Origin of the sequence: Buttiauxella sp. A111, assembly GCF_014189855.1 — a bacterium.
Classification (GTDB): Bacteria; Pseudomonadota; Gammaproteobacteria; order Enterobacterales; family Enterobacteriaceae; genus Buttiauxella; species Buttiauxella selenatireducens.
This window is the reverse complement of sequence record NZ_BJFN01000003.1, coordinates 285095-342765: the sequence shown is the minus strand read 5'-3', so window position 1 is coordinate 342765 and position 57671 is coordinate 285095. Positions and strand designations below refer to the sequence as shown.

General features: G+C 49.5%; 52 protein-coding genes, 1 tRNA gene and 1 pseudogene (2 of these 54 running past the window's edge). 23 read left to right on the top strand and 31 right to left on the bottom strand.

Annotation, left to right across the window (positions count from 1 at the left end; genetic code table 11):
* On the top strand, window positions 1-778 hold the 3' portion of the coding sequence (gene lysS / locus BSPA111_RS10935; RefSeq protein WP_183271184.1) for a lysine--tRNA ligase. The gene continues 740 nt to the left of window position 1, outside the view; 778 of the gene's 1518 nt are visible here — the last part of the coding sequence; its start codon lies beyond the left edge, outside the window; it ends in the stop codon at window positions 776-778.
* Between the two features lie 57 nt (window positions 779-835).
* Here lysS and BSPA111_RS10930 read toward each other — a convergent pair whose 3' ends face one another.
* On the bottom strand, window positions 836-1906 hold the full coding sequence (locus BSPA111_RS10930) for a DUF1176 domain-containing protein (RefSeq protein WP_183271183.1): 1071 nt from the start codon (window positions 1904-1906) through the stop codon (window positions 836-838).
* 203 nt (window positions 1907-2109) lie between these two features.
* Between BSPA111_RS10930 and BSPA111_RS10925 the strand changes: the two genes are divergently transcribed.
* On the top strand, window positions 2110-2466 hold the full coding sequence (locus BSPA111_RS10925) for a DUF1294 domain-containing protein (RefSeq protein WP_183271182.1): 357 nt from the start codon (window positions 2110-2112) through the stop codon (window positions 2464-2466).
* 35 nt (window positions 2467-2501) lie between these two features.
* On the opposite strand, the gene BSPA111_RS10920 is transcribed toward BSPA111_RS10925, so the two are convergent.
* From BSPA111_RS10920 to BSPA111_RS10905, 4 genes are all read right to left on the bottom strand, one after another.
* A complete protein-coding gene (locus BSPA111_RS10920) occupies window positions 2502-4055 on the bottom strand; it encodes a peptide MFS transporter (RefSeq protein WP_183271181.1) in 1554 nt (517 codons plus the stop codon).
* 272 nt (window positions 4056-4327) lie between these two features.
* Window positions 4328-4630 carry a PTS sugar transporter subunit IIB gene (locus BSPA111_RS10915; RefSeq protein ID WP_183271180.1) on the bottom strand — a complete coding sequence of 101 codons (303 nt, stop codon included), beginning with the start codon at window positions 4628-4630 and terminating at the stop codon, window positions 4328-4330.
* Between the two features lie 4 nt (window positions 4631-4634).
* Complete coding sequence (locus BSPA111_RS10910; protein WP_183271179.1) at window positions 4635-5951, bottom strand: PTS sugar transporter subunit IIC; 1317 nt, start codon at window positions 5949-5951, stop codon at window positions 4635-4637.
* 12 nt (window positions 5952-5963) lie between these two features.
* Window positions 5964-7397, bottom strand: coding sequence for a glycoside hydrolase family 1 protein (locus BSPA111_RS10905; RefSeq protein WP_183271178.1), 1434 nt, complete (start codon window positions 7395-7397; stop codon window positions 5964-5966).
* A 264-nt stretch (window positions 7398-7661) separates the two neighbouring features.
* On the opposite strand from BSPA111_RS10905, the gene BSPA111_RS10900 reads away from it, so the two are divergent.
* Both BSPA111_RS10900 and BSPA111_RS10895 read left to right on the top strand, forming a co-directional pair.
* Window positions 7662-8573, top strand: a complete 912-nt coding sequence (locus BSPA111_RS10900) for an ROK family protein (RefSeq protein WP_183271439.1) — start codon at window positions 7662-7664, stop codon at window positions 8571-8573.
* Window positions 8574-8622: 49 nt separating this feature from the next.
* Entirely contained in the window at window positions 8623-9597 is a 975-nt protein-coding gene (locus BSPA111_RS10895; protein ID WP_183271177.1) for a LacI family DNA-binding transcriptional regulator, read from the top strand.
* 571 nt (window positions 9598-10168) lie between these two features.
* Here BSPA111_RS10895 and BSPA111_RS10890 read toward each other — a convergent pair.
* The 5 genes from BSPA111_RS10890 to cfa all read right to left on the bottom strand — a co-directional run bounded on the left by BSPA111_RS10890 (window position 10169) and on the right by cfa (window position 15499).
* Window positions 10169-10672, bottom strand: a complete 504-nt coding sequence (locus tag BSPA111_RS10890) for a non-heme ferritin-like protein (protein WP_183271176.1) — start codon at window positions 10670-10672, stop codon at window positions 10169-10171.
* A 490-nt stretch (window positions 10673-11162) separates the two neighbouring features.
* Window positions 11163-12392, bottom strand: coding sequence for an amino acid permease (locus BSPA111_RS10885; RefSeq protein WP_183271175.1), 1230 nt, complete (start codon window positions 12390-12392; stop codon window positions 11163-11165).
* Window positions 12393-12511: 119 nt separating this feature from the next.
* The gene (locus tag BSPA111_RS10880) at window positions 12512-12973 is read right to left on the bottom strand and encodes a multidrug/biocide efflux PACE transporter (protein WP_183271174.1); all 462 of its coding nucleotides are present in this window, start codon (window positions 12971-12973) and stop codon (window positions 12512-12514) included.
* 178 nt (window positions 12974-13151) lie between these two features.
* Window positions 13152-14297: a methionine adenosyltransferase gene (gene metK / locus BSPA111_RS10875; protein WP_183271173.1), complete on the bottom strand. Its 1146-nt coding sequence runs from the start codon at window positions 14295-14297 to the stop codon at window positions 13152-13154.
* Window positions 14298-14350: 53 nt separating this feature from the next.
* On the bottom strand, window positions 14351-15499 hold the full coding sequence (cfa, locus tag BSPA111_RS10870) for a cyclopropane fatty acyl phospholipid synthase (RefSeq protein WP_183271172.1): 1149 nt from the start codon (window positions 15497-15499) through the stop codon (window positions 14351-14353).
* 421 nt (window positions 15500-15920) lie between these two features.
* Between cfa and BSPA111_RS10865 the strand changes: the two genes are divergently transcribed.
* Window positions 15921-16757, top strand: a complete 837-nt coding sequence (locus tag BSPA111_RS10865) for an AraC family transcriptional regulator (RefSeq protein WP_183271171.1) — start codon at window positions 15921-15923, stop codon at window positions 16755-16757.
* Window positions 16758-17121: 364 nt separating this feature from the next.
* Here the strand turns inward: BSPA111_RS10865 and BSPA111_RS10860 are convergent.
* Window positions 17122-17198, bottom strand: a tRNA-Arg gene (locus BSPA111_RS10860).
* 198 nt (window positions 17199-17396) lie between these two features.
* Here BSPA111_RS10860 and folD point away from each other — a divergent pair.
* Together folD and ybcJ are read left to right on the top strand one after the other, a co-directional pair.
* The gene (gene folD, locus BSPA111_RS10855; protein ID WP_183271170.1) at window positions 17397-18263 is read left to right on the top strand and encodes a bifunctional methylenetetrahydrofolate dehydrogenase/methenyltetrahydrofolate cyclohydrolase FolD; all 867 of its coding nucleotides are present in this window, start codon (window positions 17397-17399) and stop codon (window positions 18261-18263) included.
* Window position 18264: 1 nt separating this feature from the next.
* On the top strand, window positions 18265-18477 hold the full coding sequence (gene ybcJ, locus BSPA111_RS10850) for a ribosome-associated protein YbcJ (RefSeq protein WP_121265615.1): 213 nt from the start codon (window positions 18265-18267) through the stop codon (window positions 18475-18477).
* A 62-nt stretch (window positions 18478-18539) separates the two neighbouring features.
* On the opposite strand, the pseudogene BSPA111_RS10845 reads toward ybcJ, so the two are convergent.
* Window positions 18540-19529: pseudogene (locus BSPA111_RS10845) on the bottom strand (LacI family DNA-binding transcriptional regulator); the annotation flags it as partial.
* A 346-nt stretch (window positions 19530-19875) separates the two neighbouring features.
* On the opposite strand from BSPA111_RS10845, the gene BSPA111_RS10840 reads away from it, so the two are divergent.
* The 4 genes from BSPA111_RS10840 (at window position 19876) to malI (ending at window position 26211) form a co-directional block, all read left to right on the top strand.
* Entirely contained in the window at window positions 19876-21108 is a 1233-nt protein-coding gene (locus BSPA111_RS10840) for an oligosaccharide MFS transporter (RefSeq protein WP_183271168.1), read from the top strand.
* An 11-nt stretch (window positions 21109-21119) separates the two neighbouring features.
* Complete coding sequence (locus BSPA111_RS10835) at window positions 21120-23177, top strand: beta-galactosidase (protein WP_183271167.1); 2058 nt, start codon at window positions 21120-21122, stop codon at window positions 23175-23177.
* 327 nt (window positions 23178-23504) lie between these two features.
* Entirely contained in the window at window positions 23505-25004 is a 1500-nt protein-coding gene (locus tag BSPA111_RS10830; protein ID WP_183271166.1) for a PTS transporter subunit EIIC, read from the top strand.
* 190 nt (window positions 25005-25194) lie between these two features.
* A complete protein-coding gene (malI, locus tag BSPA111_RS10825; protein ID WP_183271165.1) occupies window positions 25195-26211 on the top strand; it encodes a Mal regulon transcriptional regulator MalI in 1017 nt (338 codons plus the stop codon).
* Between the two features lie 30 nt (window positions 26212-26241).
* Here the strand turns inward: malI and rnk are convergent, their stop codons facing one another.
* Window positions 26242-26652: a nucleoside diphosphate kinase regulator gene (gene rnk, locus BSPA111_RS10820; protein WP_183271164.1), complete on the bottom strand. Its 411-nt coding sequence runs from the start codon at window positions 26650-26652 to the stop codon at window positions 26242-26244.
* A gap of 160 nt (window positions 26653-26812) precedes the next feature.
* The gene (locus BSPA111_RS10815) at window positions 26813-28189 is read right to left on the bottom strand and encodes a GntP family permease (RefSeq protein WP_183271163.1); all 1377 of its coding nucleotides are present in this window, start codon (window positions 28187-28189) and stop codon (window positions 26813-26815) included.
* Between the two features lie 371 nt (window positions 28190-28560).
* Between BSPA111_RS10815 and BSPA111_RS10810 the strand changes: the two genes are divergently transcribed.
* A complete protein-coding gene (locus BSPA111_RS10810) occupies window positions 28561-29391 on the top strand; it encodes an alpha/beta fold hydrolase (protein WP_183271162.1) in 831 nt (276 codons plus the stop codon).
* A gap of 43 nt (window positions 29392-29434) precedes the next feature.
* Here BSPA111_RS10810 and BSPA111_RS10805 read toward each other — a convergent pair whose 3' ends face one another.
* From BSPA111_RS10805 to citC, 9 genes are all read right to left on the bottom strand, one after another.
* Window positions 29435-29584, bottom strand: a complete 150-nt coding sequence (locus BSPA111_RS10805; protein WP_183271161.1) for a hypothetical protein — start codon at window positions 29582-29584, stop codon at window positions 29435-29437.
* Window positions 29585-29678: 94 nt separating this feature from the next.
* Window positions 29679-30482 (bottom strand): ribonuclease I, encoded by an 804-nt coding sequence (rna, locus tag BSPA111_RS10800; protein WP_183271160.1) that lies wholly within the window; start codon window positions 30480-30482, stop codon window positions 29679-29681.
* 87 nt (window positions 30483-30569) lie between these two features.
* On the bottom strand, window positions 30570-32033 hold the full coding sequence (locus tag BSPA111_RS10795; RefSeq protein ID WP_183271159.1) for an anion permease: 1464 nt from the start codon (window positions 32031-32033) through the stop codon (window positions 30570-30572).
* 37 nt (window positions 32034-32070) lie between these two features.
* On the bottom strand, window positions 32071-32967 hold the full coding sequence (citG, locus tag BSPA111_RS10790; protein WP_373925634.1) for a triphosphoribosyl-dephospho-CoA synthase CitG: 897 nt from the start codon (window positions 32965-32967) through the stop codon (window positions 32071-32073).
* Window positions 32939-33490, bottom strand: coding sequence for a citrate lyase holo-[acyl-carrier protein] synthase (gene citX / locus BSPA111_RS10785; RefSeq protein WP_183271158.1), 552 nt, complete (start codon window positions 33488-33490; stop codon window positions 32939-32941). The genes citG and citX overlap by 29 nt, the downstream gene beginning before the upstream one ends.
* Window positions 33491-33493: 3 nt before the next feature.
* Window positions 33494-35008 carry a citrate lyase subunit alpha gene (gene citF / locus BSPA111_RS10780; RefSeq protein WP_183271157.1) on the bottom strand — a complete coding sequence of 505 codons (1515 nt, stop codon included), beginning with the start codon at window positions 35006-35008 and terminating at the stop codon, window positions 33494-33496.
* Between the two features lie 9 nt (window positions 35009-35017).
* Complete coding sequence (locus tag BSPA111_RS10775) at window positions 35018-35914, bottom strand: aldolase/citrate lyase family protein (protein ID WP_183271156.1); 897 nt, start codon at window positions 35912-35914, stop codon at window positions 35018-35020.
* Window positions 35911-36207 (bottom strand): citrate lyase acyl carrier protein, encoded by a 297-nt coding sequence (citD, locus tag BSPA111_RS10770; RefSeq protein ID WP_183271155.1) that lies wholly within the window; start codon window positions 36205-36207, stop codon window positions 35911-35913. Before citD ends, BSPA111_RS10775 begins: the two co-directional genes overlap by 4 nt.
* Window positions 36204-37277 carry a [citrate (pro-3S)-lyase] ligase gene (gene citC, locus BSPA111_RS10765; RefSeq protein ID WP_183271154.1) on the bottom strand — a complete coding sequence of 358 codons (1074 nt, stop codon included), beginning with the start codon at window positions 37275-37277 and terminating at the stop codon, window positions 36204-36206. Before citC ends, citD begins: the two co-directional genes overlap by 4 nt.
* A gap of 370 nt (window positions 37278-37647) precedes the next feature.
* Between citC and dpiB the strand changes: the two genes are divergently transcribed.
* Together dpiB and dpiA are read left to right on the top strand one after the other, a co-directional pair.
* Window positions 37648-39312, top strand: a complete 1665-nt coding sequence (gene dpiB, locus BSPA111_RS10760) for a sensor histidine kinase DpiB (protein WP_183271153.1) — start codon at window positions 37648-37650, stop codon at window positions 39310-39312.
* A complete protein-coding gene (dpiA, locus tag BSPA111_RS10755; RefSeq protein WP_183271152.1) occupies window positions 39281-39964 on the top strand; it encodes a two-component response regulator DpiA in 684 nt (227 codons plus the stop codon). The genes dpiB and dpiA overlap by 32 nt, the downstream gene beginning before the upstream one ends.
* A gap of 13 nt (window positions 39965-39977) precedes the next feature.
* Here the strand turns inward: dpiA and dcuC are convergent, their stop codons facing one another.
* Window positions 39978-41360, bottom strand: coding sequence for an anaerobic C4-dicarboxylate transporter DcuC (gene dcuC / locus BSPA111_RS10750; protein ID WP_183271151.1), 1383 nt, complete (start codon window positions 41358-41360; stop codon window positions 39978-39980).
* Between the two features lie 496 nt (window positions 41361-41856).
* Here dcuC and BSPA111_RS10745 point away from each other — a divergent pair, with 496 nt between their 5' ends.
* The 7 genes from BSPA111_RS10745 (at window position 41857) to cspE (ending at window position 49740) form a co-directional block, all read left to right on the top strand.
* Complete coding sequence (locus BSPA111_RS10745) at window positions 41857-42306, top strand: DUF2946 domain-containing protein (RefSeq protein WP_255459260.1); 450 nt, start codon at window positions 41857-41859, stop codon at window positions 42304-42306.
* Window positions 42307-42391: 85 nt separating this feature from the next.
* Window positions 42392-42751, top strand: a complete 360-nt coding sequence (locus BSPA111_RS10740) for a copper-binding protein (RefSeq protein WP_255459259.1) — start codon at window positions 42392-42394, stop codon at window positions 42749-42751.
* 11 nt (window positions 42752-42762) lie between these two features.
* Window positions 42763-44022, top strand: coding sequence for a TolC family protein (locus BSPA111_RS10735; RefSeq protein WP_183271435.1), 1260 nt, complete (start codon window positions 42763-42765; stop codon window positions 44020-44022).
* A complete protein-coding gene (locus BSPA111_RS10730; protein WP_183271150.1) occupies window positions 44019-45470 on the top strand; it encodes an efflux RND transporter periplasmic adaptor subunit in 1452 nt (483 codons plus the stop codon). Before BSPA111_RS10735 ends, BSPA111_RS10730 begins: the two co-directional genes overlap by 4 nt.
* Complete coding sequence (locus BSPA111_RS10725) at window positions 45467-48586, top strand: efflux RND transporter permease subunit (RefSeq protein WP_183271149.1); 3120 nt, start codon at window positions 45467-45469, stop codon at window positions 48584-48586. The genes BSPA111_RS10730 and BSPA111_RS10725 overlap by 4 nt, the downstream gene beginning before the upstream one ends.
* Before the next feature lie 168 nt (window positions 48587-48754).
* Window positions 48755-49330, top strand: coding sequence for a lipid IV(A) palmitoyltransferase PagP (gene pagP / locus BSPA111_RS10720; protein WP_373925633.1), 576 nt, complete (start codon window positions 48755-48757; stop codon window positions 49328-49330).
* Between the two features lie 200 nt (window positions 49331-49530).
* Entirely contained in the window at window positions 49531-49740 is a 210-nt protein-coding gene (cspE, locus tag BSPA111_RS10715; RefSeq protein WP_004100146.1) for a transcription antiterminator/RNA stability regulator CspE, read from the top strand.
* A 212-nt stretch (window positions 49741-49952) separates the two neighbouring features.
* Here the strand turns inward: cspE and crcB are convergent, their stop codons facing one another.
* Window positions 49953-50336, bottom strand: coding sequence for a fluoride efflux transporter CrcB (gene crcB / locus BSPA111_RS10710; protein WP_183271147.1), 384 nt, complete (start codon window positions 50334-50336; stop codon window positions 49953-49955).
* Between the two features lie 107 nt (window positions 50337-50443).
* Between crcB and BSPA111_RS10705 the strand changes: the two genes are divergently transcribed.
* The gene (locus BSPA111_RS10705) at window positions 50444-51232 is read left to right on the top strand and encodes a deaminated glutathione amidase (RefSeq protein WP_183271146.1); all 789 of its coding nucleotides are present in this window, start codon (window positions 50444-50446) and stop codon (window positions 51230-51232) included.
* A gap of 128 nt (window positions 51233-51360) precedes the next feature.
* On the top strand, window positions 51361-51564 hold the full coding sequence (gene tatE, locus BSPA111_RS10700; RefSeq protein WP_183271145.1) for a twin-arginine translocase subunit TatE: 204 nt from the start codon (window positions 51361-51363) through the stop codon (window positions 51562-51564).
* Between the two features lie 99 nt (window positions 51565-51663).
* Here tatE and lipA read toward each other — a convergent pair whose 3' ends face one another.
* The 6 genes from lipA to rlpA all read right to left on the bottom strand — a co-directional run.
* Entirely contained in the window at window positions 51664-52629 is a 966-nt protein-coding gene (gene lipA / locus BSPA111_RS10695) for a lipoyl synthase (RefSeq protein WP_183271144.1), read from the bottom strand.
* Window positions 52630-52930: 301 nt separating this feature from the next.
* Window positions 52931-53893 carry a YbeF family transcriptional regulator gene (locus tag BSPA111_RS10690; RefSeq protein ID WP_255459258.1) on the bottom strand — a complete coding sequence of 321 codons (963 nt, stop codon included), beginning with the start codon at window positions 53891-53893 and terminating at the stop codon, window positions 52931-52933.
* A 281-nt stretch (window positions 53894-54174) separates the two neighbouring features.
* Window positions 54175-54816, bottom strand: coding sequence for a lipoyl(octanoyl) transferase LipB (lipB, locus tag BSPA111_RS10685; RefSeq protein ID WP_183271142.1), 642 nt, complete (start codon window positions 54814-54816; stop codon window positions 54175-54177).
* Window positions 54817-54900: 84 nt separating this feature from the next.
* Window positions 54901-55164, bottom strand: coding sequence for a DUF493 family protein YbeD (gene ybeD / locus BSPA111_RS10680; RefSeq protein ID WP_183271141.1), 264 nt, complete (start codon window positions 55162-55164; stop codon window positions 54901-54903).
* 110 nt (window positions 55165-55274) lie between these two features.
* The gene (dacA, locus tag BSPA111_RS10675; protein ID WP_183271140.1) at window positions 55275-56486 is read right to left on the bottom strand and encodes a D-alanyl-D-alanine carboxypeptidase DacA; all 1212 of its coding nucleotides are present in this window, start codon (window positions 56484-56486) and stop codon (window positions 55275-55277) included.
* Between the two features lie 144 nt (window positions 56487-56630).
* Window positions 56631-57671, bottom strand: partial view of an endolytic peptidoglycan transglycosylase RlpA gene (gene rlpA, locus BSPA111_RS10670; RefSeq protein WP_183271139.1) — the 3' portion only. Its footprint extends 87 nt past the window's final position; only the last 1041 of its 1128 coding nucleotides appear in the window; its start codon lies beyond the right edge, outside the window — the gene reads right to left on this strand; it ends in the stop codon at window positions 56631-56633.

Sequence of the window (57671 nt, the reverse complement as noted above, 5' to 3'; positions counted from 1 at the left end):
GGTGGTGGGCGGCTTCGAGCGTGTATTCGAGATCAACCGTAACTTCCGTAATGAAGGGATCTCCGTACGTCACAACCCAGAGTTCACCATGATGGAACTCTATATGGCGTATGCGGACTACAAAGATCTGATCGAACTGACTGAATCGTTGTTCCGTACCCTGGCGCTGACTGTGTTGGGTAAAACAGAAGTGCCTTATGGCGATCGGACCTTCGATTTCGGTAAGCCGTTTGAAAAAATGACCATGCGCGAAGCTATCAAGAAATACCGCCCGGAAACTGACATGGCGGATCTGGATAACTTCGATGCGGCGAAAGCCATCGCCGAATCCATCGGTATTCACGTTGAGAAGAGCTGGGGCCTGGGCCGCATCGTCACTGAAATCTTTGACGAAGTCGCTGAAGCGCACCTGATTCAGCCGACCTTTATCACCGAGTATCCGGCTGAGGTGTCTCCACTGGCGCGCCGTAATGACGTGAACCCGGAAGTCACTGACCGCTTTGAGTTCTTCATCGGTGGACGTGAAATCGGTAATGGCTTTAGCGAGCTCAACGATGCCGAAGATCAGGCTGAGCGTTTCCTCGAGCAGGTGAACGCGAAAGCGATTGGTGACGATGAAGCGATGTTCTATGACGAAGACTACGTGACTGCGCTGGAATATGGCCTGCCGCCAACGGCGGGTCTGGGTATCGGTATCGACCGTATGGTGATGCTGTTTACCAACAGCCACACTATTCGCGACGTTATCCTGTTCCCGGCGATGCGTCCGCAGAAGTAAGTCTCAGTAAAGACAAAAGCCCCCTCGCTCTTGAAAGCCAGGGGGCTTTTTTATGACTCAGCGTGTGACGACTCTGGTGGTCAGTGTCGGTAACTCCCATGCGCCACCCGGTCGGATCAGCCGACAACGTCCGGTATCCTGTGCCGCACTGGGTACGAAACGTTCGCCATCCCATGCCCATTCTTGCAGGCTCAGGCAGTCACCCAATCCCCGGCCTTTCATGAAAAATCCAACAATGCCATCCTCATAGGAGGTTGCGCTGTCTGTCACCAGCACAGGAGGGCTCGACATATCATTGTTGATCACAAAATACTCATCGCCAAAGTTGTATGCCGCCATCCAGCAAGGCGCAATGACCAGTGATTGCTTTTCATTGAGGCTCGCGATTTGCCATGTTTCATTGAGTCGCTGGTCATCGCAGTCACTATTTTTACCGACAAGATCGAGCAACGCCGGTTTAATCAGTGCGGTTTCCTGAGGCGTCATGTCACGGCTTTTTTTGTCGCGCACCGGGGCTTTCACTATAACCGGCTGCGGAACAGCCATTTTGACATCAGATTCGCTGTTGCTCCCTTGCTTTATCAGCGCACCCGTCGTGCCCACGCGGCCCTGAACATCATCCATTTTCAGCAATACCGCGCTGGAGCCCGCGCCGGAGAAAGGGTATTCATGCAGATTGTTTTTAAAGCTGATTTTGCTGTCGCGGCGCAGTGCCTGCTTAAAGGCGGTGAATTGCGTTTCACTCATTTTCCAGGCATCGCCATCGACCGCTAAAAGCTTGCCAAGAGAGTGCTTATCTATCAGCAGTTGTGGCGCTCCGGCCGTTTTGGTCGCCGCTTCGCCGTCATAATCTCCAGGCATTACCAGGTTGGTCACCGGCGTCGATGGCCCCGCGGTTCGCGTAATCAGGACCGTTACCGCAGGATCAACATCATCTGCTGAGTAGCCAACTGCACGGCAGGTTAGGGTGTTATCACAAACCAGATCCCAGTCTTTATGCGTGAAACTTAATGATTCCGGCGAAGGTGCTGCAACTGCGCCTTGTGATACGGCTAATAACAGGCCTGCAATAAAAAGCCCAGGGCTGCGCTTATTGAAAACTTTCCGTCTGTCTTTCCATTTATTCATGATTCATCCCTTTAATAACGTCATGTTGTTCTGATTATTCAAACGCGAACCCGCCTGCTGAAACGCCGGGCAGGTTTTATTAACGACAACGGAATAGTGAAGCGTTTGACCAGGCGGATGTCAATGCAGGGAGATGACTCAGCGCTTTCTTAATCGGGTATAATCGCGCATCTTTTTTAGCTGAGAACCCTGTGGTTAACGGTATGAACCTCAATCGTTTCTGTTATTTGCTTCTGGCCTTCGCGGCGATAGGGAGCGCATTCTTGCCTCACCCTTATGTTATGTGGTTCTTGCTTGCCAACATCCTGACTTTGGTGATTTACGGTGCGGATAAAATGGCTGCACGAAAAGCTTGGCGCCGCGTGCCGGAGTCTACATTGTTGATGTTTGGTTTTGTCGGTGGGTGGCCTTGCGCCATTTTGGGTCAGCAAATCTTTCGCCATAAAACGCAAAAGCAGCCATTCAAAACTTACTTCATTATCAGTGTGGTGTTGAATATCGTGGTATTGGTGGTGCTATCTCGTTTTGTCACGCTCGATGTGACTCATTACTCTTTATAAAATGAGGCCGATCTCTCGATCGGCCTCATTACTGCTTAAGCCTCGGTTACCGGTTTGTTTTCCGTCTTCACCTGGGTATTTTCCAGCATTTTACGTACTGGAATAATCAGCACGAACAGTACCGCAGCACAGATCAGCAGCGCAATGGAACAACGCGCGAAGAGGTTAGGCAGCATATCCAGCTGATCGGCTTTCACGTGACCGCCAATCAGACCTGCCGCCAGGTTGCCCAGCGCACTGGCGCAGAACCATAGCCCCATCATCTGGCCACGCATTCTTTCCGGAGCCAGCAGCGTCATGGTCGCCAGACCAATTGGGCTCAGGCACAGCTCGCCGAGTGTCAGCATCAGAATGCTTCCCACCAGCCAGAATGGCGATACGCCAGCTCCGCCGCTGTTCAGAACATTTTGTGCCGCCATCATCATCAGACCAAAGCCCGCAGCCGCGCACAGAATGCCGATGATAAACTTGGTGATGCTGCTTGGGCGGATGTTTTTCCGCGCCAGCGAAGGCCATGCCCAGCTAAATACTGGCGCCAGTAAAATGATAAACAGCGCATTGATAGACTGGAACCACACTGCCGGGATCTCAAAATCGCCGATCATGCGGTCGGTATAGTCGTTAGCAAAGAGGTTGAATGAGGTCGGTTTCTGCTCAAATGCGGACCAGAAGAAGGCCGCAGAAACTAACAGAATGAAGCAAACCAGCAGTCTGGCGCGCTCTTTACGGTTAAGGCCTGCGAACATAAACAGGTAGATAAAATAGCAGGCAACGGAGGCCGCAATTACGTACACCAGTACGCTGGCAACCGCGACGGGGTTAATGACGATCACACCTTGCGATATCAGCGTAACGACAATCGCCACACCGGCCGCCAGTACCAGCAACCAGGCACCTACACCGTTTTTCTTCGAAACTGGATTGTTCCAGGTGGAATCCAGGCCAACTTCGCTGTCGTAACGTTTCATCGCCGGAACGGCATAGACGCGGAAGATGATCAGCGCCACCAGCATACCGATACCACCGATACCAAAGCCCCAATGCCAACCGTGGGTTTTTATCAGCCAGCCGGAAACCAGCGGCGCGATAAACGAACCAATATTGATGCCCATATAGAACAGTGAGAAACCGCCGTCACGGCGCGCATCACCTTTCTTATATAGCGTTCCCACCATGACCGAGATGCACGTCTTGAACAGGCCAGAGCCAAGAACAATAAACATCAGGCCGATAAAGAACAGGTTGTTGCCAAACACGGCGGACAACGCTATCGACAGGTGTCCGATGGCAATGAGAATCGAACCGTACCAGACGGCTTTCTGCTGCCCAAGCCAGTTATCCGCCAGCCAACCACCAGGCAGTGCGGCCAGATACATACAGCCCGCAAAGATACCGACGATTGCCGATGCGTTTTCCCGCGCAAGGCCCAGGCCGCCGTCGTAAACCGTCGCAGCCATGAACAGAATGAGTAAGGGACGGATCCCATAAAATGAGAACCGCTCCCACATCTCAGTGAAGAATAGTGAGCCTAGAGGATAAGGATGGCCGAAGAAGGTTCGGCTCTCGTTTTTGTTAACCGAGGATTGCATAAATTCTCCAAAGAAGGTGTGTCGTTGTTTTTATGAGTCGCGAAATGCCCGGCGGTTATCTGACTTGCCGCTCTTTAACATTCAGCAATTATTATGAGATAGCTGGTTTTGTCTAGTGCCAACCGCAGAACTTTTAGACGAAAAAACGTCGAATGTCTACTTTTACAGATTTTATATCGGAGAATTGGAAGCAATGTTGGATATCTGAAAGACGAGATAAGGGGGGAAGGAGAGGGTGGGGAAGGGAGCCGAAACTCCCTGAAAATCAGTCGTTATTTTTTCATCTTGATGGCCATAGCAAGCACGCCCGGCCCGTTCATACGGCCATAATCCAGCATAGGAATCGCCTCCACAGGAACGCTACCCGCCGTGATCGTCTCAACGCGCGATTTAAGATAACTCACCTGCGGTCCCAGCAGGATAACGTCAGCTTTTTTCCACTCCTCATTGAGCTTAGCGTCAGGAATGGCCCAGATATCAGCTTCAATATCTTGTTGCTTAGCCGCCTCAACCATTTTATTCATCAGCATGCTGGTGGACATACCGGCGTTACAAACGAGCATTATTTTAATCATTTTCTTATCCTTGGGATGATGCAGCCTGCGCCATCGCGACGCGCTCAGCAAATTTGAGGAACGGGAGATAGAAGCAAACGGTGATTGCAATCAGCAAAGCCTGTAGGACAGACGCCCGCCAGTCACCACCTGTTGCCAGAAATCCGGAGATAATCGGTGGCGTAGTCCAGGGGATCTGAACCGTCACATGGTTAATCCAGCCCCAGGCCGTCGCGTAATAAGCTGTCGTTAAGCTTATGACGGGAGCCAGGACGAACGGGATGATAAGCACCGGGTTAAAGACTATCGGCAGCCCAAAAATAATCGGCTCACTGATATTAAAAAGACAGGGGGCAGTGGAGAGCTTCGCAATGTCACGGTAATCCGCTTTCCGGCTGAACAGGTAAATGGCAATAAGCAGCGCAATGGTATTCCCCGATCCGCCCATCACCCCAAAGGTGTCTTTAAACGCCATACAGATGATGTTGGGAATATCCTGGTGTTGAGCAAACGCGAGGGTGTTTTCCTGCATGTTGTTTAGCAAGAATGGATCCAGCAATGCGCCAGAGATAACGCCCTGATGAATGCCCACTGAGAAGAAGAGGTTAGCCACAGTGGTAATCAGCAAGAATCCCGGCAGGCTGGTCGTTACGGATTTTAAGGGTTGCTGTATCAACGTTGCGATGAGCGTGTTGACGTCCATTCCGCTGAGACTTTGCACCGCAAAGGAGAACAGGGCAAAGACAATCATCGTCAGCATAATGGGGATGAGCGTATTGAATGAACGCACAACGGCGGGGGGAATAGCCCCGCCGCTGATATTGACCTGCAATCGTTTTGCATTCGCTAAGCGGATGAAAAGCGATGTGACCACAAGACCCGTCAGGATCCCGACAAACATCCCGGCCGATCCCGTCGAAGCGAATGAAATCCCGCCCGTCACGGTCACGCTTTTCTGCGTCAGTACGTCGGTCAAATGAATGCTTTCCGGCATGAAAATGACGACAGTCGCAATGGACAGCAATACCGGTGCAATAGGGTCCGCATACCCTTTGTTCTGGCAAAGGTGATAGGCAATCGCCCCAGCAATCAGCACCGAAATAAAGTTAAGCGAGCCATTAACGATGGAATTCCCCACCTGTTGCCAATGGGTGAGCGTCGCGTTGCTGATAAAGCCGGAGAGGATCCCTTCTGGTTTAATCAGGGTGTTGTTGAGAAGCACCATCAGGCCTGCCAGTACAAAGAATGGCATTAAGGTGGCAAATGCATCGCGCAATGAGCGCAAATGGACCTGCCCGCCGATGCGCTGGGCGACGTTAACCGCTTGATCAAGTAATTTCATTGCGTATTCGCCTCAAAAATCAACATACAGCCCGTTGAAAGAAAAACCATTATCCCGGCTCAATGCCTGATAAAACTCGCCGCTTTTCTTGATGGTGCGTTGCTGCGTGGCCAGATCAAGGCTGACTAATCCATAGCGGTTTTTGTAGGCGTTAATCCATGACCAGCAGTCAATAAATGTCCACAGGTGATAGCCTTTAATATTGCATCCGTCGGTAATAGCCTGATGAAGGTAGGCCAGATGGTTCTGGATAAAACCGATGCGGTAGTCGTCCTGTACCTGGCCGTCGCGCATGAAGCGTTCTTCGTTTGACACGCCCATTCCGCTTTCAGATATAAAGGATTCGATGTTGCCGTAGTTGTCCCGGATATCGATGCACAGATCGTAAATCCCTTGTTCGTATATCTCCCATCCGCGATGGGGGTTAAATTTACGGCCAGGCATGACATAGCTTTCAAAGTACCATTCCGGCATAAATGGGGACTGAGGATTGACGGCGTGAGAACGCGCTTTCACCCGGCGTGGTTCGTAGTAGTTGAGACCTAAGATCTGGACCGTATTTTCGCGAATATCGCAGAGATCTTTTTCGGTGTGAGAAGGAATCAGGTCATGCAAACGCAGGGTTTCAACCAGTTTGGCTGGGAAAGTCCCTTTAACTGACGGATCGAGGAAACTGCGGTTGTAGAACAGATCCGCATATACCGCGGCCTCAACATCAAGTGGATTTTCGGAGCGTGGGTAGGTCGGACTCAGATTAAGAATGATGCCGATTTTGCTGCTGCGATCCGGATGAATATTCTGATGTTCTTTGAACGCTTTGATTGCCAGGGCACTGGCGAGAATCGTGTTGAAACCTACCTGCACGCCGCGTTTGAAGTCGATAACGTTTGGATAATGGAAATCTTCCATGTACCCGCCCAGCACCGGCCCCAGTGGTTCGTTAAACGTAAACCAATGGAAGACCAGATCGCCAAATTCACGGAAGCAGGTGGCGCAGAAATTGACGTAAGCATCGACAACGGCTCGGTTTTCCCATCCGCCAATCTTCATCATCTCTTCTGGCATATCGAAATGGTACAGGTTCGCAAAGGGCTTGATGCCTGCTGCCACCATTTCACTCAGCATGGCCCGGTAGAACGTCACGGCTTCAGCGCAAACTTCGCCAGCGCCCTGAGGGAACAGACGAGCCCAGGAGATAGATAAGCGGAATGAGTTATGACCGGTTTGCTTCATCAACTGAATATCATCGACATAGCGATTGAAAAAATCAGTCGTCACGTCGGTATTCACGCCATGATAGAAGCGATTTGGGTGCGCATCCCAGGACATATCCCACTGAGTACGCCCTTTACCCGTATTGCCCCTGCCTTCAGCCTGCTCGGCAGACCATGCACTTCCCCACCAGAAATCTTCCGGAAAGGATAAAAATTCAGTTTTGAGTTTCATGCGGCTTCCCTGTTGCTTCGTTGTTTATAAGTTTCGATAGGTTCAGTGCCTATCTCTTTGAGGAGCATTGTGAATTCCAGTAACGCAGCCAATCATATGGCTTTTGTTTTTGTTTAGTAAACGAGTTGTATTTAGTTATTTTGTTTATGTGATTACTGTCACTATCAACAAATGTTCCGGTTTTAATCGCAACGTTTACGATTAGGATAGCGAGCAGAAACGGCTGTTTACTCAATGGAATAGTGGAGGTATTGCGTGCTAAGCATGGGGCTGGATATTGGTGGGACGAAAACGGAAGCGGTCATTCTGGACTCTCTCGGGAGCGCACTGGTGACGAAGCGAATCCCTACCGTTAAGACGTGCTACACAGGATTTTTGACGTCGCTGGTAAGCTTTATTCAGGAGATGCGCAAATCAGTCGCGGAGCCTGTCAGCATTGGTATTTGCCTGCCCGGGACCGAAGATGCCGGAACAAAGCTCATCAAAAATTCAAACATTGTGGTCCTCAACCAGAATCCGCTGATCCATGATCTTGAGCGTTTACTGGAACAACCGGTAGCCTGGGATAATGACGCGAATTGTTTCACGTTGTCTGAAGCCACCGATGGAGCGGGGGCAGAAGCGAGGAGCGTATTTGGCGCAATCTTAGGGACAGGGTGCGGCGGTGGGCTCTCTATGGATAAGGTTCTCTGGCGTGGCCACAACAGTAATGCCGGAGAATGGGGGCATAACCCGCTCCCGCTTTACAACGAGCGTGATGATGGACCGGCAGTTCAGTGCTATTGCGGTAAATTTAATTGCACTGAGTCATTTATTTCGGGAACGGGGCTGGCGCGTCAGTATGAGTTGATTCAGCGGGAAGCAATCGATGCAAAAGGTGTTTTCGCGCTTATCGAACAGGAAAACAAGACGGCCGTTGCGCTTTACCAGACTTTCCGGGACCAACTCGCCCGGGCGCTGGCCTCGGTCATAAACATTTGTGATCCGAATATTATTGTTATCGGCGGGGGAGTATCACGCTACCCGGCTCTGTTCAGCCATCTGACAGAGGACGTGGGCAGGTATATATTCAATACATCCTGTTCAACACCCATTGTTCCTGCGATGCACGGGGACAGCAGCGGTGTGCGGGGGGCGGCCTGGTTAGGACGTGATGCGGCCCGCAGACTGGGTTAAAATGTGACATTACCGTTTATTTTTGAATATTAAGAAGGGCAGGAGAAGCATGCTGAAGGCTGTGAGAGTCAGGGACATTGCTCAAAAGTCAGGTGTATCGGCTGGGGCTGTTTCACGCGCGCTGAATAACCGTCCTGGTCTGAGCGATGAAACCAGGCAACGCGTGATACAAACGGCAAAAGAGCTCGGCTATGATTTTACCCGACTCCAGGACAGCAAGATTAAAAAAATTCTTTTCATTCTCCACCGGCAGCACAACACGGCGAATGCGATGAGTTTTTATTCTCCGCTCCTGCTCTCTGTCGAAAACGCCTGCAGCGAACGTAGCATAGCACTGAGTTTTCTCGTCATTGGGCCGACCGATAACATCTCGCAGCAAGTGTTACAGCACGCCCCTGATGCGCTGCTGTGCGTTGGTTTTATTGAACCAGAGATATTGGCAGAGATAAGACAAATGCCTTTGCCCCTTGTCCTGGTCGATCATGCAATCCCAGGTATGCAAAGCATTAACCCGGATAATTACCAGGGCAGCATGTTGCTCACAAAACACCTCATTGAACGGGGTTACCAGCGGATTGCTTTTCTGGCGAGCAGCCTTGCGCACTACAGCATCAGGCAGCGGGAACGCGGCTACCGGCAGGCGTTATTTGAAGCGGGTATGCTGATGTCTCCGCAGTACGAAGTGACGGCTCCATCGCTCACCGAGCTAACCCAGTCTTTGGAATATGCACTCGATGAGCTTATGGCACTTCCTGAGCCACCCGATGCACTGTTTTGTTACAACGACTCTGCGGCAATTGTGGCGCTGAACTACTGTCAGTCAAAAGGGATTCGGGTACCGGAAGATTTGGGTATCGTCGGTTTTGATGATATTGAACTCGCCAGGCATGTCACACCGGCACTCACAACGCTTGCTATTGACAGAGCAACCCTTGGGAAACGAGCTGTCGAAATGCTGGTGGCACTGTCAGAAGGTGAGAATGAGCTGTTACCCGTTAAACTTATTATTCGGTCAAGTGCATGATTTTAAATACAGTATCATCTGTTAGATCTGCCGTTATTATATAATTAATCCTGGTGGTGCTGTTCTTTTATATATTCGAGCAGTCGCCACAAAAATAGATAAATGATTATTCCAGCCCAACACACCTCGAGTATATAACTTGTCATTGCGGTTCTTATTTCGTGAAACCCCGTCCAGTTTAGCACCGCTATGATAATGAAAAGTATCAGGCTAAGTATGGGAAGGATAAAAACAGACATTATAAACGAACGAATAAGCAGCCATGTAAAAGGTTTCAGCACTCCAAAAAGTTTCCCAAAATACTTTTTCAACGTAGAGATCCTGTATTTTCCGAAATTTATTGCACGATATAACTGCTTATGAGTAACGCTGTGTTTTAGATAGAGAATATACGCACCCTTTCATCCTGAAAGGGAACGCCGCCATTCAATCGCAGTCATTTGCCAACCACCCGCACACTTCACGACTGTTTATTTACCGGTTCTGGCTGAGTGATCCGGTAAACAGCAGCAATAGTTCCACCTACGCTAATTTTGTGGCGGATCATTAACTCTTCTTTTGGGAGGGGTTCTTAATGGAGTTGCTTGTTGACCATGTTCATCAGACGCCGATCGGTTTGTTGCATGCATAACCCCGCTTTGTGTGAAATTCGTACTTCATCCAGGAGGTTTTGCAGCAGCAGACCATTCTGTTGGTGTTCTTTTTTCATGATGAAAAGAAAGTGTGCGGTGCTGTCGTCGTTCAGAGACTTGGCTACTTTGGTAAATTCAACAAGAGTTGCAGAGAGTTTCTGGTGTTCTCCCAGAATTTTCTGAAACAAATCTTCAAGGGTTGAGCAGCGTTCATCACCAAACTGTGTGCCACTCACTATTGGGTGATCACCTGATTTTTTTATAAAATCAAACAATTGAATGACGTGTGTTACATTAATCTGCGCCTGTGCCCGTAAAAAATTTGCAGCTCCAATCAGTTTGTTTTCTGAACACCAGTCGCTTAAGTGTAGGTAAAGATTAGACGCAGAAAACTCCAGATTCATCTGCGTATTAAGATTTTGAACCATGCCTGACATCACCATACGAAACCCCCGATTACTTGAATAAATGGCGCTTTCTGAAAAGGAATATTTGTTTATTACATTAAATTTACAAACTTAGCGTGAAATTAACCTAAAAAGATCATTTCACGCTTCCGCTGGCGGGCTATACGGCACGGCACGCTGCATGTATGGCGAACAATAAGATATTTTTCATTGCGAATAAACATCTTGTTTCATTTATTTTCATTTTTTTTATACACCGATGCAAAATATGAATTGATGTCAAATGGTTACACTTATTCTCATTGGGTGTTAATGCACAAGCCCCCGCAGGGCAGCGCACCAGCATGGGTTGCAGTATTCGAGTCAACAATAAAAAATATTATTAATCAATGAATTAATAAATAAAGAGAACGGAAAAGTGAGTGGAAACAGGAACAGTAAGGCGAGGAGTGGCTGGGGTTAGAGACACAGGGAGAAGAGGAGGTTGCAGCACGCCGTTTTTAACGCGCGTGCTGCATATTTATGGTTAGGCGATAAACATTACCGACACGCACAGCACACCGACAATCAGCGTCAGCAAACTGCCGATCGAGCGGTAAGGCTTCAGAGCCGGGATCAGATACGTCGATAAGGTTGGCATAATGAACAGGATGATGGCGATCAGAGGTCCGCTGATGGCATAAATCATCGAGATGGCGTTTGGATTAATGCAGCACACCACAAAGGTGATCACGGATACCCCGATAATCGACACTGCCCGGTTAAAGGCGCGGCTCTTCTTCACACCTATCTGATTTAAAGATGATTTCACTATCTCTGTTGCCCCCTCAATCACACCAAAATAGGTGCCGAGAAAGGACTTCGACATCGCGACAATTGCCACCACGATACCGGAAATCCCAAGCCAGGCAGGGGAGGAGGGCATCATGGAGAGTGCAGAAAGAATGGTGACCCCTTCTTCTTTTGCAGCGATGATGTACGACGGTGGGATCGACAGCAGGCAACTAAAGACAAAGAACAGCACGCTCAGGCAGATAATCAGATACGTCACCTTCATGATGCGGGTACATTTGCCCATTGCAGCTTCGCCATACTTCTCACGGCGGTCGACGGCAAAAGTCGAAATAATCGGGGTATGACTAAAGGCGAACACCATCACCGGAATGGAGATCCACACCTGGTGTAATGTGTGCCGATCGAGGTTCACCTGGCTGGTGAGCAGCGAGGGCTGCCAGCTGCCGGTGAGATACAACGATACCAACAGGAAGTAAGCGATCAGCGGGAAGACCAGAAAACCCATCACCCGGATGGTAGCCTGACGCCCCATCAGAAAGATCAGATTTAACGCCAGCACCACGCCCAGGCTGACCAGCACTCGCACGGTCAAATCTACCGTCATACGTTTTGCCAGCTGTTCGGTGAGCGAATTGGTAATTGCCACGGCATAAATTAATACCACCACAAAAAACGCGACAAAATAGAGCGTGGTGATCAGATTACCGATTGTCTTGCCATAGTAATGGGTGACCGCACCGGTGATCCCTTCATTGCCTTTTGTCCTGGCAGAGAGAATGAACTGACATAAGGCTCTGTGCGGCCAGTAGGTGAGTGGATATGCCACGAGGGCGGTGATGAGCAGAACGATAGCACCTGCAGAACCCAATTGAATGGGTAGAAACAAGGTTCCTGCGCCCACGGCAGTGCCGTACAGGGCAAAGCTCCAGAGGGTTTCTTCTTTAGACCAGATTTTCAACATGAGATAAATGTATCAACTATAAAACCAACGAAACAAAGGTTATTTTACCATATTGGCGCGTTGTGGTCGCAGTTGATGCCAGGGAAAGAAGGCCGGAAAGCATTTCCGGCCGGGGAGGGTTAGTCTGTGATAGCTCGCTGCTGCTGGCGTCGCGTCATCAAACGATCGCGCAGAGTGTCGTACGCCCAGTTATAAAGCATGGTGTACGGCAGGAAGAAAATAAAGAAGCCTATTTCCAGGGTGAATGCCTGAAGCAGACTTACCCCCAGCACCATCGACACAATGCCGACGCCGATAAAAATAAACCCGACTTCAAAGCCGAGGGCGTGCAGGGCGCGGACTTTGGCGGTGCGGATCACTTTATGCCTCGGCCACAACCTGTCGAAACCGGCGTTATAGATGATGTTCCAGATCATCGCTGTGGTGGCGAGGATAATGGTTAATCCCCCCATCTCCAGCACCGGGCGCTGCATTAGCCAGGCGGTCGTCGGAGCGAGGATCGCCGTGGCAATACCCTCGAAACAGACGGCGTGGAAGATGCGTTCCGACAGTTTCCTGCGTTGAATATCGTTGTGCTGCATAACCTGAAACCTCGTTGCAAGCCAGAATGGGCATGGTCAGGTCGCTATTTTTATCGGTTAAACTGATATATTAAAGTTAGATTCCATCGATAAAATAGATACATCATGTGCTACTCAACGGCAGCGTGCCTGTGTTGATATATGATTGATTCATCAGTCATGCCTGGTAGAGAAAATGTTAAAGGAAACAACGTAGAAGGTCAGCTTTATCTGTCTGTTCCCAGCTAAATATATCACGTCCAAAATGACCATAGGCCGCTGTTTGCTGATAAATAGGTTGCAATAAATTAAGCGAGTGAATTAATCCATGTGGACGAAGGTCAAAAAATTCGCGAATAAGCATAATTAGAGTTTCATTCTTAAGTTTTCCCGTTCCAAATGTTTCCACCATAATTGACGTGGGCTCTGCAACTCCAATGGCATAAGAAATTTGAATTTCACAACGCTCAGCTAACCCAGCTGCGACAATATTTTTTGCAACATAGCGTGCAACATAAGCTGCTGAACGATCTACTTTTGAAGGATCTTTGCCTGAAAATGCACCACCACCATGACGCGCCATACCGCCGTAAGTATCAACAATGATTTTTCGGCCTGTTAGCCCGCAGTCACCCATTGGGCCGCCAATAACGAACCGGCCAGTCGGATTAATAAAGTATTTGGTCTCACGCGTTAGCCACTCTTGTGGCAAAACAGGTTTAATTATCTCTTCCATGACGCCTTCGCGCAAAATTTGCTGAGTCACGGTTTCACTATGTTGTGTAGATATAACAACAGTATCGATACCGGTAATTTTACCGTTCTCATAAGCAAGCGTGACCTGGCTTTTTGCATCAGGCCTTAACCATGGCAATAAACCGTTTTTTCGCACTTGTGCCTGGCGAGCCATTAAGCGGTGAGCAAAGGTGATAGGTGCGGGCATTAACGCGTCGGTTTCATTCGAGGCATAGCCAAACATAATCCCTTGATCACCCGCACCTTGATTCGCCTGGTCCTCTCGATCAACGCCACGATTAATATCAGGAGACTGTTTACCAATCGCACTTAATACCGCACAGGTATTCGCGTCAAAACCCATTTCTGAGCTGTTATATCCAATATCATGGATGGTGCGGCGCACAATTTCTTCAATATCCACCCAGGTGTCGGTAGTAATTTCTCCCCCCACTAAAACCATGCCCGTTTTGACCAGAGTTTCACAAGCGACACGTGCTTTTGGGTCTTGCTCAATAATAGCATCAAGAATGGCATCAGAAATTTGATCGGCTATTTTGTCTGGGTGCCCTTCAGAAACGGATTCTGAGGTGAATAATTGTTGTGACATACGAAAATCCTTAAATTAATAACTGACATATTGAGTCGTCGTAACAGAAGATACTAGCGATAAACGTACATCCCGCCTTCGACACCACGGCTAAATAACACTTGCCAGAGCTGAATATCACGCGCGCGGAAAGCTCCCGCACAAGACATCAGGTAATAATTGAACATGCGTTTAAATGACTCGGTATAATTATTTTGAATCTCCGGCCAGAAACGATTAAAACGCTGATGCCACTCCATTAATGTCAGGTCATAATCAGCGCCGAAGTTATGCCAGTCTTCGACGACAAAATGCGGTTCTGACGCGCTCGCGATTTGTTTCACAGAAGGTAGACAACCGTTGGGGAAAATATATTTATTAATCCAGGCATCGACATTGTTATCAGATTTATTTGCACCGATAGTATGAAGCAGGAACATTCCGCCCGGTTTAAGGCAACGGTTCACCACTTCAAAATAGGTGTCGTAGTTTTTTGGGCCGACATGTTCAAACATACCGACTGAAACAATGCGGTCAAACGTGGTGTCGAGGTCGCGATAATCCATCAGCTTGATAGAGACATCCAGCCAGGTGCAACGATCCTGAGCCATTTTCTGTTGCTCTTCTGAAATGGTCACGCCAGTAACATGAACATTGTAATGTTCGGCGGCGTACTGCGCCAAACCGCCCCAGCCACAGCCAATATCCAGCAATCTCATACCGGGTTGCAGCTGCAATTTTTCACACAGCATTTTCAATTTGGCTTCTTGAGCCTGTGGCAAACTGGTCGCTTTTTTCCAGTAGCCGCAGGAATACTGCATATAAGGATCGAGCATTTTGGCGAACAAATCATTGCCGATATCGTAATGCTCTTTGCCAACAATCCACGCGCGTTTACGCGTCTGTAAATTGAACAAACGCATACCTGCGACACGGATTAAGTCCCTGAAGTTTTTTGGCATTTTCTCATCGAGTTTTGCGCGAAGGATTTTCTCAAAGAAAACATCCAGTGCCGCGCAATCCCACCAACCTTCCATGTAGGATTCGCCGAGGCCAATAGAACCTTCCTGCAAAACACGTTTATAAAAGTCAGGATTGTGTACCTGAATATCCCAGCGACGGCTTCCGTTAAAGCGGATATCAGCCTGGTTTAAAAGATCTTCTGCAATCCGATACCAGTTGTCTTTGCGTGGGACGGGTGCACTTTCAACTTCAACACTCATATCTCATCCTCAGTAAAAGCTTATGTCAGTTTTCTACTCGACTATCAGAACTTGTTTATATTTCGTCAAAAGGCTAGCCTGGCGTTCAACGTTTTCCACAACATCAACGTATTTCCAGGTTTGCTATTAATTCACAATCAATCATTAAAAAGATCATAGGTGACTCACGTTGCTATCTTATTTTGGAGAGGGTTGTTTCGCTCATTTTTAATATTAACGAGTTTGGTGTCATTAAGGTTATTCGCGTTTTAAAGAGAAGGTTTATTACGTCGTCAAATTAAAATAAGCATATGTTACAACTTTATTGATCTTTGGTTATTCATTGACTGAAGTTATGAATTAATTATCGCAGCTTACAAGGTTTGTGTATCATGAAGGGATGCCAAGTTGTGTCGATCAAGCGTCAATTTAAGTGGGATAGATGGCTAAACCGAAAAAGATGCTCTACTCGTTCCGCTCAGAGAAGGATGCAGAAGGGGCCAGGCTTGCTCGCCCCGTTTTTTTTAGATCGTTCACGCTGGCAGAAAATGTGCAGTCTGAACTCCATTCTCATCCGTTTGTCCAGTTTCACTACGCTCGTGAAGGCTCCTTATACGTTTCCGTGGAGAATAATTCGTACATTATTCCCGCTTGCTATGGATTGTGGATCCCAGCATTCACCCCTCATTTAGTGCACACCGCCAGTGAAGTGATGCTGGAAAACCTGGATATCGATCCAGAATATTATGAGTCGAAATGCGGGAAATCTGAATTGAAGCTGGTGACGGTATCTGACTTTGCGCGCAGTTTTATCCACCATGCCACGCAAACTATTCCTGAGTACTATGATGCCGATGGCAAAGAAGGGCGGTTAGTTTCAACCTTGCTCGATGTGCTCAATGACCTTCCGGCTGCGGGTTTTGCAATTACCTGGCCAACGGCTCCGGCGCTGCTGGAAATGTGCCAGCAAATCAGTGAATCACCGGATTTACCTCATTTAATGGAAGAGTGGTCTGAGCGTGTGGGTATGTCACCACGGACTTTTTCACGGCATTTTATTAAAGAAACGGGCATCACATTCAGCAACTGGAAACAGAGGCACCGTTTGCTGCATTCGATTATTTTATTGCGCCAGTCGCGAAGCGTGACTGAAATTGCATTGATGCTGGGTTATGGCAGCACGTCTGCTTACACCTATGCATTCCGCCAATTATTTGGCGTATCGCCTTCACGTTATGAAGTCGCACCACCACCGCCGGATGCGGTATTACACGATTAGCATTCCGCGCTCCAATTTTGAATTACCGCGTATTACTCTCGGTATTTTCCACGACGGCTCACCAATATGCGAGCAACCAAAACATACACCATTGAGCAAACTGGATGGTTCGCAGCTGCCAACGCGCTACATGAAATTTAAGGAAGTCGAAAGCCTGACAGGCAAGAGCTATAAAACGTTATGGAAGATGTGAGCGAAGGATGGCACCTTTCCCAAACCGCATAAAACAAAAGATGGCGGGTTTTTGGGAGGTCAATGTCAACCGATGAAGCATGGAGAGATAGCAAATTCACAAATGACAGCGGAAATGATAGCGGGAAATTAATGTGTAGCGATGGGTTTTGTCGTAACGCATTGTTTTAAATGGTACGCCCTACAGGGCTCGAACCTGTGACCTACGGCTTAGAAGGCCGTTGCTCTATCCAACTGAGCTAAGGGCGCACTGAAAGTGCAGTTTTGTATCGTACTACGTTTGGAACGCTCGGATTATACGGTCAGTACCTTTCTAGTCAATGGCTTTTCAACTGCCTGCGCGACTATTGAGCATAAACGCTTAACAATGCCTGACAGCGAGCCGCGCTTCTGACAAAATAGAAACAATCCCCTCCCTTTTTGATTACAGACGGAATCATCTGACTGATGGCAGCAAAGATTATTGACGGTAAAACGATTGCGCAGCAGGTACGGCTTGAAGTTGCTGAAAAAGTGAAAGCCCGAATTGCCGCTGGAAAACGTGCTCCTGGACTGGCAGTTGTGCTGGTGGGAGAGAACCCTGCTTCGCAGATTTATGTCGGTAGCAAACGTAAAGCCTGTGAAGAAGTCGGCTTTATTTCTCGCTCCTACGATTTGCCTGACACCACCTCTGAAGCAGAACTGCTGGAGCTGATTGATACGCTCAACGCAGATAACGAAATCGACGGTATTTTGGTGCAGTTGCCACTGCCTGCGGGCATCGATAACGTAAAAGTTCTGGAGCGTATCGATCCGGATAAAGATGTGGATGGTTTCCATCCTTACAACGTTGGCCGCCTGTGCCAGCGTGCGCCGCGTCTGCGTCCTTGCACACCGCGCGGTATCGTCACGCTGCTTGAGCGTTATGGCATTGATACCTATGGCCTGAACGCCGTGGTGATTGGCGCATCTAACATTGTTGGCCGCCCAATGAGTATGGAATTACTGCTGGCGGGCTGCACCACTACCGTGACCCATCGCTTCACCAAAAACTTGCGCCAACACGTCGAGAACGCCGATCTGGTGATTGTCGCAGTCGGCAAACCTGGTTTTATTCCAGGCGAGTGGATCAAGGAAGGGGCGATTGTGGTGGACGTGGGGATTAACCGTCTGGAGAGCGGCAAAGTGGTCGGCGACGTAAATTATGATGAAGCCGCAGCCAAAGCCTCGTATATTACGCCGGTTCCGGGTGGCGTTGGCCCAATGACCGTCGCCACTCTTATCCAGAATACCTTGCAGGCTTGCGAGGAATATCATGATGTCGATGGAGAGTAAAATGGCGACCTTCTCATTAGGTAAACACCCACACGTTGAATTATGCGATCTGCTGAAGCTGGAAGGCTGGTGTGAAAGCGGCGCACAGGCGAAAGCGGTGATTGCCGAAGGGCTGGTGAAGGTAGATGGCGAAGTCGAAACTCGCAAACGCTGCAAAATTGTTGCAGGTCAGACGGTGAGCTTCGAAAGCCTGAGCATTACCGTTCAAGCGTAAGCTTCCCACCTAAACCCTCGCTTTTGGGCGAGGGTTTTCCTTCTGCGTTATCGTCCTGTAATCGAATCACGCAATACAAATTCTGCTGGCAGAATGCAATTGCCAGGCGTCTTTCCCTGCGTGGCCGCCAACACTCTGGCAACAGCTTCTTTTCCCTGAGTATCTAAATCCAGCCGCACCGTGGTGAGTGAAGGGGTGAAGAATGCGCTTTCGTAGCTATCATCGTAACCAATGACAGAAACCTTCTGCGGCACCGCTATCTGAGCCTTATGTAGCGCGCTCAGCACGCCCAGTGCCATCTGATCGTTTCCTGCCAGCAGGGCACTGAATTCAACCTTATCGTTGATCAGTTGCTGTGCGCCGGCATACCCGCTTTGTGCATCCCATGTGCCGAAAATGACAGCCGAGGGCGTTAAGCCGAATTCCTTGAGGCTTTTTAACCAGCTCGCCAGACGCAACTGTGCAGAAATCGAGTATTGCGGGCCAGGCAGCAGCGCGATGTTTTTGTGGCCGAGTTCGCTTAAGCGCTTAACACTTTCCTGAGTGCCATTCGCCGGGTCGAAGATAACGTGAAACACGCCGCTGTCTGGAGCTACGTCGAGAAACAGGCAGGTGACATCTTTATTCTGCCGGGCAATCGCTCTGGCGAGTGGGGTTTCAAGTGGAACGTTGATAACGATTTTTTCGACAAATTGAGATTTGAAGTCATTGATGGATTGCTGAATCGCCGTCTCGTCGTTCTCATCAATCATCGAAATCAGCACCTGATAACCCGCTTCACGGGCGTGCATTTTAACGGAGGCGGCGATTTGTGAAGGTGCGTGCAGGGCCAGGGACGTGGTGATAAGCCCTAACGTTAGCGTGCGCTTACCGACTAACTGTTGCGCCAAACGGTTAGGCACATAGCGCAATTCTTCGATGGCTTGCTCAACGCGAATACGCGTTTTCTCGGCGACATTCACAGATTTGTTGAGCACCCGAGAAACCGTCTGGTAGGAGACACCGGCATGGCGGGCAACATCTTCCAGCGTTGCATTTCTATTTTTATTCACCCTCAATCCTTACGTTATCATCCGGCCTAATCGGGTCCGTTTCTTCCTGCCCGGAATCTCCACTATATCAAAATGTCATACGTTCACATGGCCGAATTTTGAGATCTGCTTCACCTTTTGCCATGTTTAAAATTTTGTTATGTGATGTTGATTGCAGTTTACATCTCTGATGGTTGTTTGAACGATTTGCCAGGTATTTTATGTAACTCACTGATGTGAACGTCGTACATTTTTGGGTTAACCACATTAACCCAACACAGCAGCGTAAACTAAACCCTAAAAAAGAACGCTATTCACTGTGTATTCAGTGAAGCACCGACTCTGTTCCTTCATGAGGAAGAAAAAGATGGTTACCGGCAAAAGGAACTACATTCTTTTAAGCATTTTCGATTTTCTTTACTTGTTTGCCTGGTCGTCGACGATGGCCTTTTTTGTTATCTGGACGACACAGCACCTGGGGATCAGTGCCACCAAAACGGGCTGGTTGTATGCGATTAACGCCTTTATCGCACTGACGATGCAGCCGTTTTTTGGCTTTATCTCAGACAAGTTCGGTACTAAAAAATCGTTAATCTTCCTGATCATCGCGTTGCTGCTGCCGATTGGGCCGTTCTTTATTTATGTTTATGCGCCGCTTCTGGTGAGTTCTTTCTGGTTAGGTGCTGTATTAGGTGGCATCTATCTGGGGATTATTTTTAACTCTGGCTGCGGCGTGATTGACTCTTATATCGATAAAATTTCCCGTCGTTATTCATTCGAATATGGACGGGTGAGAATGTGGGGATCTTTAGGTTGGGCTGCCGCAGCGTATATTGTGGGGCGCAATATTAATGATAACCCAAATCTCTCATTCTGGTTGGCGAGTATTGCGATTGTATTAGCTGCTGTGTGTTTCATGATGACCAAAATTGAAGTCACGCTTGAAGAAGAGAAAATGACTTCGTCATTAAAAGCGGTACACGTTTTTGAACTGGCAAAAAACAAACAGTTCTGGATGCTTATCATATTTACGCTGTTCGTTACGCAAATTTATGACACCTATGATCAGCAATTTGCCCAGTATTTCTCCTTACAGTTCTCAAGTGTTGATGAGGGGAATAAATGGTATGGCACGCTGGCCTCGGTTCAGGTCTGTTTCGAAACGTTATTCCTCGGTCTGATGCCATGGTTCGTCAATCGCGTCGGGGCAAAATGGGCGCTAGTGATTGCTGGGACGATAATGTCAGTGCGCATTCTGGGTTCTGCGGTACCGCTTGGTCCGGTGTGGATTGCTGCTGTTAAAATGATGCACGCGATTGAAAAACCACTGATTTTAATTTCGGTATTTAAATTTATCTCGCAGAACTTCGACCATAAATTATCATCCACCATCTATTTGCTCGTGTTGTTTGCTGCATCCATTGCAACCACGGTTTATTCACCTGTTGTCGGCTATTTGTACGACACCATTGGTTTTGCTAACGCATATATCATTCTTGGCATTATTTCAGGGCTCTTTACGCTGTTCTCAGTGTTCTCTCTACGCAATAGAAAAGACCCGGTCATTACCCTTTCTCAGGAGAGAGAGTCGTTAGCATAACGGAGGCAGTCATGAGTAAGTTATTTCCGAAACTGAATTTTTTACACGGTGCAGATTACAATCCCGACCAGTGGCTGAATCAGCCTGATATTTTAGAAAAAGATATCGCGATGATGAAAGAAACGAAATGCAACGTGATGTCGGTAGGGATATTTAGTTGGTCAAAACTTGAGCCCGAAGAAGGGAATTACCAGTTCACCTGGCTGGATAATATATTGGATAAACTGTATGCCAACGGGATCTCTGTTTTTCTGGCAACCCCGAGCGGTGCCAGGCCCGCGTGGGTCAGTGAAAAATATCCAGAAGTTTTGCGGACCAATAAAGATCTGACTAAAAACTTGCATGGCGAGCGGCACAACCATTGTTATTCGTCACCTGCATATTTGCGTTTGACAAAGAATATTAACGAACAGCTCGCAAGACGTTATTCGCACCATCCGGCCGTGCTGGCCTGGCATATCTCCAATGAATATGGCGGGGATTGCCATTGCGAGATTTGCCAGCAGAGTTTCCGTGACTGGTTGAAGAATAAGTATCAGACGCTGGATAACTTAAACCAGCGCTGGTGGAGTTCATTCTGGAGCCATGAATATTCAAACTGGAACCAGATTCATTCGCCAGGGCCGCTGGGTGAGCAGTCGGTTCATGCGCTGAATATTGACTGGCGGCGCTTTGTAAGCGAACAGGTTGCCCTGTTCTGTCGTCATGAGATTCAGGCCGTTAAGCCTTTTAATCCGTCGTTGCCCGCGACCACGAATTTCCACGGCGTGTTTTACGATTATGATTATTGGCGTCTGGCGGAGGAAGTCGATTTTATCTCCTGGGACAGCTATCCCGAATGGCATCAGACGCGCGATCAGCAGGATCTCGCCTCCAGCACGGCTTTCACTTTTGACCTGATGAGAAGCCTTAAACCTGGGCTGCCGTTCTTACTGATGGAGTCCACGCCTGGCACAACCAGTTGGCAAGCCGTCAGTAAGTTAAAAAAGCCAGGGATGCATCAGCTTTCGGCGCTACAAGCTGTGGCTCATGGTTCTGATTCTGTTCAATATTTCCAGTGGCGGAAGAGCCGTGGTTCTATTGAAAAATTCCACGGTGCGGTGGTCGATCACGTTGGGCATGTTAATACGCGTGTCGGGCGGGATGTGAAGCAGGTAGGCGTTGCGCTGGAGAAACTGGCGGGAGCGGCAGGAACTGGCTATCAAGCTGATGTGGCCATGGTTTACGACTGGGATAACCGTTGGGCAGTGAACGATTCCGCAGGCCCGCGAAACTGTGGCATCAAGTTTGAAGAAACCGTGCAACAGCACTATCAGGCGTTGTGGCGGCAAAACATTCCGGTCGATATTGTTTCTCAGCAGTCTGATATCAGCCGCTACCGGGTGCTGGTTGCGCCGATGCTTTACATGGTCAATGAAGACTTTGCAAAACGAGTGAATACGTTCGTTGCGGCTGGCGGCGTGTTTATTGCGACTTACTGGTCGGGGATCGTTAATGCTGACGATCTCTGCTACACCAATGGTTTCCCTGGACCGTTGCGCGAAGTTTTAGGCATCTGGTCAGAAGAAATTGACAGCCTGTATGACGGTGAAACGAATCAAATCGGTATCACCACATCGGGGTGGAATAGCCAGGTTCGCGAATACAAATGTGTAGAACTGTGCGATTTGATTCATGCAGAAACGGCGGAAGTGCTGGGGGTTTATCAACATGATTTCTACCAGGGCAGGCCAGCAATCACCCGTAACCAGTACGGAAAAGGGCAAGCCTGGTATGTCGCGGCAAGAACCGACGGGGATTTCCTGCATGATTTTTACCAGCATATTGCAAGCCAACACGGGGTGAATGCCTGTACGTCGATGTCACTCCCTGTGGGCGCTGTGGCGACCGCAAGGCAGGGCGACGGGCACGACTATCTTTTTGTCCAAAACTTTAGCGACCAGGCGCTGACTCTTGAGTTGGCAGAAGAAAACCGTTTGCTGGAACCGTTGTTGAATAGCGAGGGGATTAACGGGCACCAATATTCCCTTTCAGCTTTCGGCGTGGAAGTCTTTTTAGCCCAATCCTAAGCGAACACCATCCCCCTCTCTGATACGCGGAGGGGGATGGTGCGCCTGTTTACGGTGCTTTCATCGAATGCCGATTGACGCTTGTCTACCCGGCAAGTGACCGTCTGAATCCCTCCAGGTTAGGTTTTTAATCCCCTATAAAAAACAGGTTAAAACCTGCGCGACTTCAAATATTCGATAACAGTATGGCTACAACTCAGATTTTTGTTGCCGGGCAAAATTCGTTTCGTCAGTATAGGTAGAACGTTCTACTAGAACGTTCTACCTAGCATAAAAACGCGTAAATCAATAAAACGCGATGGCGGCGTCAACACCAGGGGATTGTCTATGAGTTTGCTTTCGAGCGTTACGAAATCGTTATCTAAGTTGTCGATGATAGGGCGTGCTTTAATGCTGCCGATCTCGCTACTTCCTGCTGCGGGTCTGTTACTGGCCTTTGGCGATAAATTCCATTTACCACTGATGATGAACGCGGGCGGGGTGATTTTCGACAACCTGCCAATGCTGTTTGCCATCGGTTCGGCGGTAGGGCTTGCGGCAGAATCGGGTATTGCTGCGCTGTCGGCGGCGGTATCGGTGTTTATTATTAATATGACGATTGGCACGGTGATGCATATCACGCCAGAAATGGCGGCGTCAGGCGGGAAGTTTGCCATGGTGGTGGGCATTCCGACCTTGCAGATGGGCGTATTTGGCGGCCTGATTTCCGGTATTCTCGCGGCCTGGTGCTATAACAAATTCCATACCATGCAGCTGCCTGAATTCCTCGGTTTCTTCTCCGGCAAGCGTTTTGTTGCTATCGCCACGGCATTCTTATCCTTCCTGCTGGGCATGGTGTTGCCGTGGATCTGGTCTTACATTCAGTCCGGTATTGATTCGCTGTCGGTGATTGTGAACGGTGATAACCAGGCGCTTTCAACCTTTATCTTCGGATTGGTGGAACGCGCGCTGATACCGCTTGGCTTGCACCATATCTGGTATCCCTCGTTCTGGTATTCATTTGGTGAATACACCACGAATGCCGGGCAGGTGATTCACGGTGACCAAACTATCTGGTTCAAAATGCTCGAAGAGGGCGTGAAATCATTCAGCAGTGACAGTTACCACAACGCCGGTAAATTCATGCAGGGCGAGTTCCCGCTGATGCTGTTTGCACTGCCTGCGGCGTGTCTGGCGATGTATCACGAAGCCAACACCAAAAATAAGAAGATTGCCTCCGGTATTTTGTTCTCTGCGGCACTGACCTGCTTCCTGACGGGCATTACCGAACCGGTTGAATTTACCTTTATTTTCGTCGCACCAATCCTGTATGTCTTTAACGCGATTATGGCTGGCCTGTCTTATATGTGTATGTATTTACTGCACGCACATATCGCCAAATCGTTCTCGGCGGGGATGATTGACTACATTTCCTTTGGTATCTTGCCGTCGTTCAACGGTTACCAGACCAACTTCCTGTCGGCGGTTATCGTCGGTATACCGATGGCGCTGATTTACTACTTCACCTTCCGTTATGTGATTCGCCGTTTTGATGTAAAAACGCCGGGCCGTGCAGACGTTTCCGCAAATGCGAATGACAAAACAGACACCGAACTGGCTGGCGATATCATTGGTTTGCTGGGCGGCGCTGAGAACATCAACTCTGTCGGTTCATGTATTACGCGTTTGCGCCTGGAAGTGGAGAAGAGCGATCAGGTTGATAAAGATGGCCTTAACAGCCTCGGTGCACGCGGCGTGGTGTTTGTCGGCGATTCAGGCATTCAGGTGATATTCGGTGCTCGCGCTCAGTTTATTGCTCAGACTATGTCGACGATGATAGGAAAGTAACTCTCCGCGTCATCATTCAAGCTGCAGATGCGTTGGCAGCGTTCACTTACCCCAGTCACTTACACAAGTAAGCTCCTGGGGCTAAGTTCTCTTGCCGCCTTTCTGCAACTCGAATGCTATAGCGGAGCCAGGCAAAGAGCTGTATGTTTCAGGGGGCTGAATTTTATGGATTATCGGTGACAGGAACGGGATGAAAAAGGTCAATATTATTGATGTAGCACAACTGGCAGGCGTTTCTGTCTCCACGGTTTCACTGGTGCTGCGTCAAAAAGGAAAGATCTCTGATGCGACCATCGACAAGGTCAATGCTGCGATTAAACAGCTTGGCTACGTTCATAATGTGGCAGCGGCTAATCTGCGTTCCAGCACTTCAAATCTCATTGGCCTGATTATCAGGGATTTCAATGATTCCTTTTGCGTTAACGTCATGGCGAGTGTGGTTAATTATCTGGAAAAACAAGGTTATATGGTTTTTCTTGGGCACCCACAAAACGATGTCGAGCAGTTACAACAATGTTTAACCTCGTTCAGTCAGCAAGGCGTGGCGGGGGTTATTTATCTTGATGCCAATCACCGATTAGCTTCCATACCGGACCTGATTGCTGAATGTCCACTGCCGACCGTGATCATTGCAGAATCGACAGTAACCAGTGGGCGGGATGTGATTGGGCGTGATAATCGCCAGGCGGGACACCAGGCGACGCGTTATCTGATTGACCGTGGTCATCGAAATATCGCCTATTTGGGCGGCACGGCGACCAACCTGATACGCGAAGAGCGTTTACTCGGTTATCGCAATGCACTCGCGCAATACGATCTGCCGTTTCGCGAAGAGTGGGCGCCCGTTTGCGAAAATAACACCGAGGCTGCGGCCCGTTTAACCCGGCAATTACTGGAAAAAAATAGCAAAATTACCGCCATGCTTTGCCATTCCCCATCAGCCATTATTGGCTGCCTGAATGGGATTCAGCAGGTTGGACGAACCGTCGGTAAAGATGTGTTTTTGACCCAACAAGTTTCACTGATTGGATTCGAAGATATGATGCACATTAATCTCACGTCCCCCCGGTTTACCTATGTTTCAGCATCCAGCGAAGAAGCCGGGCGACAAGCCGCAACGCTGATTGTGAATAAGATAAAAACGCCGGCTTTGCCGTCACAGAAGATTATTATTTCTGGAGAGTTGGTGTTGCGGGAATCTGCATAACGTCCCCCTTCGCTATGAAGGGGGCAATCATTAACGGTGGTATTCGCCCGCAGCTTCTGGCTGGTATTGCAGCTCCAGCACTTCCAGATGCGTCTGGTTACCGTTCGGTAACGTCCAGTTGATTGTTGCACCGACACGCAAACCCAGCAGTGCCGCACCAACGGGTGCCATCACAGAAAGTTGGTTGTCACTATCGGTCAGGTTTACCGGGTAAACCAGCGTGCGAACATGCTCCTCTTTTGAGGCCAGATCGCGGAATTTCACGCGGCTGTTCATGGTCACGACGTCTGCCGGAATATCTTCAGGCTTACGCATTTCTGCTCTGTCCAGTTCTATATTCAGTGCCTGAGCGACTGGCTGGTTGGCAAATTGTGGTTGCTCCAGCAGTCGGTCGATACGCTCGGCATCAAGTTCATTAATGATAATGGCTGGTCTGGACATAATTCTCTCCATGTAAAAAAAACAGGCACTCTTGTGTCTGATGGCGGACCTTACAAAAGAAAACCCTCACTCAATGAGCGAGGGTTTGGTCTGTGTTGATGATACTGAGCTTAACGCTTAGTTTAAAGCGACTTCAGTCACATTTTAATAACAGCACAGTTTACAGGATTATGCTACCTACCAGCGCGAACAGGAAGGCGATAGACCCGATCAATGTTTCCATCACGGTCCAGGTTTTCAGGGTGGTTTTCTCGTCCATTTCGAGGAAACGGCCAACCAACCAGAAGCCTGAGTCGTTCACGTGAGACAGAACAGTCGCACCACCCGCAATGGCCACCACGATGAAGCACAGGTCGAACTGGCTCAAACCCGGTGTCACGGCAACCATTGGAGAAATCAACGCGGCAGTGGTAGTCAGAGCGACCGTTGCAGAACCTTGCGCGACACGCAGTGCGGTAGAGATAACGAACGCGGCAACAATGACTGGCATACCGGTATCGGATAACACACCCGCCAGAGCATCACCAATGCCACTTGCACGCAGAACGCCACCAAACATACCACCCGCGCCAGTCACCAAAATGATGCCGCAGATTGGACCGAGTGCGCCATCACACACTTTTTCCAGATGCTGGCGGCTGTGGCGACCACTAAAGACGGCAAGCGCGAAGAAGACGGTAATCAGCAGTGCGATAGGCGTTTTGCCCAACATCCGCAGTAACTGAACCACGGTATTATCACCGCTGACCCAACCGAGCACGGTCGCTGTATTCAGGCCAGTATCGAGGAAAATCAGTACCAGTGGCAGCAGCAGAATCGCTAATACGGTGCCAAATGCTGGTGGCTTATGGTTTGCATCGACTTCCATGCTTCCCAGGAAAGAAGAAGGCAATTTAACGTCGAATTTTTTACCGGCGTACAGGCCAAACAGATACGCGCCGAGATACCAGGTCGGAAGCGCGATAATCAGGCCAACAATCACCAGCAGACCGATATTTGCACCCAGCAGTTCACTGGCAGCAACCGGGCCTGGATGCGGTGGCAGCAGGGCGTGCATGACTGCAAATGCACCCGCAGCAGGCAATGCGTACTTCAGCGTAGAACCGCCGAATTGTTTTGCCACACTGAAGATAATCGGCAGCATGACGACCAGGCCCGCATCAAAGAAGATTGGGAAGCCGAACAGCAACGATGCCACACCGAGCGCCAGTGGAGCACGATGCGAGCCAAACGTTCCGATTAGCGTGTCGGCAAGTACTTTTGCCCCGCCAGAAATTTCAAGCAAGCGGCCAATCATTGCGCCAAGACCAACCAGCAGCGCAACGCCTGCCAGTGTGCTCCCAAAACCGCCCAAAATAGTTGGGACAATTTTATCGAACGGCACGCCTGTCACCAGGGCGACGACGACACTCACAAGGGTTAAAGCCAAAAAAGCATGCACTTTGAAACGCATGATAAGGATAAGTAGGAGTACAACTGCACAGGCTGCAATCCCTAGAAGGGTCCCTGCGCCAAGATGTGCTGTTATTTCGGTCATTTGTTTTTCCTCTACGCCGAATTTATAGGTGAATAAAGCATTTGCATTATTCACTACATTTCTGATACCGGTAACATGATACTGGTAACATCGGCCACTCGGGAATGGCCTGAACCCTGTTTATTGGCGTTTTGGGAGCAAGGTCAAACTATCAAAATAAACCCTCATTAACACTCGCTGACGAATTGATGACTCCAAATCAACCTGCCTGATGAAAAAATTGCATTACCCTCTATATACCCCTCATCTTTCAAGTCGCAGGTGCGTTAGCGGCACACTCGTTCACCGCTTACCTGTCTCTTGAAATCTGTTGGGTTTATGCACGTATCACTTATGCGCCTTGTGCAGTAATCACCTGAAGAGGAGATATCATGAGCCATTACGACAAACTCACGTTAAAGGACGGCAGTTCTCTTTATTTTAAGGATTGGGGAGAAGGGCAACCGGTCGTTTTCAGCCACGGCTGGCCGTTAACAGCAGATGCGTTTGAAGATCAGATGTTTTTCCTGGGCCAGAAAGGATTCCGCGTGATTGCTCACGACAGGCGTGGGCATGGTCGCTCATCGCAATCCTGGGAAGGAAATCATATGGATCAATATGCTGACGATCTGGCAGAGTTGACCGCGCATTTGAATCTGAAAGAGGCTATCCATGTGGGTCATTCCACTGGCGGTGGAGAAGTGGCGCGATACATTGGGCGCCATGGTACTCATCGCGTGGCAAAAGCCGTGTTAATCAGTGCTGTACCGCCGATCATGGTGAAAACTGATTTCAATCCTGACGGTGTTCCCATTGATGTGTTTGATGGGATTCGTGAAGGTGTGCGTGCCAATCGGGCTGACTTTTTCAAAGAGCTAACCCTGGCATTTTATGGCTATAACCGTCCGGGGGCGACAATCTCGGAAGGCGTAAGGGAGAGTTTTGTCGAGCAGGGTATGCAGGGAGGGATCAAAGCGCTATACGATTGTATTAAAGCGTTTTCTGAAACTGACTTGCGCGAAGACCTGAAGAAAATGACCATCCCAACGCTGGTTATTCATGGCGATGATGATCAGATTGTACCGTTTGAAACCTGCGGGAAAGTCACGGCGGCGACATTGCCGGACTCGATATTCAAAGTGTATGAAGGTGGATCGCACGGCATTTGTACCACCGAGAAAGACCGGGTAAATGCGGATTTACTGGAGTTCTTGAAAGGATAACGTCCTGGCGGGTGAGCGACGTATCACCCGCCTTTTAACGTCTTCAATTTCCGGCAACCGGTAACATAATCTCTTTTAAGATTTCGTAGCGCTGTTGCGGTGAAAGCCAAATCAAACCTAATAATTTGTGCGCCTGGCCTTCGCGTTCAAACTGAGTTTTCAACTGTTTTAAAAAGCTTTTTGTCGTATTCATCATTACCTCCGCACTAGATATGCAAAGCATATGACCAGAAATACGGAACTAATAGTGAACTGATTGTTTTTTGACTTCCGTATTTAAGCGGGAGTTAGTACCCGACAGCATCCAGACGGAATTGCTTCGCGCAGTTGCCAGGATTTTTTTGTGCCGCAAATGCGCTTTCGTTCAGTGGGCCGTTAATTTTCCCGGCATCAAGCGAGATTTGCATCTCTGTCAGATAGGCCGGATTGCCGTTACAGGTCAGTTTTACTGCCTTCACCGCCTCTGTCCCCCAGCTTTTCTCCAGCGCCTTATTGAACGCTTTTCGCGTCACGACGTTGCCGTAGTTTTCTGCGAGGAAGGTTCCGAAAGCGCTTTGCTTGAATTCACTATTCAGGCGCACCATAGTGCCGAAATACGCATTGGGGTTAAAGCCGAAACAGGCACCATGCTTGGCAAATTCATAACGATCCAGACACGATTTCCCGCCTGCTCCAGGCATGACGCCGGCGAGTTTACTGGCGATGTCGGGGGATAATTCAGGTGCTGGTGCCTGGCACTTTTGTGAACCGCGAACTTCCGCCATGTTTGGCACTGGGCGGGTTGAGCAGCCGTAACGCATCCAGCGTTTTTCATCCACACCGCGTGATGCGACGGATTTTGGCAATCCCGGCCACAGCCCATGCACTGTCAAAAATGCGCGTTTATCATTTTGTTCCTGCTGGATTTTGCATTCAGTTGGTTCGTCACGATTGCGCTCATGCATGCTCTGGCAAAAGCCGGTTTGCCATGAAAGCGCCAATACATAACGATCGAAATCGCCATATTGTTTAGGTTGCAGATCTTCAGCCATGGAGTGGAAACTGGCGGCGCACGCGAGGGTAAGTAGCGTGGTTTGGCAGATAAATTTCATGCCTTACTCATTCTGTTAGATGATGATTCCTTATTTAAACATAAAAAAAGCGCCTCGCGAGGCGCTTGTATTCAGCATTTCTATCCATCAACTCCACAGCGCCAGAATCGGCCAGCCAACGCACAGCAGCATGGTGATAAAAATCACGCCGAAAATTGCACCCAGGCGCCAGTAGTCTTTCGATTTTACGTAGCCGCAGCCATAAATAATGACCCCAGGACCCGTTGCGTAAGGTGTCAGGCAGCCCATGATACCGATAGAAAGAACCAGCAGAATGCACAGGTGTTCCATGGGCACGCCCGGAATACCTTTCCCCACGGCCAGGATGACGGGAAGCATGGTGGCGGTGTGCGCGGACAGGCTGGCAAACAGGTAGTGCGCGAAGTAGAACACCAGTACCAGCACGATAACCGTGGTGTTCGGCGAAAAACCTTCCAGGTGGGAGCTCATGGTATTGGCAAACCAGTCGATAAAACCGGAGCGGGTAAGACCGCTTGCCATTACAACCAGAGTGGCGAGATTAACTAATGTGTTCCATGCGCTGTTGTATTTGGTGATGTCTTTCCAGGGCACGACGTGCAGCGCCAGCATCAGGGAGACCGCCAGCAGACCAACCGCAGTCGCATCAATCATTTCACCGCCAAAAACCCACAGCCCAAGACTCAGCAGTACCAGGCAAATCAGCGTTATCTCTTTGCGCGTGAGGCTGCCCATCTCTTGCAGCGCATCTTTCGCCCAGCCTGAAACTTCTTCACTGTGCGTGACCTCTGGTTTGTAGAGGACATAAGAGAGCCACGGAGCCACTATAAGCAAAATAATCCCGACCGGCAGGAAGCTCAGGAACCATTGCATCCAGCTAATCTGAATGCCAGCAATTTTGTTGACAAACTCCAGCCCCAATACGTTGGGCGCGGCACCGGTGATAAACATCGACGAGCTGAGGCTGGTACTTATCACCATCATCCACATCAGGTAACCGCCGATACGCTTGGACGAAGGATCGTTAGGGAAAGACTGGAACAGCGGCGGCAGGTTTTTGATTACCGGGAACACGGTGCCGCCGGTACGCGCGGTATTTGACGGCGTAAACGGGGCGAGCAGAATATCAATGATGACAATCGCGTAACCCAGCGTCAGCGTGCGTTTACCCATGAATTTCACCATGAATAACGCGATACGGCGGCCAAGCCCGGTGACTTCATATCCCAGTGCAAAGATAAACGCGCCGAACACTAGCCAAACGGTGGTGCTGGAGAAGCCCGCAAGCCCCCATTTCAGGGCTTGTTTTCCTGAGTCGAAAGCCGGGTCGGCTAACTCTTTTGCATCGAACAGCAGATAATCACTGCCGATAACGCAGATGGTCACCGCGATAAAACTGATGGCGGTGGCTGGAATGGGCTCGAGGATCATCCCGACGATCATCGCGACAAATACCGCAAAATAGTGCCATGCCTGCGGTGGCATGCCGTCAGGGACTGGGATGAGCAGCATCACTGCCATCACCAGCAACGGGGCCAGCAATTTCCATATTTTATCTTTTGAAACAGACATAACTGATTCTCCAGTAAGACATTTTTATGATTGATAATTAAGGTGTGTAGGGCGAGATTTGGGCTAAAAACCAGGTAATGATCAGCAGGTCGGCGCTGCCTCCAGGACTTAAATTGCGCGTTATGCAGGCGGCGTCGAAATCGTACAAATGATCCAGGTCTTCAGGCTGCTGGATACCGCCGTTGCGTAGCAGCATGTGGGCACGCTGTTGCAGCCAGCTCAGGCCAGCGCTGCCTCCGCGTGAAGCAACGTTGGTATCGCCGTTGTGCGCCATCAACACCAGTAGCGTGTCGAGCAAGGCCAGTTCAGGAGTGGTTCCCTGGGCCAGTTTCGAGTGGTAATGCGGCAGCGCACGAGTTAACACCAACGGATAACCTGCTTCGGCTTCCCCGCGAGCCCCGGTTAGCCCGGATTGTCGGAAAAGCCGTTGTCCGGCGGTCTCTTGAAGGTTGTTTTGCTGAAGCTCTCGTCGGGTTATCCCATGGCAAAAGGCCGCAACGGTTTCACAAATCGCCACAGGCGTTGTGGCACGCTGTTGCTGATGTAAACGCCCTATTGCGGCACACAGTAATCCGAGTGAAAAAATGCTGCCTTTGTGCGTGTTTACGCCAGCCGTTGCGCGGAACATAGCGGCTTCACATTCGATGCCGATGGGGCGCAAATTTTTAAGGGTTTCGCATTCAGGGCGTGATGCCATCGCCGCACCCATTTGAATAAAGCGCGGCAAAAACAGGCGAATGGCATTGGCACTGCGATAAAAATCTTCCAGCGCCATATCTTTGTGCGCACCGCAGTTATGCCTGTCGACCAGGCCGGGCTTTGGCGTTAAATTCACCTCCACCAATAACGCGCGGAACGCGAGTTCGCTGTAATGAGCGACGATTTCTTCTGGAACCCCGTCGCAATCAACGTGAGGCTGAGCTATCTGCATCATGCAGCAATGCCTCCATTCGATTGAGCAATTCCGCCTGTGGATGCGCGCGTTCCCTTGCGCATACCGCAGCGGTTTGCGGGCACACTAAGCAGCGGCGTGCGGGAAGCGAAAAATCACTGCGCGACAGGATCTTCCCTTGTGGCGTGAGGACATCGATATCCCACAGGCGGCCCAGCACATGCTGTTGTTCAAGTTCAATGGCTGCCTGCTTGACCAGATTCGCCGGTGCGTTGATGGCCAGTAACGCTTCCGGCCCCGTTGTGGGTGATAAGCAGCGCTGTCTCTTGATTTCCCAGCCAGAGTTTTCTGCAAGTTGCCGTATTGCCCTTAGCGCGTAATTAAAAATGCGCCGGGTCAGAACGCTGTCTTTTACCGGACCGGGTGCCACCACCGTCAGGGAGATGAGCGTTGCGGCGTACTGATTGAGCCATTCCTGCTGCCGGGTTTGCCTGGCTTCACGGGAGGCCAGCAACTCCGGCAAATTGACGACGGCGTGAGTGGCGTTGGAGATATACATCGGCATGATTCACTCCTTCACCTGACGAACGACATCAATCACTGACCCATCGCGGTAACGCACCACTGCGACCACGCGATCGGTAAACTCGATGGCGCGGGGCTGGCCGGTTAATATTTCCGCACGTTCACGCAACCATTCGATGGAGACGATTTTCATCCCCGCCTCTTTGAGGCGTTCAGCCAATTCAGGGCGTGCAGGATTGACGGCAATACCATGATCGGTAACCAAAATATCCACGCTTGAACCCGGCGTAACGCAGGTCGTTACTTCGTCAACCAACGTAGGAATACGGCCGCGAACCAGTGGTGCAACGATGATTGAAAGCGCTGCAGCGACGGCGGTATCGCAATGGCCGCCAGATGCTCCGCGCAACACGCCGTCAGAACCGGTGAGCACGTTGACGTTGAATTGCGTGTCGACTTCCAGCGCGCTCAGTACCACCACGTCAAGACGGTCGACGGAAGCACCTTTTGAACCCCAGTTGGCGTACTGGTTGGCACTGATTTCAATGTGATTGGGATTGCGAGCCAGCGACTGCGCAGCGCTGCGGTCAAAGCTCTGCACATCGAGGAGTTTTTTGATGAGCCCTTTTTCATGCAAATCGACAATCGTTGCGGTGATACCGCCGAGGGCAAAACCTGCCTGAATATTGCGGCTGCGCATTTTGTCTTCCAGAAAACGCGTCACCGCAAGTGAGGCACCGCCGGTGCCGGTTTGCAGGGAGAAACCTTGTTTGAAATAACCCGAGTTAACCACGACGTCGGCGGCACTGCGGGCGATTAATAACTCGCGGGGATTTGATGTCATGCGCGTGGCATCGGCTCCGATTTTATCGGCATCGCCAACCTGCTCAACTTGCACAATGAAATCGACCTGATCTTGCATAATGCTGGCCGGATTATGCGGATAGGGCAGCAAGGCTTCAGTCAGCAATACCACCTGGCGGGCGTTTTCGGCATCGACTTTGGCATAACCCAGCGAGCCACAGCAGGCTTTGCCCGTGTAGCCATTGGCATTGCCAAATTCGTCACAAGACGGCACGCCAAGGAAGGCAACGTCAATTTTTAGCTCGCCACTGTTAACCAGATGAACGCGTCCGCCATGCGAGTGGATTTGCACTGGTTCTGGCAACAAACCGCGCGAGATTTCTTCGGCCAGCGGGCCGCGCAAACCGGAGGTGTAAATGCGCGATACGACGTTATTGCGAATGTGTTCGACCAATGGTGCGTGGCAGTCGCTCAGTGAACTTGACGCCAGCGTCAGATTTTTGAAACCCATACTGGCGAGGGTTGCCATGACAGTATTGAGCGTCAGATCGCCCCCACGAAAGGCATGGTGGAAAGAGATGGTCATGCCGTCGTGTAAGCCGGAACGACGAATCGCTTCCTCAAGCGAAGTACATAATTTTTTATTACGCGGCTTTTGCGCCTGTAAATTCAGTTTTGAGGTGTTTTTATAAGCGGGCAGTTCGCTTTCACTGCGTTGAGCCCAGGCGGCAATGCGTTGCTGTTTCTGAGTCATTTTTTAGCCTTATTCTTCACGAATGCCGGAAAGTGCGGCGCGAGACAACACCAGACGAGCACGTTCGATAACCGGGCTGTCGACCATTTTTCCGTTCAGAGAGACCACGCCGCGACCTTCTCGTGCAGACGCCTCGGCGGCTTCGACAACCGCGTTTGCATGGTCGACTTCTTTTTGAGTCGGGGCGTAGAGGTTGTGCAGCAACTCAATCTGGCGGGGGTTGATAAGCGATTTGCCATCAAAGCCAAGCTGTTTTATGTGCGCCGTTTCGTGCAGGAAACCGGCTTCGTTATTGGCGTCGGAATAGACGGTGTCGAAGGCCTGAATGCCTGCGGAACGCGCAGCTTGCAGGATGGAACAACGGGCGAATAGCAGCTCAGTACCTTCAGGAGAACGCTCTGTGCGCAAGTTACGGACGTAGTCTTCCGCGCCCAACGCGATACCGATTAAGCGTGATGATGAATGCGCAATGGCAACCGCTTGAGTAATGCCCATTGGTGATTCGATTGCCGCCAGTAATCCGGTACTACCCCGTTCACGGCCACATTCGGCTTCAATTCGCACGATTTCGCTTTCGATGTCGATAACGTCTTGTGCCGTATCTGTTTTTGGCAGCCGTACGATATTCGCACCGCCGCGTACAACCGCTTCCAAATCGGCTACGCCATATTCAGAATCGAGCGGATTCACGCGCACGATGGTTTCCACGTCCTGATAAAGCGGATGTTGAAGTGCGTGGTAAACCAGGCGACGCGCCGCATCTTTTTCCCGCAGGATGACCGAGTCTTCAAGGTCGAACATCAGAGCATCAGCCTGATAAATAAAGGCGTTGCTCACCATTGCTGCGTTGGCGCCCGGAACAAATAGCATGCTGCGGCGGGTGCGGTTTTTTTGTTCAGGAGTCATGCTTTTTCCTCCCATGGCAGGCTGTTTACATCACTTGCGCGCACCAACAGGGTTTCCAGGCGGGCGCGGAGAATACAGTCCAGCGCACCTTTGTCATCCAGAATCAACTGAACTCCCTGAATATGATGGCGATGGAGGATTTCCAGCACGGTGGCGCGAATGGCTTCGCCAAACTGTTTTTCAACGTTACTGCTGATTTGCAGGTCTATTTCCTGATTCTCTAGTGGGGCGATTCGGATCATCACATCGCCTGATTCCAGGGTGCCGGCGACGGCTGCATGCGTAATTTTCATTTTTCACCTGTTAATGTGGATTCAAGTTGCCCGGTAACGGAGTGGGCAGGGCGAGCGACGAACATGCTTTCCAGGTAGTCGCGCGTCACTTCGGGAACAAGTTTGTCGATCGACGAAAAGTCTTTTTTCACCAGCAGCTTGCGCACCCAGGAGGCGGAAATCGCCATGCCGTGATATTGCAGGCGCTCAATTTCAACCAGCTCAATGGGTGGAACAGGCAGTGAGGGGGTTTGTAGCCAGTGGCGCATATCTTCGTTGTATGCGGCGGTGACGGCGCACCAGGGTTCCGTACCGACAAAACGGTGTGTTATCCCTAAAGCGGGAGCCAGAAACTGGCGGAAAATCTTCAGGTCTATTTCGGTATGGCAGTGGTTGAGCACGCCTTGTTCTTTGATGAAATAACAAGGAAACGTTGCACGCGAAATGATGTACTCAGATCCGCGATGAACGGTGAGTCTTTTAATATCGGCGGTGCCGGTACGAACCAGTGCGAGGCGGTCTTCATAAGGGAAACGTGAGGTGTCTTCTTTCACCAGAAAAACATGCAACCAATCACATTGCTCCGCTGCTTTTTGGATTAAATAGCGATGCCCGTGAGTAAATGGATTGGCGTTCATCACGATGCAGCCAATTTTATCGCCAGCCTGGCGCAATGTGGTGAGATAGCTGGCGTAGCGTTGCAGGCGTGTCGCGCTATTTTCCATCAAAACCATCATGCCGGGCACGCTGGTGATGGTATAAAAACCGCACTGCTTAAAGAGCGCTTCGTTTTGTGTTTTGGTGTAAATGAACAGGTGAGGGCATTGCCGCTCATAGGCGAGGTTAATTAATTCTGTGGCAAGGGTGAGAGCGATACCTTCACCGCGTACGGTTTCATCGACGGCCACACATTTAATGATATTCCCTGCAATCCCCCCGCAAGCGATAAGCCGATCATTTTGGGTTACGGTAATAAACACGTCTACTGTCGTATCGATGCTCAGATCGTTTTCACGCAGAAAGCGTGTAATAGCTGCCATTTTTATATTATCGGCACGTTTAACCTGGGCTAATACGGTATTACCAAACATGAATTCCGGTTTCCTGATACTGAGAAGGCTTGTTGAAAACAATTGTGGTTATTTGTTGCAACTTATAACGTTTTATTTTCAATTGAGCTTTTCGGTTTTTTTAGTACAGCAAGGGAGATCGTAAGGGGTATTTGTTGAGAAGGTTTTGAGCTATTTCACAAAGGGTTACGTGACTTAAATAGACTTAATGGTTTTTATTTGTTTAATTAGTTTCTTTGCGATTTGTGACGTGGTTTTTATTTGTTTAATTGATTTAATGTTCTAAATCTGTGACGATTAATTTTATTTTTCCACCCTGTTTTAGATACAAATTTATTACATTTGGCTAAATCCACGGTATTCATTTCGATGCTTAAATAAGGATCGGGGGATGCATGGAAAGGAAAGGGTTAGCGTAATGCGGTTTTTTCATCAGATTGCCTTTCCATTAAGAATTTTCTTGCTGCTTTTGCTGGTGTCGACTTTATTGATTGCCGCTTTAGGTAAGTATTTATCCGCCAGTTTTGAAGATTATCTGTTTAATCACGTTCGTGATATGGCCATGAACCAGGCGCGGATTATCGCGTCAAATGACAGCCTGATCGTTGCGGTTAAAAATAGAGACAGCCAGCGTCTGGCCGCGATCGTGGGTAAAATCTCTACCGGTTCGGATTTTGATTATGTAGTAATCGGCGATAGCCATTCCATCCGCCTTTATCACCCGAATCCGGCAAAAATTGGCTATCCCATGCAATGGACAAAACCCGGCGCTCTGGAAAGGGGGGAAAGCTACTTTATTACCGGAGAAGGCTCCATTGGCATGGCTATGCGGGCAAAAACCCCGGTTTTTGACGAGAGCGGGAAAGTGATTGGCGTGGTATCGCTAGGTTATTTGGTGAGCCGAATTGAAAGCTGGCGCCTGGATTTCCTGCTGCCATTGGCTGGCGTGTTCGTGGTTATCCTGATTATTCTGATGCTGCTGTCCTGGCTTTTTGCTTCCCATATTCGCAGGCAGATGCTGGGCATGGAGCCTCGCCAAATTGCGCGTGTGGTTCGTCAACAAGAGGCGTTGTTTGGATCGGTATATGAAGGGCTGATTGCAGTAGATAGCGCGGGTCTCATCACTGCAATTAATCGTAACGCGCGTAAAATGCTTGGCTTGCGCTCCCCTGGCAGACAGTGGTTGGGGAAACCTATTGCTGAAGTTGTGCGTCCGGCAGGATTTTTTACCGAGAAGATCGACGAAGCGCGTCAGGATGTGATGTGTACATTTAACGGATTGAGTGTGATTGCCAATCGAGGCGTCATTCATTCCGGGCATGCATCCCCAGCAGGTGCGATTGTGAGCTTCCGCAGTAAAGATGAAATCAGCACATTGAATGCGCAGCTTACGCAGATTAAACAATATGTTGAGAGTCTGCGGACGTTGCGCCACGAGCATCTGAACTGGATGTCGACACTCAGCGGGCTGCTGCAAATGAAGGAGTATGACCGTGCGCTGGAAATGGTAAAGGGAGAATCTCAGGCGCAACAGGCACTCATCGACACTCTGCGTGGCTCGTTTAATGATCGGCATGTTGCGGGGCTGTTGTTTGGTAAGTCGCAGCGGGCGCATGAATTGGGCCTGGAATTAAATATCGTACCTGGAAGCCGTTTACTGGCGCTTCCGGATGGGCTGGATAGCGCGGAGTTTTCGGCGATTGTCGGCAATTTATTAGATAATGCGTTCGATGCCAGCCTGAAAAGCGCCCATAACCATAAGATTGTTGACCTCTATTTAAGTGATGAAGGTACCGATGTCATTATTGAAGTCGCCGATCAAGGTTGTGGGGTGCCAGAGGCGTTACGTGAAGTTATTTTTGAACAAGGTGTCAGTACCAAAACCGAGAACAAGGATGCACATGGCATTGGATTGTATCTGATTGCCAGTTATGTCACTCGCTGTGGCGGGGTAATTACCCTGGAAGACAATGAGCCCAGTGGTTCTTTATTTTCTGTTTTTATTCCGAAAGTGAAAAAGAGCAATGACTCAATCAATAACAATTCTGATTGTTGAAGATGAAACGGCGTTGGCAGAAATGCACGCGGAGTTTATTCGTCAAACGCCAGGCTGTGGGCAGGTGTGGCTGGCAGGGAATTTGGTACAAACAAGAATGATGATTGAGCGGTTTAAACCCGATCTCATTTTACTGGATAACCATTTACCCGATGGCAAAGGGATCACATTGCTGCATGAACTTGTGCAGAGTCGCTACCCCGGCGGCGTGGTGTTTACCACGGCGGCAAGCGATATGGACACGGTTTCGGATGCTGTGCGTGGTGGCGTATTTGATTATCTGGTGAAACCTATCGCCTATGAGCGCCTTGAACAAACCCTGACGCGTTACAAGCAAAGAATGCAGATGCTGGCGAGCAACGCCAGTGCCAGTCAGCGGCAGATTGACGATATGTTCAACGCTTACGCGCGTGGCGAGCAAAAAGAGGTTTTACCGGTGGGGATTGATGAACTGACGCTCGAAAAAGTGCAGTTATTGTTTACCGATCCCGAAGCCCGGCATACGGCTGAAACGGTGGCAGAGGTGTTAAAACTAAGTCGCACTACTGCCAGGCGTTACCTGGAGTTTTGTGCAAGTTGCCAACTCATCATGGCTGAAATTGTCTATGGCAAAGTAGGTCGCCCACAGCGTACTTACCGGGCGACCTTTTAGATGACGAGTGGGTTTAGCCGCCCACAACGATTGCAGAGGATGGTACGAGGATCTCGGTGGCGATAATCACCACAATCAGACCAACCGCAATCGGTACTGAAGTCCGTTTAACCACTTCGAAAGGTGAGATTTTCGCCATACCCGCTACCGCTACAACGACGCCGGAAACCGGAGAAATGGTACGGCCCAGGTTGGACGCTTGCAGCATAGGAATCACAAGGTACGCAGGGTTGATGCCAGAGGAGTGAGCCAGTTTCGGGATCATCTCAACAAAAGCGTAGAACGGCGCGTTACCTGAACCGGTGGTCATTGCGGCCAACATCGTGAGCACGACCAACACCAGCATCAGAATGATACTTGCGGAGCCAAATGATGTCGCAATGGAAATCAGGCTCTGGATAAAGCCGATGGTGCTCAGGCCCTGAGCGAACACGCCCGCTGCCACCAACAGCATCACCACGTTTGCGAAGGCATCAGCCATACCGCGGTAACAAACCTCCAGCCCGGAGAAAACACTCTGCGTATTGAAACTACGGAAGAATTCAATAATTGCCGCAATCAGAATACAGATAACTAAAATAGTAATGATATGCAGCTGTGGACCCCATTTACCGTCGAAAATCAACACACCAATAATTGGCGTAAACGGCAGAATGGCATAGAAAGAAGGCGCGGTAGTCTGGATTTCGCTGACATCTAGCATTTCATGGCTGATGTTCTCTTTTTTATCCAGATAGCGTTGCCAGAAGAAGTGGGCAATCGCCATCGCAATGATGGCCGCAATGGAAATTGGCACGGTAGTTTTAAAGGCAAAATCAACCAGTGTCATTTCAGCCGCTTTCGCAGCCAGCACCACGTCACCTGAAGTCGGAGACAAGATGATTGCAGCAGGGGAGGCACAAATTGCAGCTGCAGCACCACGGCTAATACCGACGTTCACCATCACCGGGAACAACGTTGCCATCAGCAATACACCCAGACCGGTCGCAGAAGAGACTGCCAGTGACATCAGGCACGCCACGAAATACGCGGCAATCATCAGAATGTAAGGTGAGTTAATGAGTTTCAGCGGTTTTGACGCGAGCTTCACGACCATGTCGTTCGCGCCAATATGCGTCATATAAGAGGCGAAACCACACAGCATCATGATCATCATGCCGAGATCGCCACCGCGGCTCATCAGCAGGATTTTGACATATTCGACAATATCGGTTGCTGTGTAACCGGTGCTTTCAGCACTGCCTGGTAATACTTTGTGACCCATCAGGGCACTAATAATCAGTAACGTTAAGCCGCCGACGAATAATACGCCGGTGGCGGAGTAGCCTTTGATGATGTAGCGAGCTACACCAACAATCACTACAACCCCAATAAGTAATTCAATCGTTGTCAGCATTAAAGCCCCCTGTTGCGTTTGGTACTCGGCATCTGTTGGCCGCACCTGAACGTAACGCCATGCCAGAAAAATAAAAAATAACGGTTATATACCCAAAATAATTCAAGTTGCTTGAAGGCGGCAAAGCAGTGAATCCCCTGGAGCTTACTCAAGTAAGTGACTGGGGTGAGCTGATGCAGCCAACGCATAAGCAGCTTGAAGTATGATGGGTATAAAGCCGTCTGCGAAAGCGGTGTCAATCTGCCTGATTCACAGGCGGCAATATCTGATAAGCATCAAATTTAGCAAGCTTCGTGAGACTGCCATCATACTTTTGTAGGCAGTGTTGCAATTATGACATTTACTTATTGATATGCGTTATTTATTTACACAGTTGATCGTTCTATTAATAACCATTTGGAGGCTATTTAATTAAAAATATATTACGTAATTGTTAATTCATTGCCTGTGTGTAAATGTAAAGCCATTAAAAATCTCTTCAAAATAGAAAGGCCTGATGCTTATACTGGCGCCTCGTTTATTTGAGGCCACTATTTTGCAATCCACTTTCTGGTCGACAAGCCGTTTGCGCTTTTTCAGAAAGCATCTTTTGATGCTGCTGATGGCGTTCGGCTGGCTGTTTGTCAACAGCCAGGTCGCAGTGGCATCGCATGACTGCCCGGTAAACATCAGTTTGCAGGCACTTTCCATTCAGCATAGCGATCATATGCTGATGAACAGCACACGAGATTTGGCGAAAACGAAAGGAATGTTGTGTGAGAAACACTGTATTCCTGACGTGATGCAAAAGGATAACGGCCACACTTCTTTGGCTGCTTTGCCGACGGCAAATACTCTGGCTTTAGTGGTTCCTGAATGTAATGAAACGGTATCGTCCGTTGCCTTAATAACACCTCCTGCAACCGGCCCTCCCGCCACGATTCGGTTTTGTCGTTTTAGAGAATAACTCCAGCACTGTCTTGGTTCATGCCTTTTCGATTTAGGGCATACCGGCGTCTCGCCGTCCTTTGACTCAAGTTCTGGAGATTTTTATGTCTATTTTTTCTGCTCGTTCTCTTTCAGCCGTCGCGCTGTCCGTATTTGCTTTCATCACTGTGGCTCATGCTGCGTCGACCGAAATGTCCCATGACATGGCGATGTCCATGCCCATGGAAAATCACATGTCGGCTGAAATTTATCATGGCCAGGGCGTCGTGAAGAAAACCACTGCCAATTCCATTTCTATTGCCCACAAACCTATCACTGCCCTTAACTGGCCCGCCATGACGATGACGTTCAGCCTGCCTGAAAGCGGATCATTGCCCGTGGTTAAAGCCGGTGACGCGGTGGACTTCACTTTCAGCCAACAGGCTGAAGGTTACCAACTCGCCTCAGTTACCCCGACTAAATAACGGGGGAAATGATGAGACAACATTCCCTGAGCTTATGGCTCGGTGGGGTGCTGCTTGCTGTGCCTGTCTTCGCTGCAAATGCGGCAGAGTTCAGCCTGCAACAGACCCTGGCCGCCGCTGAGCACTATTCAGCAGAACTTTCCGCCAACCGCAATCAGAGCAATGCGCTGAGTGCTATGGCCGATTCTGCCCGCGAGTTACCCGATCCTAAATTGAAATTTGGTATTGAAAACGTCCCGATTGAGGGCAACAACAGCCATCGATTTACCCGTGAAGGCATGACCATGCAGCGTATTGGCATCATGCAGGATTACGTCAGCGAGGAAAAACGCGACCGTAAAGCTGAAACTATTCTGGCGCAATCAGCCAGTAGTGCGGCGAAAGCGGAAGTCATTCGAGCGGAGTTGCTTCGAACGACCGCGCAGGCCTGGTTGGATCTGGCGTTATCAGAAAAAGTGCTGGCGACGGCACAGAAACTGGTGGCCGAAACCGAACGCCAGGTCGCCGTGCAGAAGGCGACGGTGGCCAGCGGCAGCACTCCTGCATCAAGCGTGGTGGATATCCGCATGACGCTTTTAGACATGCAGGACAAAGTGACGCTCGCGCAGCGCGATGTTGTTCTGGCGCAGACACGTTTGCTGCGACTGACAGGCGAAAATATTGACTCGGTCAGCGGTAATTTGCCGCGCTACCAACGTTTGCCTGCTGACCCTGCGGTACTGGAGCAAGGTGTCAGCCAGCATCCGGAAGTGATTGAGGCTGCGCGTGAGGCGGATGTTGCTAAAGCGCGTTCGGCGCAATCGGCTGTGGCGGCAAAACCGAATGTCGGCGTTGAGGTGTATTACGCCCATCGTGCGGATGATTACGATGACATGGCGGGCGTGATGTTTACCGTGGACATGCCGCTATTCAAATCACAGCGCCAGGACAAAGACCTGGCGGCGGATATGTCCCGTTCAATGGAAGCCAACGACCAACTCGCCATCGCGAACCGGGAACGTGTTGCTCTGGTTCGCACATTAGTGGCGCAGTACCAGGCTGCGCAAACGCTCTGGTTGCGCCAACAGGACCAGATTTTGCCTTTGCAGCGCCAGCGTTTGTCACTGATTGAAGCGCAATATCGTTCCGGACAATCGACCCTCTCTGACTTACTCAATGCCCGCCGCACGTTGCTGGATACCGAACTGAACGCGCATAACGCTGAAAAAACCGTGGCTGAAACCTGGGCCGCTATACGCTACCTGACGCCACAGGAAAACAACCCATCATGAAAACCATCACGCAAATTTCGTTATTAGCCCTTGCGGTCGCCGCAGCCCTTGGCGTGGGATATTACGCGGGTAAACAGAGCTCCATCACTACGACGCCGACAGCTCAGTCGGAACGAAAGGTTCTCTATTGGTATGACCCGATGACGCCAGGCCAGCGTTTCGACAAACCGGGTAAATCACCGTTTATGGATATGGATCTCGTCCCTCGTTATGCCGATGAAACCACCGAAGATGGCGGAGTGACGGTCAGCGCTCGTCAGCAGCAAAATCTGGGGATAAAAACGGCAGTAGTAGAGAAAAAAGCCCTCAATTATCAATTTGATGCTTTTGCTACCATCTCAACCGATGAACGCAGCGTGCAGATTATCCCCGCCAGTGCCAGCGGCGTGGTGGAGAAGTTGTTTGTTAATGCGCCACAACAATTTGTAAAAGCGGGCGAGCCGCTGGCACAACTCTGGATCCCTGAATGGACGGCAGCGCAGCAAGAATATCTCGCCGTGCGTCGTTTGGGAGACAGTGCGTTAACCAGCGCTGCACGTGAACGGCTACAACTCCAGTTCATGCCCGCTGAAATCATTCGCCAGGTTGAGCGCAGTGGTAAACCTCAAACGCGCGTGACAGTCAGAGCCAAACAGGCTGGCTATATAAATAAACTGGAGACGCGCGAAGGTGCGCAGGTCGTGGCAACCGCACCATTGTTTGAAATTGCCAGCCTCGAGAAAGTCTGGATTGTTATCGATTACCCGCAATCTCAGGCGCAAGTGCTGCAGCCAGGAAGTGAGATTGTGGCATCGAGCGATAACTGGCCGGGTGAAGCTTTCCTCGGGCGCGTCAGTGAATTGCTGCCAAATATGGAAACCTCCACCCGAACCCTGAAAGCCCGTGTCGTGCTGGAAAACCCACAAATGAAACTCAAGCCGGGAATGTACCTCAAGGTGAAACTGGCGAACCCGCTCAATCTGCCGCCAGTGCTGGCTATTCCAGAAGAAGCATTAATTGAAACCGGTAGTGCCAGCCGGGTTTTAGTCACTCAGGATGACGGGCATTTTAACCCTGTCAATGTCGTGGTCGGTGGGGCTCAAAACGGGTGGGTGGAGATTAAACAAGGATTGAAAGAGGGCGATAAAGTCGTCACGTCTGGCCAATTCCTGATTGATTCGGAGGCAAGCCTTCGTAGCGCGCTTCCACAGGAAAAAACCGCCACCACCACGGTTCAATATCAGGGCGAAGCCGTAGTGAAAGAGATAACGGATGACACGATTACGCTTTCCCACAAGCCGATTGCGGCACTCAAATGGGGCGCGATGACTATGGATTTCGCACTGACGTCCTCGGCCGACGCGCAAAGCGTTAAAGTGGGGGACAGTGTGATGTTTAGCTTTACCCTGGATGACGAACACGGTGCGGTGATTACTCACCTGATGCCAATGACGGGGGCGATGAAATGATTGCCGCTGTAATTCGCTGGTCTCTTAAAAATCGGCTGCTGGTGCTGTTGGCGGCAATCATGATGGCGGCATGGGGGATTTGGTCACTTCAGCGTGCGCCGTTGGATGCGTTGCCGGATCTCTCGGATGTGCAGGTGATCATTCGTATCAACTACCCGGGCAAAGCGCCACAGGTAGTTGAAGATCAAGTCACTTATCCACTCACCACCACTATGCTTTCAGTGCCGGGGGCGAAAACCGTGCGCGGCTTTTCGATGTTCGGCGATGCCTATGTCTACATTTTGTTTGAAGATGGCACGGATCCGTACTGGGCGCGTTCGCGGGTTCTTGAATATTTAAGCCAGGTTCAGTCACAACTTCCTGCGGAGGCCAAAGCTTCGCTGGGGCCAGATGCGACTGGTGTTGGCTGGGTGTATGAGTACGCGCTGGTGGACAGAACGGGCAAACACAGCCTTGCGGATTTGCGTGCGCTGCAAGACTGGACGCTAAAGTTTGAGCTCAAAACGGTACCAAACGTTTCGGAAGTCGCGAGTGTTGGCGGCATGGTGCGGCAGTATCAAATTGTGCTCGATCCACAACGTATGCGTGCGCTGAATATAACCCATGAACAGGTCATCAATGCGGTACAGAGCGCAAACCAGGAAGGTGGCGGCTCGGTTATCGAAATGGGTGAGGCCGAATACATGGTGCGCACCGCCGGTTACCTGAAAAGTCTCAATGACTTTAAGCAGGTGGTTATCGCCACGCGAGAAGGTGTTCCGATAATGCTCAGCGATGTCGCGACGCTGCGGATGGGGCCAGAAATTCGCCGTGGGGTGGCTGAGTTTAACGGGGAAGGCGAGGTCGCAGGCGGCATTATCGTCATGCGGTACGGGAAAAATGCGCTGGATACCATTAATGCGGTGAAGGCGAAGCTTCAGCAAATTCAAAAGAGTTTGCCGGCGGGTATAGAAATTGTTCCGGTCTATGATCGTTCACACCTCATTGAAAATGCGATAGAAACGCTTTCCCATAAGTTGCTGGAAGAGTTCATCGTCGTGGCACTGATCTGCGCGCTGTTCTTGTTCCATTTCCGTTCGGCGCTGGTGGCGATGATCACCTTGCCTCTGGGGATTTTGGGTGCATTTATTGTGATGCACTACCAGGGGGTGAACGCCAATATTATGTCGTTGGGCGGGATTGCGATTGCGATTGGTGCGATGGTCGACGCGGCCATTGTGATGATCGAAAACATGCACAAAGTGTTGGAACAATGGCGGCATGACAATCCAGACAAACAGCCCACGAGTGCCGACTATTGGCGCATTTCGGAACAAGCAGCCGTTGAAGTCGGGCCTGCGTTGTTCTGTAGTTTATTGATCATCACGTTGTCATTTATTCCGGTGTTTTCCCTTGAAGCGCAGGAAGGGCGGATGTTCTCACCGCTGGCATTCACCAAAACCTACGCTATGGCCGTGGCTGCGGGGCTGGGGATTACACTGGTACCGGTTCTGATGGGCTATTTCATTCGTGGGAAAATACCTGACGAAAAAGCCAATCCTATTAACCGCTGGCTGATTGCCGCTTATGAACCGCTGTTGGATAAAGTGCTGGCGCGCCCGAAAACCACGCTGGTGATAGCCGGAGCCGTTTTACTGGCGACATTGTGGCCGTTAAGTCGCCTCGGTAGTGAGTTCATGCCGCCGCTGGATGAAGGCGATTTGCTGTACATGCCATCCACATTGCCGGGGATTTCAGCTCGTGAGGCCGGACGTTTACTGCAACAAACCGATCGTCTGATCAAAACAGTTCCGGAAGTGGCGACGGTGTTTGGTAAGGCAGGACGTGCCGATACTGCAACCGACCCCGCGCCTTTAACAATGATAGAAACCACCATTCGTTTTAAACCTCGCGACCAGTGGCGCTCGGGAATGACGATGGACAAGCTGGTCAACGAGCTTGATAGCGTAGTCAAAGTCCCCGGCATCGCTAATGTTTGGGTACCGCCGATTCGCAACCGTTTGGATATGCTGGCAACGGGTATCAAAAGCCCGGTCGGTATCAAAGTGAATGGCAACAATATTGCTGATATCGAACAAGTGGCTGAGCAAATTGAACGGGTGGTGAAGCAGGTTCCTGGTGTGACGTCTGCACTCGCGGAGAGGCTTGGCGGGGGACGTTATGTGGATATTAATATCGATAGGCTGAAAGCTGCGCGTTATGGTGTGTCGGTCAAAGAGTTGCAATCGCTGGTGGCATCGCTCATTGGTGGGCAAAATATTGGCGAAACAATCGAAGGGCGTGAGCGCTATTCAATCAATGTTCGTTACCCTCGAGAAGTTCGTGATAACGTTCAAAAACTGAAAAATATGCCAGTGATCACCGCAAATGGCAGCCAGATTACGCTCTCTGAACTCGCCGATATCAGCATTACTGATGGCCCACCGATGCTGAAAAGTGAGAATGCCCGTTTATCGAATTGGGTTTATGTTGATTTGCGTGGAAGAGATTTAAAATCAGCCGTGGAGGATATGCAACGAGCGGTTAACCAACAGGTAAAATTACCGGATAGCGTTTCATTATCGTGGTCTGGTCAATTTGAATATCTGGAACGTGCGAGCGCTAAATTAAGAATAGTCTTACCCTTTACGCTGGTAATTATATTCATCTTACTCTACGTGACATTTTCGCGAGTGAGTGATGCATTATTAATAATGGGGACATTGCCGTTCTCATTAATAGGTGGAGTCTGGTTGCTCTATCTACTTGGATACAATTTATCCGTTGCCGGAGCGGTAGGATTTATTGCTTTAGCAGGAGTGGCGGCTGAATTTGGCGTAATAATGGTACTTTATTTAAATCAAGCGATTGCGAGGCACAAAGCGCTCGAACCGTTGGGAGGAAAACCGATGCTAATGCGTGCGCTTCATGAAGGTGCTGTATTGCGTGTCAGGCCAAAAGTCATGACTGTCGCGACGATTATGGCGGGTTTGCTGCCGATTATGTGGGGAGATGGCACCGGTTCAGAAGTCATGCGCCGTATCGCTGCACCAATGATTGGCGGCATGATCACTGCGCCGTTGCTTTCGATGCTGGTGATTCCTGCGATGTATGTATTACTAAAAAGACATAAATAAGAGAAGCTTGCCCCAGTCATTTCTGATTTCCCGAATTTAACTGGGGCATTTTTTTGCCTTAATCATAAGCAAAAGAGGGCATGTTTAGGATTTTACCAGGCGCTTATTTAGGTTTGGTTAATATACAATTTGTTAAGTTGTACTTTGTATTTAGAAATGGAAATCAATGTGTCACTAGCAAATAAAATTATCTTTTCGTTTATTGTTTTCATCTCACCCATAATGATTGCGCCTGCTGCGATGGCTAATCAAAATGGGGTATTGAGTGACGCCTGGAATACCTTGTCTGACAATGTTTCACAAACCTGGAATGAACCGCAACATTATGACTTATATGTTCCGGCAATCACCTGGCATGCCCGTTTCGCCTACGATAAAGAAAAAACAGATCGGTATAACGAAAGGCCGTGGGGCATTGGGTTTGGGCAGACCCGCTGGGATGACAGTGGGAACTGGCATGGTTTGTATCTGATGGTGTTTAAAGACTCCTTTAATAAATGGGAACCGATTGGAGGATACGGCTGGGAAAAAATCTGGCGACCGTTAACGGATGACAACTTCCACCTCGGCCTGGGTTATACGCTGGGAGCCACGGCGCGCGACAACTGGAACTACATACCTATTCCGGTAATTTTGCCTTTAGCATCGGTCGGATATGGCCCGGCGACCTTCCAGATGACCTATATCCCCGGAACTTACAACAACGGTAACGTTTACTTCGCCTGGCTACGCTTCCAATTCTGATTTTCTGCACAAGCCGGAATCAATCCAAACCGAGATGTTTGCTTACTGATGTTTGAAAATACGGGCTGCTGCACACTTTTTAAAAGAGGTAGCAAATTTTCTCACTTTTTAGCAATTCTAGGCTGGACAAAATCCATCACAATTGGTGTACTGGTGTTCGACACAGCATTTGTGTCGTTTTTCATGTAAAGGTAATTTAGATGTCTAAGATTAAAGGTAACGTTAAGTGGTTTAACGAGTCAAAAGGCTTTGGCTTCATTACTCCGGAAGATGGTAGCAAAGACGTGTTCGTACACTTCTCTGCAATCCAGAGCAATGGTTTCAAAACCCTGGCTGAAGGTCAGCGCGTTGAGTTTGAAATCACTAACGGTGCCAAAGGCCCATCTGCTGCAAACGTAATGCCTATCTAAGTCATTACCAGTAGAATATAAAAACCCGCCAAGGCGGGTTTTTTTTGCTTTAAATTCAGGAAAATAAGTAAATTTTCACGAAGCACACCACAATCAGCGTGCTTACCAGCACCGCTGTCCACCCAGCAACACGTTCTTTCATCGTTTTGTCTCACGCGATTTTTCAAACAGAGTGGCAGACAAAAATTAAGCTAACCTTAACGCGTTGCGGATCAGTGGCCGTATGCCGAAGAAACTAACCAAAATGCGATGGCGGTCATAATCAGTGAGCCTGCGAGGTTCAATAGCATGTTTAATCCAGCCCATGCCAGGCGCCCATCCTGAAGCAGGAACACGACTTCTGCCGAAAAGGTCGAAAACGTTGTCAGGCCGCCGCAAAAACCGGTGGTTATCAGCAATTTCCAGACGGGATCAAGATGTGTCATTTTGGTGAACAGCGCCAGACCCAGACCGATAATAAACGCGCCCACCAGGTTTGCAGTCAACGTCCCCATAGGAATGGCACCATGCACGGGGTTGAGTTTCATACTGAGCAACCAGCGCGCAACGCTCCCCGTTCCGCCGCCAATAAACACGGCTAATAGCATCTGCAACACGATATTTTCCTGTTCTTTATAATGCGAAAGAGAATGAGTGTAACGTCAGCACGGGGCGTTTCACACCGGGTATACTAAAAATATTCGCGACCTTTTGGGAAACTACAATGAAAGTTGCAGTAGGGCAGTTTGCGGTGAGTAAGGACTGGCAGGAAAACGTACAGACCTGTATCGGGCTTATGGAGCGGGCCAAAAACGCAGGAGCACATTTGCTGGTACTACCTGAGGCGGTGTTGGCGCGTGACGATAACGATCCGGATTTGTCGGTAAAATCGGCACAAATGGTGAATGAAGCGTTTATCGAGCCGCTTTGCGAACAGAGCCGCCATGATCAAATGACCACGATCCTGACACTGCATATCAAAACCACACCTGGACGGGCGGCCAATACCTTGCTGGCTATTCGTGATGGTGAGGTTATTGCCCGTTATCAGAAGCTCCATCTTTATGATGCGTTTAACGTGCAGGAATCCCGGTTGGTTGATGCGGGGGAATGTATGCCGCCTTTGATTGATGTCGCGGGCTTTAAAGTCGGATTGATGACCTGTTACGATGTGCGTTTTCCAGAAATGGCTTTAAGTTTGGCTTTAGCAGGTGCAGACGTTTTAGTCCTGCCAGCGGCTTGGCTGCGCGGCCCCAATAAAGAAATGCACTGGGCCACTCTTCTGGCCGCTCGAGCACTCGACACCACCTGTTATGTCGTGGCTGCCGGTGAGTGCGGTAATAAAAATATTGGTCACAGCCAGGTTGTTGATCCGCTGGGTGTTGTTGTTGCGGCGGCAAATCAGCGCCCGGCACTGATCTACGCTGAACTGGAAAGACAGCACCTTGCCGATGTGCGAGCCATGCTACCGGTGCTGAAAAACAGGCGTTTCGCTTCACCACACTTGTTGTGATTAATTTTTGAGCATCACTTGATTCAACTTGTTACAGGTTGCTATTGTATCGCAAGTGAAAATGACCGTTAATTGTCTCAGTGTATTATTCGCCGTATTCACGGCACGCATGATTATAGAAGGTTGCTATGGGTGAGATTAGTATTACAAAGTTGTTGGTAGTCGGTGTGCTGATTGTTTTATTATTTGGCACCAAGAAGTTGCGCACACTCGGCGGCGACCTCGGCTCAGCAATCAAAGGCTTCAAGAAAGCCATGAGTGACGACGAGACCAGCGCGAAGTCTGTCAACAATACGGATGAAACAACCGACCGTATTACGCACAAAGACTGATCGCGTCTCAGCTTTCGACGAGATATAAAAAAACCGGCATTTAATGAGCCGGTTTTTTTTGCCTGTAGCACAAATCAAAAGTAACAACTTGTTACATCGCTATTTGACTTCCATGCCTTTGGCTTGCAGATCTGCATGGTATGAAGAGCGAACAAACGGGCCGCAAGCTGCATGGGTAAAGCCCATCGCCAGCGCTTCTGCTTTCATCTCTTCGAACTCATCAGGACTGACATAACGCTGCACCGGTAAGTGATGGCGGCTCGGCTGCAAATACTGGCCCAGGGTCAGCATTGTGACGCCGTGACGGCGAAGATCGCGCATAACTTCCACAATCTCTTCGTTCGTTTCACCTAAACCTACCATCAAACCTGACTTGGTCGGGATGTCTGGGTGCGCTTCTTTAAAACGCTCCAACAGTTTCAGTGACCAATTGTAGTCAGCGCCTGGGCGAACCTTACGATAAATGCGCGGAACGTTTTCCAGGTTGTGGTTGAAGACATCTGGTGGCGTGGCGGTAAGGATCTCTAAAGCCTTGTCCATACGTCCACGGAAATCTGGCACCAACGTTTCAATTTTGATCGTTGGGTTCTTCTCGCGAATAGCGCTGATGCAATCAGCGAAATGCTGAGCACCACCATCACGGAGATCGTCACGGTCAACAGACGTGATAACCACATAGCGCAACGCCATATCAGCAATGGTTTGTGCCAGTTTAGCCGGTTCATTGGTGTCTGGCGCGACAGGGCGGCCATGAGCAACATCACAGAACGGGCAGCGGCGAGTACAAATTGCGCCAAGGATCATAAAGGTTGCCGTTCCGTGGTTGAAACATTCTGCCAGGTTAGGGCAGGAAGCTTCTTCACACACAGAGTGCAGACCATTTTTACGCATTGCCGCTTTGATACCCTGAATTCGGGTCGAATCAGATGGAAGTTTGATCTTCATCCATTCCGGCTTTCTTAACAGCTCCTGGCGCTCGGTCACCACGTTTTTAACCGGGATCAGAGCCATCTTATCGGCGTCGCGGTACTTGACGCCGCGTTCCATTACAATGGGTTTACTCATATCGTACGTGTTCCAGTTGCTGATATACCCGTCGTTTTTCAGGAAGCCGGGGGCTGCTCTTGTTTGCCGCCTACCTGGTTCTTGAAGTCACTTGGGTATAACGAATTCAGGCTAATAGAATGTTTTATTTATCAACTATTTTTTAATAACGCGCGAAGTATACCATCACTGAAGGGGATAAATCTGCCTGACAGAGCAGTAAAACAGGGAAAGAATTGTAAATGAGTTGTTGGTTTGTGCGGTTTGCTACGTTAACAATTGGCAAATCGACCTCGTAGCGAGCGCCGCGAGGTCGAAATGACTACACTTCTTCAAATTCGTGGATGATGGCCTCGATGACTTCTTGCAATATTGGATCGCGGGTGCTGAGTTTGTTGAAATGCATGGTGGTGGCAAGCGAGACAGTTGAAAACTTCTCACGCTCCACCGTTTTAAGTTGGAAAGGGCCTGAAAACATTTCAAATATTTTGTATGGCATAAAGCCAATCAGGTCGCTGTGACTAAGCATTGAAGCGATAGCTAAAAAGTTATAGCTGCTAAACCTGACCTGGCGGTTTGGCAAGATCTCGTTAATCAATTGGCGAGTATCGACCACCAGATCATCCTGCATAATCAAAAAGGTATAATTCATCTCATGATTATTAGCGGAGAAAATTAATTCTGCATTCGGATGGTCATGGCGGCATACCGCAACAAGGTGGTCATCATACAGTTTATAGCTACTGATTCCGGGGCCATGATGAGGACGGGTATCGAGTGCAATATCAGCCTGGAATTGTGATAGCTGACTCTCAGCTATTGGCACATTTCGAACAGATAATTTTGGATTTACTTTCTGAATCGCTGAATAGATTCGTGGCATCAACAATGCACCCGAGGAGGGAGCGCTCGCAACGGTAATAATACGCTCTTTGTCATAGTTATTATTGACATCTAACGCGCACAGAATTGACTCAAGTCCCTGGCTAATATACTCATGCAAATGCGCGGCGTAGGCGGTCGGTGTGACACCTTGCCCCTTACGGATAAACAGTGGGTCAGGAAATGTTGCCCTCAATTTTTGTATGGACTGACTAATCGCTGAAGGCGTTAGATTTAACACCTTCGCCGCATTGACGATCCCTTTATGTATGTAGACTGCTTCGAAAACGGTTAATAAGTTAAGGTCGATACCGCGTAGTGCTTTGAACGTTGGATAATGATTTTTCTCATCTCTTTCCATGAAACTTTTCTCCTTGGTGTAACCATGCTGAAATACATTCAAATTATATAATTCAATAGTTATATTTTAATGATGACTAAACTATATATTTAGTTATTGCTAACAATATTGCAGAGGTGATGAAGAGACTTAATTATTCAGTGCGTAAATGTTTAAGTCATTATTATTGAGCGTGGAGGGTACCTTCCTGAATAAATATGGCAAGGGGATATGTATTTAACCAAGGGAAATTATACAAAACTTACCATAAAGTAAAGTGCTGCTGAATAATATATTAGTTTATAACCGCACCGTTAGGGGTGCAGTTATAGAAACGGGTAATATTATTCGGTTATATATTTAACTGATGGGTTATTGAGTAATGTAATAAAGTTATTGATAAGCAAAGGTTGAACATCTTCAGGCAACACGCCTGGTCGCAGTGAACTCACCTGAGTCATTTCCAGCCCGGCGTAACCGCAAGGGTTGATACGTAAAAATGGGCTGAGATCCATATCAATATTCAATGCTAACCCGTGGAAGGAACATCCCTTGCGGATGCGCAGGCCAAGAGAGCAAATTTTACGCCCATCAACATAGACACCTGGCGCGTCGGCGCGGGGATAGGCTTCTATTCCCAGTTCTGCGAGTGTGTTAACCACGGTCTGCTCAAGGATTGTGACCAGTTCCCTAACGCCCAATTTGCGACGCTTCAGATTAAGCAGCACATACATAACTTGCTGACCCGGGCCGTGATAGGTCACCTGGCCACCGCGATCGCTTTGGATGACAGGGATATCGCCGGGAACCAGTACGTGTTCAGCTTTTCCTGCCTGGCCCTGTGTAAATACGCGCTCGTGTTCTACCAGCCAAATTTCATCGGCAGTGGTTTCATCTCGGGTATCTGTGAAGTCATGCATTGCCTGCGAAATCGGTTCGTAAGGCTGCAGGCCAAGTTGGCGGATTTGAATAGTATCTTGAGACAAAACATCGTCTCCGGCAGGTTGAAAAGTGGAAGGAGTATATCACAGCGAGAAAAGGCAGTACCCGGCCAGAAGGCCGGGCGCAGATTACAACACCATACGAACGATTTCGATATTGCCCAGTTCTTCGTACAGGGTTTCAACTTGCTCAATGTGGGTCGCATTAATGGTAATCGAGACAGAGTGGTAATTACCTTTGCTGCTCGGTTTAACCTGTGGGGTGTAGTCACCAGGTGCGTGGCGCTGCACCACCTCAACGACCAAATCAACCAGCTCAGGTTTCGCCAGACCCATTACTTTATAAGTAAAGGAGGTCGGGAATTCGAGCAATTCTTTCAGATTGGTTTTCATGGTAGCTCCAGCGTTACGGCATTAAAAATGATAACTCCCGCCAGCAGGGCGGGAGTTGCTTTGATTCATAGTATATGGGGATGACTTCTACACTTTCAAGTGTTCAATTATTAACCAAACCAATGGTGGAACATCAGTTTGATGTAATCAATGATACGACTGAAGAAGTTGCCTTCCGGCATTTCCTGCAGCACCACTAAAGGACGCTGTTCGATAGTTTTGCCATCCAGCTGGAAATTGATGGTCCCAACAACCTGATTTTTTTGCAGTGGCGCGTGCAGTTCGGTGGTGTTAAGCACATAACTGGCTTTCAAGTCTTTCATGCGGCCACGTGGGATCGTCAGGTAAACGTCTTTATCAACACCCAATGATGCGCGGTCATTGTCGCCAAACCAGGCTGGCTCAGAGGCAAATTCTTTACCTGCTTTCAGTGGAGAAACAGTTTCAAAGAAGCGGAAGCCCCAGGTCAGCAGTTTCTTACTTTCGGTTTCGCGACCTTTATAGGTGCGACCGCCGAGTACTGCGGAAATCAGGCGCATCTGGCCTTCGGTTGCTGAAGCCACCAGGTTATAACCCGCAGCATCAGTATGGCCGGTTTTGATGCCATCAACTTGCAGGCTGGTATCCCACAGCAAGCCGTTACGGTTTGTCTGGCGGATATTGTTGAAGGTGAACTCTTTTTCTTTGTAGATAGCGTATTCGTTTGGCACATCGCGAATCAGCGCCTGGCCGATCAGCGCCATATCACGCGCAGAGCTGTACTGACCTTCCGCATCGAGGCCGTGTACGGTCTGGAAATGGGTGTTTTTCAGGCCCAGAGCTGAAACATAGCTATTCATCAGACCGACGAATGCATCCTGGCTTCCAGCCACAAAATCGGCCATAGCAACACAAGCATCGTTACCTGATTGCAGGTTAATCCCACGAATCAGTTGTGAGACAGGCACTTGCATACCTGGCTTAAGGAACATCAAAGATGAACCTTTGAAGACTGGATTACCCGTAGCCCATGCGTCCTGTCCAACAGTCACAATCGAGCTTTCGTTAAATTTACCGGCTTTCATTGCCTGACCGATGACGTAGCTGGTCATCATTTTGGTCAAGCTGGCGGGGTCACGGCGAGTATCGGCATTCGATTCAGCCAGAACTTTCCCGGAGTTGTAATCAATCAGGATGTAGGCTTCAGCATCAATCTGCGGAACGCCTGGGATCATGGTTTTAATGTTCAGGTCGTCAGCGTGTGCAGCAGCCATCGCCGAAAGAGTTAGGGCTGTACTAAGCGCCAGGCGTTTAAAAAAACGAAAAGAAGGGGCTGTATTCATGATTAGAACAACGACGTCCATGATAGGAATAAAAAAAAGTGCCTTACTATAGCAAAAGCGATTTTTGCTGGCATCCGTCTTTGCGCATCAATTGTTAATGAAATTTACATTAACTGACGCAGGACGGATGCCAGACACAACCACTTACATAGCGGGTGCGTTAGTGATGAAAGATTGCTGTTGGGCTTCGCTCATCAAGCGTTGTTGTAGTGCAGCAGCTTCGCCTTTACTACTAAACGGCCCAAGTTGTACACGGTACATGGCACCATTACTGGAAACCTTGCCCGGCACACCAAATTGTTGGCTAAGTTTTTGCTGCCATTGCGTTGCACGTGTCTGGTCACTGACCGCGCCAACCTGAACCACGTAATGACCGGAGGCTGCGGCAGCAGGAGCGGCAGACTGTACGCTGCCCTGAACTGAACCCGGCGCGGTAACAGGTGCGCTTTGTTGCACAGGCGTGGCCGTCACAGTTTGTGTTGCGGCAGCGTCAGGTTGGTCATTCTCAATTACGCCCGCAGCCAGCGGTGTTGCTGCGCCGAGGAAACCACTGTTGTTGATTGGAGCACCGGTGGTATCTTCACTTTGAAGCGTGGAGTTACTAATGGCGCGAACATCACCCTGAGGGGCATCAGACGGAGCAGAAGTCGCACTCCCCATGCCCGTGTTTAAATCCGGACGAGCGGGCAGGGCGTAAGTTTGTTTAGCGATCGTCGTACAAACCGTACCAGGGCCGGACATGGTGCCGTCTTGCGCCACCAGAATTGGGTCGATACGGACTTTGGTATTGTTTGAGGTGTTCAGTCGATCTGCTGCTGCGCGAGACAATGAAATCACACGGTCGTTGCCATATGGACCACGGTCATTGATGCGCACGACAACCATACGGCCATTCGCGAGGTTAGTGATTCGCGCGTAGCTTGGGATGGGGAGTGTCGGGTGTGCAGCGGTCAATGCAGACGGATCAAACGTTTCGCCTGACGCGGTCAGGTTGCTACCAGGTTCTGCGTCATAAATGGCAGCAAGACCGGCCTGACTGAAATTCGCCGGGTTCTGCACGATTTTGTAGCTCTTACCGTTGTTTTCGTAATCCTGATTTACCGAAGGATTCAACGGTTCGAAGCGCGGGTCTGCGCCGCTGATTTCAACAACCGGTCCATTACATACAGCCGGTTGCGGTTGCTG

Bases quoted from the DNA above. Each gene is read 5' to 3' on its own strand.
- citC (WP_183271154.1), bottom strand. From the start codon at position 37,277: ATGTTTGGTAATACCGTATTAGCCCAGGTTAAACGTGCCGATAATATA.
- BSPA111_RS10880 (WP_183271174.1), bottom strand. From the start codon at position 12,973: ATGCAGCACAACGATATTCAACGCAGGAAACTGTCGGAACGCATCTTC.
- citF (WP_183271157.1), bottom strand. From the start codon at position 35,008: ATGACTCAGAAACAGCAACGCATTGCCGCCTGGGCTCAACGCAGTGAA.
- BSPA111_RS10730 (WP_183271150.1), top strand. From the start codon at position 44,019: ATGAAAACCATCACGCAAATTTCGTTATTAGCCCTTGCGGTCGCCGCA.
- ybcJ (WP_121265615.1), top strand. From the start codon at position 18,265: ATGGCGACCTTCTCATTAGGTAAACACCCACACGTTGAATTATGCGAT.
- BSPA111_RS10930 (WP_183271183.1), bottom strand. From the start codon at position 1,906: ATGAATAAATGGAAAGACAGACGGAAAGTTTTCAATAAGCGCAGCCCT.
- BSPA111_RS10900 (WP_183271439.1), top strand. From the start codon at position 7,662: ATGGGGCTGGATATTGGTGGGACGAAAACGGAAGCGGTCATTCTGGAC.
- citD (WP_183271155.1), bottom strand. From the start codon at position 36,207: ATGAAAATTACGCATGCAGCCGTCGCCGGCACCCTGGAATCAGGCGAT.
- cfa (WP_183271172.1), bottom strand. From the start codon at position 15,499: ATGAGTGTTGAAGTTGAAAGTGCACCCGTCCCACGCAAAGACAACTGG.
- BSPA111_RS10890 (WP_183271176.1), bottom strand. From the start codon at position 10,672: ATGGTGATGTCAGGCATGGTTCAAAATCTTAATACGCAGATGAATCTG.
- BSPA111_RS10840 (WP_183271168.1), top strand. From the start codon at position 19,876: ATGGTTACCGGCAAAAGGAACTACATTCTTTTAAGCATTTTCGATTTT.
- citX (WP_183271158.1), bottom strand. From the start codon at position 33,490: ATGCCGATGTATATCTCCAACGCCACTCACGCCGTCGTCAATTTGCCG.
- dpiA (WP_183271152.1), top strand. From the start codon at position 39,281: ATGACTCAATCAATAACAATTCTGATTGTTGAAGATGAAACGGCGTTG.
- dacA (WP_183271140.1), bottom strand. From the start codon at position 56,486: ATGAATACAGCCCCTTCTTTTCGTTTTTTTAAACGCCTGGCGCTTAGT.
- BSPA111_RS10740 (WP_255459259.1), top strand. From the start codon at position 42,392: ATGTCTATTTTTTCTGCTCGTTCTCTTTCAGCCGTCGCGCTGTCCGTA.
- BSPA111_RS10925 (WP_183271182.1), top strand. From the start codon at position 2,110: ATGAACCTCAATCGTTTCTGTTATTTGCTTCTGGCCTTCGCGGCGATA.
- BSPA111_RS10885 (WP_183271175.1), bottom strand. From the start codon at position 12,392: ATGTTGAAAATCTGGTCTAAAGAAGAAACCCTCTGGAGCTTTGCCCTG.
- malI (WP_183271165.1), top strand. From the start codon at position 25,195: ATGAAAAAGGTCAATATTATTGATGTAGCACAACTGGCAGGCGTTTCT.
- BSPA111_RS10905 (WP_183271178.1), bottom strand. From the start codon at position 7,397: ATGAAACTCAAAACTGAATTTTTATCCTTTCCGGAAGATTTCTGGTGG.
- BSPA111_RS10895 (WP_183271177.1), top strand. From the start codon at position 8,623: ATGCTGAAGGCTGTGAGAGTCAGGGACATTGCTCAAAAGTCAGGTGTA.
- BSPA111_RS10815 (WP_183271163.1), bottom strand. From the start codon at position 28,189: ATGACCGAAATAACAGCACATCTTGGCGCAGGGACCCTTCTAGGGATT.
- tatE (WP_183271145.1), top strand. From the start codon at position 51,361: ATGGGTGAGATTAGTATTACAAAGTTGTTGGTAGTCGGTGTGCTGATT.
- BSPA111_RS10865 (WP_183271171.1), top strand. From the start codon at position 15,921: ATGGCTAAACCGAAAAAGATGCTCTACTCGTTCCGCTCAGAGAAGGAT.
- BSPA111_RS10835 (WP_183271167.1), top strand. From the start codon at position 21,120: ATGAGTAAGTTATTTCCGAAACTGAATTTTTTACACGGTGCAGATTAC.
- metK (WP_183271173.1), bottom strand. From the start codon at position 14,297: ATGTCACAACAATTATTCACCTCAGAATCCGTTTCTGAAGGGCACCCA.
- dpiB (WP_183271153.1), top strand. From the start codon at position 37,648: ATGCATGGAAAGGAAAGGGTTAGCGTAATGCGGTTTTTTCATCAGATT.
- folD (WP_183271170.1), top strand. From the start codon at position 17,397: ATGGCAGCAAAGATTATTGACGGTAAAACGATTGCGCAGCAGGTACGG.
- rna (WP_183271160.1), bottom strand. From the start codon at position 30,482: ATGAAATTTATCTGCCAAACCACGCTACTTACCCTCGCGTGCGCCGCC.
- BSPA111_RS10775 (WP_183271156.1), bottom strand. From the start codon at position 35,914: ATGACTCCTGAACAAAAAAACCGCACCCGCCGCAGCATGCTATTTGTT.
- cspE (WP_004100146.1), top strand. From the start codon at position 49,531: ATGTCTAAGATTAAAGGTAACGTTAAGTGGTTTAACGAGTCAAAAGGC.
- citG (WP_373925634.1), bottom strand. From the start codon at position 32,967: ATGATGCAGATAGCTCAGCCTCACGTTGATTGCGACGGGGTTCCAGAA.
- BSPA111_RS10705 (WP_183271146.1), top strand. From the start codon at position 50,444: ATGAAAGTTGCAGTAGGGCAGTTTGCGGTGAGTAAGGACTGGCAGGAA.
- BSPA111_RS10795 (WP_183271159.1), bottom strand. From the start codon at position 32,033: ATGTCTGTTTCAAAAGATAAAATATGGAAATTGCTGGCCCCGTTGCTG.
- dcuC (WP_183271151.1), bottom strand. From the start codon at position 41,360: ATGCTGACAACGATTGAATTACTTATTGGGGTTGTAGTGATTGTTGGT.
- rnk (WP_183271164.1), bottom strand. From the start codon at position 26,652: ATGTCCAGACCAGCCATTATCATTAATGAACTTGATGCCGAGCGTATC.
- BSPA111_RS10915 (WP_183271180.1), bottom strand. From the start codon at position 4,630: ATGATTAAAATAATGCTCGTTTGTAACGCCGGTATGTCCACCAGCATG.
- lipA (WP_183271144.1), bottom strand. From the start codon at position 52,629: ATGAGTAAACCCATTGTAATGGAACGCGGCGTCAAGTACCGCGACGCC.
- ybeD (WP_183271141.1), bottom strand. From the start codon at position 55,164: ATGAAAACCAATCTGAAAGAATTGCTCGAATTCCCGACCTCCTTTACT.
- BSPA111_RS10745 (WP_255459260.1), top strand. From the start codon at position 41,857: ATGCTTATACTGGCGCCTCGTTTATTTGAGGCCACTATTTTGCAATCC.
- BSPA111_RS10830 (WP_183271166.1), top strand. From the start codon at position 23,505: ATGAGTTTGCTTTCGAGCGTTACGAAATCGTTATCTAAGTTGTCGATG.
- BSPA111_RS10910 (WP_183271179.1), bottom strand. From the start codon at position 5,951: ATGAAATTACTTGATCAAGCGGTTAACGTCGCCCAGCGCATCGGCGGG.
- BSPA111_RS10810 (WP_183271162.1), top strand. From the start codon at position 28,561: ATGAGCCATTACGACAAACTCACGTTAAAGGACGGCAGTTCTCTTTAT.
- BSPA111_RS10920 (WP_183271181.1), bottom strand. From the start codon at position 4,055: ATGCAATCCTCGGTTAACAAAAACGAGAGCCGAACCTTCTTCGGCCAT.
- BSPA111_RS10725 (WP_183271149.1), top strand. From the start codon at position 45,467: ATGATTGCCGCTGTAATTCGCTGGTCTCTTAAAAATCGGCTGCTGGTG.
- BSPA111_RS10735 (WP_183271435.1), top strand. From the start codon at position 42,763: ATGAGACAACATTCCCTGAGCTTATGGCTCGGTGGGGTGCTGCTTGCT.
- BSPA111_RS10805 (WP_183271161.1), bottom strand. From the start codon at position 29,584: ATGAATACGACAAAAAGCTTTTTAAAACAGTTGAAAACTCAGTTTGAA.